The sequence below is a fragment of the uncultured Campylobacter sp. genome (assembly GCF_905372745.1).
GTDB lineage: Bacteria > Campylobacterota > Campylobacteria > Campylobacterales > Campylobacteraceae > Campylobacter_A.
In genome coordinates this window covers 1-42,982 of record NZ_CAJPQR010000017.1, presented here as the reverse complement: position 1 = coordinate 42,982, position 42,982 = coordinate 1, and the positions used below count along the sequence as shown (strand labels likewise).

The 42,982-nt window shown below is 46.0% G+C and carries 35 protein-coding genes, 6 tRNA genes, 2 pseudogenes and 1 CRISPR repeat array; of the genes and pseudogenes, 15 read left to right on the top strand and 28 right to left on the bottom strand.

The window, feature by feature from the left end; translation table 11 throughout:
* Positions 1-779 (bottom strand): annotated as a pseudogene (locus tag QZ157_RS06405) (relaxase/mobilization nuclease domain-containing protein); the annotation flags it as partial.
* Positions 780-781: 2 nt separating this feature from the next.
* Entirely contained in the window at positions 782-1,138 is a 357-nt protein-coding gene (gene mobC, locus QZ157_RS06400; protein WP_295143277.1) for a plasmid mobilization relaxosome protein MobC, read from the bottom strand.
* Between the two features lie 673 nt (positions 1,139-1,811).
* On the opposite strand from mobC, the gene QZ157_RS06395 reads away from it, so the two are divergent.
* Both QZ157_RS06395 and QZ157_RS06390 read left to right on the top strand, forming a co-directional pair.
* On the top strand, positions 1,812-1,979 hold the full coding sequence (locus QZ157_RS06395) for a ClbS/DfsB family four-helix bundle protein (RefSeq protein WP_295143275.1): 168 nt from the start codon (positions 1,812-1,814) through the stop codon (positions 1,977-1,979).
* Positions 1,973-2,341, top strand: a pseudogene (locus QZ157_RS06390) (ClbS/DfsB family four-helix bundle protein). Before QZ157_RS06395 ends, QZ157_RS06390 begins: the two are co-directional and overlap by 7 nt.
* Before the next feature lie 186 nt (positions 2,342-2,527).
* Here QZ157_RS06390 and QZ157_RS06385 read toward each other — a convergent pair.
* The 10 genes from QZ157_RS06385 to QZ157_RS06340 all read right to left on the bottom strand — a co-directional run bounded on the left by QZ157_RS06385 (position 2,528) and on the right by QZ157_RS06340 (position 6,812).
* A complete protein-coding gene (locus tag QZ157_RS06385) occupies positions 2,528-2,665 on the bottom strand; it encodes a hypothetical protein (protein ID WP_295143273.1) in 138 nt (45 codons plus the stop codon).
* Between the two features lie 315 nt (positions 2,666-2,980).
* Positions 2,981-3,065 (bottom strand) — tRNA-Leu (locus QZ157_RS06380).
* Between the two features lie 15 nt (positions 3,066-3,080).
* A tRNA-Arg gene (locus tag QZ157_RS06375) sits at positions 3,081-3,157 on the bottom strand.
* 12 nt (positions 3,158-3,169) lie between these two features.
* A tRNA-Arg gene (locus QZ157_RS06370) sits at positions 3,170-3,246 on the bottom strand.
* Positions 3,247-3,251: 5 nt separating this feature from the next.
* Positions 3,252-3,328, bottom strand: a tRNA-His gene (locus tag QZ157_RS06365).
* A gap of 11 nt (positions 3,329-3,339) precedes the next feature.
* Positions 3,340-3,417 (bottom strand) — tRNA-Pro (locus QZ157_RS06360).
* 108 nt (positions 3,418-3,525) lie between these two features.
* Positions 3,526-4,851, bottom strand: a complete 1,326-nt coding sequence (locus tag QZ157_RS06355; RefSeq protein ID WP_295143271.1) for an MATE family efflux transporter — start codon at positions 4,849-4,851, stop codon at positions 3,526-3,528.
* Positions 4,848-5,516, bottom strand: a complete 669-nt coding sequence (locus QZ157_RS06350; RefSeq protein WP_295143267.1) for a DNA alkylation repair protein — start codon at positions 5,514-5,516, stop codon at positions 4,848-4,850. Before QZ157_RS06350 ends, QZ157_RS06355 begins: the two co-directional genes overlap by 4 nt.
* Before the next feature lie 123 nt (positions 5,517-5,639).
* Complete coding sequence (locus QZ157_RS06345) at positions 5,640-6,377, bottom strand: TerC family protein (RefSeq protein WP_295143264.1); 738 nt, start codon at positions 6,375-6,377, stop codon at positions 5,640-5,642.
* A gap of 360 nt (positions 6,378-6,737) precedes the next feature.
* Positions 6,738-6,812 (bottom strand) — tRNA-Glu (locus tag QZ157_RS06340).
* 69 nt (positions 6,813-6,881) lie between these two features.
* Here QZ157_RS06340 and QZ157_RS06335 point away from each other — a divergent pair.
* Genes QZ157_RS06335 through QZ157_RS06305 form a run of 7 tightly spaced genes read left to right on the top strand, consistent with a single transcriptional unit; the run spans position 6,882 to position 14,532 of the window.
* Positions 6,882-7,361 carry a hypothetical protein gene (locus QZ157_RS06335; RefSeq protein WP_295143262.1) on the top strand — a complete coding sequence of 160 codons (480 nt, stop codon included), beginning with the start codon at positions 6,882-6,884 and terminating at the stop codon, positions 7,359-7,361.
* On the top strand, positions 7,358-8,197 hold the full coding sequence (gene nfo / locus QZ157_RS06330) for a deoxyribonuclease IV (protein WP_295143258.1): 840 nt from the start codon (positions 7,358-7,360) through the stop codon (positions 8,195-8,197). Before QZ157_RS06335 ends, nfo begins: the two co-directional genes overlap by 4 nt.
* Complete coding sequence (locus tag QZ157_RS06325) at positions 8,198-9,445, top strand: OmpP1/FadL family transporter (protein ID WP_295143256.1); 1,248 nt, start codon at positions 8,198-8,200, stop codon at positions 9,443-9,445.
* Positions 9,446-9,454: 9 nt separating this feature from the next.
* The gene (locus QZ157_RS06320; RefSeq protein WP_295143254.1) at positions 9,455-10,999 is read left to right on the top strand and encodes a fatty acid--CoA ligase; all 1,545 of its coding nucleotides are present in this window, start codon (positions 9,455-9,457) and stop codon (positions 10,997-10,999) included.
* Entirely contained in the window at positions 10,999-12,720 is a 1,722-nt protein-coding gene (locus tag QZ157_RS06315; RefSeq protein WP_295143251.1) for an ATP-binding protein, read from the top strand. The genes QZ157_RS06320 and QZ157_RS06315 overlap by 1 nt, the downstream gene beginning before the upstream one ends.
* 55 nt (positions 12,721-12,775) lie before the next feature.
* Complete coding sequence (locus QZ157_RS06310; protein ID WP_295143248.1) at positions 12,776-13,843, top strand: AAA family ATPase; 1,068 nt, start codon at positions 12,776-12,778, stop codon at positions 13,841-13,843.
* Positions 13,840-14,532 carry a DUF4276 family protein gene (locus tag QZ157_RS06305; RefSeq protein ID WP_295143244.1) on the top strand — a complete coding sequence of 231 codons (693 nt, stop codon included), beginning with the start codon at positions 13,840-13,842 and terminating at the stop codon, positions 14,530-14,532. The genes QZ157_RS06310 and QZ157_RS06305 overlap by 4 nt, the downstream gene beginning before the upstream one ends.
* A 2-nt stretch (positions 14,533-14,534) precedes the next feature.
* On the opposite strand, the gene QZ157_RS06300 is transcribed toward QZ157_RS06305, so the two are convergent.
* The 13 genes from QZ157_RS06300 to QZ157_RS06240 form a co-directional block, all read right to left on the bottom strand.
* Positions 14,535-16,376 carry a dynamin family protein gene (locus tag QZ157_RS06300; RefSeq protein ID WP_295143242.1) on the bottom strand — a complete coding sequence of 614 codons (1,842 nt, stop codon included), beginning with the start codon at positions 16,374-16,376 and terminating at the stop codon, positions 14,535-14,537.
* Positions 16,369-18,633, bottom strand: coding sequence for a dynamin family protein (locus QZ157_RS06295; RefSeq protein ID WP_295143240.1), 2,265 nt, complete (start codon positions 18,631-18,633; stop codon positions 16,369-16,371). Before QZ157_RS06295 ends, QZ157_RS06300 begins: the two co-directional genes overlap by 8 nt.
* 813 nt (positions 18,634-19,446) lie before the next feature.
* On the bottom strand, positions 19,447-20,346 hold the full coding sequence (locus tag QZ157_RS06290) for a hypothetical protein (protein WP_295143237.1): 900 nt from the start codon (positions 20,344-20,346) through the stop codon (positions 19,447-19,449).
* 176 nt (positions 20,347-20,522) lie between these two features.
* The gene (locus QZ157_RS06285) at positions 20,523-21,878 is read right to left on the bottom strand and encodes a coproporphyrinogen III oxidase family protein (protein ID WP_295143234.1); all 1,356 of its coding nucleotides are present in this window, start codon (positions 21,876-21,878) and stop codon (positions 20,523-20,525) included.
* A gap of 264 nt (positions 21,879-22,142) precedes the next feature.
* On the bottom strand, positions 22,143-23,048 hold the full coding sequence (locus QZ157_RS06280; RefSeq protein WP_295143232.1) for a hypothetical protein: 906 nt from the start codon (positions 23,046-23,048) through the stop codon (positions 22,143-22,145).
* Positions 22,988-23,683 (bottom strand): hypothetical protein, encoded by a 696-nt coding sequence (locus tag QZ157_RS06275; RefSeq protein ID WP_295143229.1) that lies wholly within the window; start codon positions 23,681-23,683, stop codon positions 22,988-22,990. Before QZ157_RS06275 ends, QZ157_RS06280 begins: the two co-directional genes overlap by 61 nt.
* 5 nt (positions 23,684-23,688) lie before the next feature.
* On the bottom strand, positions 23,689-24,186 hold the full coding sequence (locus QZ157_RS06270; RefSeq protein WP_122872912.1) for a YajQ family cyclic di-GMP-binding protein: 498 nt from the start codon (positions 24,184-24,186) through the stop codon (positions 23,689-23,691).
* 2 nt (positions 24,187-24,188) lie between these two features.
* The gene (locus tag QZ157_RS06265; protein ID WP_295143224.1) at positions 24,189-25,118 is read right to left on the bottom strand and encodes a D-2-hydroxyacid dehydrogenase; all 930 of its coding nucleotides are present in this window, start codon (positions 25,116-25,118) and stop codon (positions 24,189-24,191) included.
* A 9-nt stretch (positions 25,119-25,127) separates the two neighbouring features.
* Complete coding sequence (locus tag QZ157_RS06260) at positions 25,128-26,303, bottom strand: glutathionylspermidine synthase family protein (protein ID WP_295143280.1); 1,176 nt, start codon at positions 26,301-26,303, stop codon at positions 25,128-25,130.
* Between the two features lie 4 nt (positions 26,304-26,307).
* Positions 26,308-26,946, bottom strand: coding sequence for a UPF0323 family lipoprotein (locus QZ157_RS06255; RefSeq protein WP_295143221.1), 639 nt, complete (start codon positions 26,944-26,946; stop codon positions 26,308-26,310).
* Complete coding sequence (locus tag QZ157_RS06250; RefSeq protein WP_295143218.1) at positions 26,943-27,623, bottom strand: DNA-binding protein; 681 nt, start codon at positions 27,621-27,623, stop codon at positions 26,943-26,945. The genes QZ157_RS06255 and QZ157_RS06250 overlap by 4 nt, the downstream gene beginning before the upstream one ends.
* A gap of 109 nt (positions 27,624-27,732) precedes the next feature.
* Entirely contained in the window at positions 27,733-27,945 is a 213-nt protein-coding gene (gene rpsU / locus QZ157_RS06245) for a 30S ribosomal protein S21 (protein ID WP_002951513.1), read from the bottom strand.
* Between the two features lie 89 nt (positions 27,946-28,034).
* Complete coding sequence (locus QZ157_RS06240; protein ID WP_295143215.1) at positions 28,035-29,519, bottom strand: flavocytochrome c; 1,485 nt, start codon at positions 29,517-29,519, stop codon at positions 28,035-28,037.
* A 131-nt stretch (positions 29,520-29,650) separates the two neighbouring features.
* Here QZ157_RS06240 and ccoG point away from each other — a divergent pair, with 131 nt between their 5' ends.
* The 6 genes from ccoG (at position 29,651) to QZ157_RS06210 (ending at position 38,497) form a co-directional block, all read left to right on the top strand.
* Entirely contained in the window at positions 29,651-30,982 is a 1,332-nt protein-coding gene (ccoG, locus tag QZ157_RS06235) for a cytochrome c oxidase accessory protein CcoG (RefSeq protein ID WP_295143213.1), read from the top strand.
* Positions 30,983-31,040: 58 nt separating this feature from the next.
* Positions 31,041-31,673 carry a TetR/AcrR family transcriptional regulator gene (locus QZ157_RS06230; RefSeq protein ID WP_295143210.1) on the top strand — a complete coding sequence of 211 codons (633 nt, stop codon included), beginning with the start codon at positions 31,041-31,043 and terminating at the stop codon, positions 31,671-31,673.
* 116 nt (positions 31,674-31,789) lie between these two features.
* Entirely contained in the window at positions 31,790-32,968 is a 1,179-nt protein-coding gene (locus QZ157_RS06225; RefSeq protein WP_295143208.1) for an efflux RND transporter periplasmic adaptor subunit, read from the top strand.
* Positions 32,968-36,105 carry a multidrug efflux RND transporter permease subunit gene (locus QZ157_RS06220; protein ID WP_295143205.1) on the top strand — a complete coding sequence of 1,046 codons (3,138 nt, stop codon included), beginning with the start codon at positions 32,968-32,970 and terminating at the stop codon, positions 36,103-36,105. Before QZ157_RS06225 ends, QZ157_RS06220 begins: the two co-directional genes overlap by 1 nt.
* The gene (locus QZ157_RS06215; RefSeq protein WP_295143202.1) at positions 36,098-37,474 is read left to right on the top strand and encodes an efflux transporter outer membrane subunit; all 1,377 of its coding nucleotides are present in this window, start codon (positions 36,098-36,100) and stop codon (positions 37,472-37,474) included. Before QZ157_RS06220 ends, QZ157_RS06215 begins: the two co-directional genes overlap by 8 nt.
* 900 nt (positions 37,475-38,374) lie before the next feature.
* Positions 38,375-38,497, top strand: a complete 123-nt coding sequence (locus QZ157_RS06210) for a hypothetical protein (protein ID WP_295143199.1) — start codon at positions 38,375-38,377, stop codon at positions 38,495-38,497.
* Here the strand turns inward: QZ157_RS06210 and QZ157_RS06205 are convergent.
* The 3 genes from QZ157_RS06205 to pyrE form a co-directional block, all read right to left on the bottom strand.
* On the bottom strand, positions 38,490-40,034 hold the full coding sequence (locus tag QZ157_RS06205) for a type IV secretory system conjugative DNA transfer family protein (protein ID WP_295143197.1): 1,545 nt from the start codon (positions 40,032-40,034) through the stop codon (positions 38,490-38,492). The genes QZ157_RS06210 and QZ157_RS06205 overlap by 8 nt on opposite strands.
* 165 nt (positions 40,035-40,199) lie before the next feature.
* A complete protein-coding gene (locus tag QZ157_RS06200) occupies positions 40,200-40,622 on the bottom strand; it encodes an RDD family protein (RefSeq protein ID WP_295143194.1) in 423 nt (140 codons plus the stop codon).
* A 527-nt stretch (positions 40,623-41,149) separates the two neighbouring features.
* Positions 41,150-41,761 (bottom strand): orotate phosphoribosyltransferase, encoded by a 612-nt coding sequence (gene pyrE / locus QZ157_RS06195; RefSeq protein WP_295143191.1) that lies wholly within the window; start codon positions 41,759-41,761, stop codon positions 41,150-41,152.
* A gap of 183 nt (positions 41,762-41,944) precedes the next feature.
* Positions 41,945-42,957: a CRISPR direct-repeat array (repeat unit 30 nt; unit sequence GTTTCAAACCCCAACGGGGTAAATTTACAC).
* Positions 42,958-42,982 lie beyond the last annotated feature (25 nt).

Genomic DNA, 42,982 nt, shown 5'->3' with positions numbered 1-42,982 from the left:
GTTTTTTAACAGGAGGAGTCTTAATCGTTTCTCTTTCTGCTATGCGTTCTTTTAACCGTTCTTCCGTATAATCTTCGCCAATTGTCTTCGATCTTGTAAATTTCGTTTTATCTTTCGGCTTAAAAGCGATGTGTTTGCCATGTTTGATTTCATAGCCAAGCTCAGCCATTTTCTTTAGAAATTCATCCCAATCCTTAGACTGTTTTACTATTCTGTCAATATTAAATTGCAGCCTACTTTTCCAAGAAGCACCACGCTTTGCCTGTTCGTTTTCATACCAAGACTTTCCGCTCGTCTTGTATTTTTCTTGTAGCTTTCGTAGTGTTTATCAATGACGGAAAGGTTATTTTCCTTGCAGAGCTTATCGCTCTGATAACGGATTTGATGATAGCTTTTCTTATTAGACTGGTAGCACCTGCCCGTTACCATATTTGCATTGTTGAAGATGATGTGATTGTGAATATGTCCTTTGTCTATGTGAGTAGAGAAGACAAATTCGTACTCATTTTTTAATATCTTTTTACATAGCTCCATACCAACCTGGTGTGCTATTTCAGGCGTAGTTTCTCCCGGTAAAAAGGATTGAATAAGATGTCTTGCAAGGACGGTTCCCTTAGTTCCCGCTTCCTCTCTTGTTCGTAAAATTGAGTATGAGCGGAAGATTCGTGGCACTTGTGAGTGCTTACCAAAAGCTGTTCATCGGTCTTTTCTTCATTGACAATATAGTTGATGGCGAGATGAAGGATTGATTTAATAGGATGTATTTTAGTAATAGCCATTGTCATTCCCCTTCCGTTTCAGCAGTTCTTTTCAGAAGCAGAGAGTGAATTTGCCACAACTCTTTAGAAAAATGTTCAATCTCTTTCTTCATATCTTGGATGTCATCTTTATAGATGATGCCTGTCTGATTTACTCTCTTTGCAATCTGATTGATATTATTTGTAGCATTGGAAAGCAAGCCTTGCAAATCTCGGAAAGGCTCTAAATCGACTTGATAAATTTCCTTTTCTAAAACGCATTTGCGGATAAAGTGGTTCATATTTCTGCACTTCGCAAGTTTTCTTTTCTTCTCAAAAAGAGCCTTTTCTTCTTTGGTCAACTTAATTTCAAGTCGTTCATTTCGTATTCTGTTTCCCATAGGTATTTCCTCCTTTGTATGATTTTCGGGGTCTTAGGGTCTCCCTAACAAGCTAAAAATTGATAAAAAAAGAAGCAGATCCCGAAGGGCTGCTTCATCAATTTTTCCGTAAGTGTCCGTACACTTACTGTGCTTGGAGGGCTACATAAGAATTAATTAGATAGCAAGCGTTAAGCACATATTAATTTATACTCGTATTACACAAAAATTACATTTATAGTGTCAGTATAGTAGTATAATAAATATAGGAGATGTTAAAATAATGAAAAACAATATATTTAGGATATTTAAAAAAAGGGAAATTGCGGCAAATGAGCTTGCAAATAAATTTGAGAGATGATTTACTAGGATATCGACTCCATTGGCAGTGTCAGCATTCCTATCTATGACATACAAGAAAAAAGAGGAGAGCCGAAATGGGTACGAATGTAGATTAAAGAAATGATAAATACAATGGCAGAAAAATATATAACATGACAAATAGCGTCAAGTATTATAAGATATAATTATCTTAAATAAAGATAAGGATGAAGAAAAATAAATACACAATATTGTCAATGCCGTGCTGCGAAAAAGGCGAATTTACCTAATAGAAGAAATGATTGAAATATGTGTTCCCTACAATGATGACGGAGTTTTTCCAACACCTAAAAAATGAAAGGGGTAAAATGCTATGCCAAGACCGACTACAAAAAATGATTTAATGACTGCAGCTAGGCAAAACTATGAGAAGTTAAATTTACTCATTTCAAAGATGAGCGAAGAGAAACTAAATACGCCGTTTGATTTCTCAAGGGATGAAAAGAAAAAGAGGCCCATTGGAGAAGAGATAAAATTTTAATCCACATCTACGAATGGCATAGGCTTGTTTTAAACTGGATAAATTCCAATCGAAAGGGAGAAGAAAAGCCGTTTTTGCGCGAACCGTATAACCGGAAAACTTATGGAGATATGAATGTGGAATTTTGGAAGAAGCGCCAAAAAACCTCCCTTGAAGAAGCGACTAAGATGCTTCATAAATCGCATAAAGATATTTTAGAGTTAGCCGAAACATTTACAAACGAAGAGCTGTTTTCAAAAGATGTATATAAATAGGTCGGGGCCAGCACGCTTGGATCATACTTCGTAAGCGCCGCTCCGAGCCATTATGACTGGGCGACGAAAAAGCTTAAGGCTCATCAGAAAAATTGCAAGACAAGATAGCAAAAATAGGATAGTAGGGCGCATTTTACAAAAGCAAAAGAAAACGGAATATGTGTTTTGGGAAAAAGCCTACAACAAAAGCAAAAATGCATAATTGACTTAGTTTATATAGCTGATCCATATATTCATGAAGAGTTAAAGCTAAATTATATAAGAAAAGCTCTTGGGCTGATAAACAGATATGACTTAGGCGTAACGCTCATGATACAAAAAGCTTGATTTTCCAGAGCTATTGGGACTATATACTAAAGTTATCGGCTTATCTGAAAATTTCTGCAAATTTTCTTCAAATGCCTTAAAGTTATTAAAACCTACTTCTACCATTTTAGCCCCTCGATGTATTTTTTGTTTACCGTGGTTATACTATAGTTTATTTTTGGTGCTCTTAAATATTGTTAGAATTAAGCGTTATACTTTGCAACGCCTGAGTACCATAGACATAATTACAAAATAGTATTCAGGCGACCTGTCAAAGCAAAACCTCTAATGGTAAAATGAGCCAATATAGGATACTCTAGAATATTAAATAAATCCGAGAGAAATAAATTTGAAAAATAAAAAATAAGAAGTTTGGGTTACCTATTGGGCTACCTTTTGAAAGCTTAAGTCTTAAGATGTCGTATTTTAGGGAGTTTTAGATGGTGCGGATGAAAGGACTTGAACCTTCACGCCGTGGGGCACCAGATCCTAAGTCTGGCGTGTCTGCCAATTTCACCACATCCGCACAACAATAATAAAGTGGTACGCCCATCAGGATTCGAACCTGAGGCCTACGGCTTAGAAGGCCGTTGCTCTATCCAGCTGAGCTATGAGCGCATAAAAATAAAGTGGCGCGCCCGATAGGAGTCGAACCCATAACCTACAGATCCGAAGTCTGTCGCTCTATCCAATTGAGCTACGAGCGCCCAAGTGGGGTGAGTGATGGGAATCGAACCCACGACCCTCAGGACCACAATCTGATGCTCTAACCGACTGAGCTACACTCACCATCTAACAAATGGTCGGGGTGAAAGGATTCGAACCTTCGGCCCTCTGGTCCCAAACCAGATGCGCTAACCAGCCTGCGCTACACCCCGAGGCATTGCGAGTTTAGCCTACTTATTGAAAAGGCGCATTGTAGCCAAAAAAATACGGTATGTCAAGAAAAATAAGCTTAAATTTCAAAATTTGCGAAAATTTTTGCTTCAAGCCGCGCAAACTCGGCCTAGAACAAATTTGGTATAAAAGAAAAAAGTTAGCCCGATCAGCCAAGCATTAAAAAACATCGCCTTAAAAATATCTTGCAACTCGCCGCCAAAAACACCTGCCACAAGCGAGTAAAGCACCATTTGCAGGACTATCTGGCGAGTAAAATTTAAAACAAAAACCGCCAAGGGTCTTTTTACGCCTTGAAGCGTCGAGCCGGAGAGATTTATGAGTGCGTAGCCCATAAAAGCTAGCGAATTTACCGTAAAATAGCTTTTTGCCGCGTTTACGACCTCGGGCGTTTCGTCAAAAAAGCCGACCAAAATCCCGCCGAGCCCAAGGCAAAAAGCCGCCGCAAAAATGCAGTAAACCGCTAAAAATTTGACCGCATAGGCGTAGCAGCCGCGCACTCTGGCATATTCGCGCGCGCCGAAGTTTTGCGACACGATACCAAGAACCGCCAATGCGATGCCAGTCGTGGGCAGCATGACGATCTGCTCGATGCGAAGAGCTAGGCCATAACCTGCGACCGCATGCGTGCCGTAACGGCTGATAAAGTGTATGAGAACGAGCCCGCCAAGCGACATCGAGAGGTAGTTTAGGCACGCTGGCAAGGCTTGGGCTAAAATTTTGCTGTAGATGGCAAGCTCGGGCGCAAACGAGCGTAAATTTAAAAAATTTATCATGCCCGTTTTTGCGACTTTGACGCCTAAAAATAGCGAACCAAGAAGCTGCACCGAAGCCGTCGCCAGCGCTATCCCGCCGATACCCAGGCCGCAAAAATCCACGTAAAAAAAGCAAAAGCCCAAATTTATAAAAAGTCCCGCAAAAAGCCAGTTTCGCAGACTTTTCGTGTCGCCAGCGGCTACCAGCACGCCGTTTAGCGATTTTATGAGTAAGAAAAACGGCGAAGCAAGAAATATCACGCGGTTATATGCCATGGCTTCGCGTAAAAACTCCTCGTTCGCGCCTAAAATTTTAAGCAAATGCGGAGTGAAGATAAAGCCCGAAAGCCCCATAAAAAGCGCGCAAAGAAGCACGAAAAATACGCCCTTTGCGGCATAAATTTTAGCTAGCCGGTCCTTGCCTCCGCCAAGCGCGTTGCCCACAAGCGCCGTTAGCGCCGAACCAAAGCCAAGCCCCACGCCAACGACGCTGATGTAGAGCAAAAAACTCATCGAAAAGCCCGCCAGCGCCTGCGTCGAGATGCGCGCGGCAAAAAATACGCCCGTCACGTTGTAAAGCGTGTTAAAACTCATCGCGACGCCCGCGGGCGCGGCTAGGCGCAGCACGAGCTTGTTTATGGGTTCTTTTGTGAGATTCACTTGATTTTGAGCTCCAAAAGCGCGTCTTTTACGTCTTTTGGCACGCGGTAGCTGTCGCGGATCTTTGAGATCGTTTTGTTGTGGGTAAATTTACTCAGTCGCCCGCTCTCTAGCAGCTGCTGCCCCGCGCCGTCAAATTTGATAAAAACCTCGGCCAAACACCAAGCCGCCGCCATTTGCACGTAGTATCGCTCGTCCTTTTCCTCGGCGCAAATTTCAAAAAACCGCTCGAGCGAAAGCGCCCCAAAATTGCGCATAAAATAAACGTAGAAAAAGCGCTTTTCGTATTCTAAATTTGAGCCTAGAGCCTGCTTTAGTAGCGCATCCACGTAGCGCGCCTCGGTAAATTTAGGCTCAAAGCCGTCCGTCACCGCCCAGTTTGGCATCGTTTTGATAAACTCGCTAGCTAGCTTAAATTTAGCTTCGTCGTCTTTTATGAGCATTATCAAAAAGCCCTTTAGCATAAACTCCTCGTGAAAAAACGGCTCATAAGCAGCGATCTGTTCTAAATTTAGCCGAGCGAAATTTTGCTTTGCCAGGCGTCTTAGCTCGGGAGTTTTTACGCCTAAAATTTCGGGGCTTTTGATGAGTTTTTGCGAAAACGCCGCTAGCTTTTGGCTCCTAAGTCCCTCCAAAATCTCTAAAAATTCGCCTTTTACGTCCACGCTAGCTCCTTTGCTTTTTAAATTTACCGCTCAAATTCGCCCCGTTTAAATTTGACGCCTCAAAAAGCCGAAGCGTTAAATTTGCCGCCCTACACGCATAAAAGCAAATTTAAAGGCTCAAATTTACTTTTGAGCCTCTTGCGCGCGTTTTGCCGACTTTTTGCGAGCGTAGATATTGACGAGCTCCACGCCCAGAGAAAACGCCATCGCAAAGTAAACGTAGCCCTTAGGCACGTGCATACCAAGCCCCTCGCCCACAAGCGTAAAGCCGATCAGGATCAAAAACGCAAGCGCGAGAATTTTGATCGTCGGGTTGTTATCGACGAAATTTGAGATGCCCTTAGACGCGAACATCATCACGCCCACGGCAAGTATCACGGCTAGGATCATGATCTCGATGTGGTTTGCCATACCCACCGCGGTGATGACGCTATCGAGCGAAAAGACGATGTCAAGCACGGCGATCTCGGCGATAACGACCCAAAAACTCGCATGCCCCTTGCTCGCCGAGTGCTCCTCGTGCTCGCCGCTAACGCTTGAGTGGATCTCGAGCGTGGACTTACCGATGAGGAAAAGTCCTCCCAAAATCAGCACCAAATCGCGCCCCGTGATCGTAAAGTCAAACACGCTAAATAGCGGTTTGGTAAGCTTCATAATCCAAAATAGCGAAAGCAAAAGCGCAATCCTCGTTAGCATCGCGAGCGAAAGCCCTAAAATGCGGCCTTTGTCGCGCTGCTCGGGCGGGAGCTTGCCGACCAAAATCGCGATAAATATGATGTTATCGATACCAAGCACGATCTCAAGCCCCGTTAGCGTCACGAGCGACAGCCACGCCTCGGGCGAAAAAATCCAATCAAACATTTTTTTCCTTTTTTATAAATTAGGGCGCAATTATAGCCAAAACGGGTTTAAATTTGATTGAGCGAGCGGGCGCGGGCATTTGGGGATCAAATTTGACGATTTTGGCGCACGAATATTTGCATTTTGAGGTGATAAATTTGACGGATTTTGGTTTATTTGGCAGCGGTTAAATTTGACGGATTTTGGTTTATTTGGCAGCGGTTAAATTTGCCGCGATGAAATTTTATTTTGTAAAATACGCCGCAAACGGCTCTGCGGATAAATTTTTAGAAAAACCAAATTTAAAAAATTATCTTAAATAAAGGGCGTTTAAGCGATAAGCGGATAAAATTAAAATCTTTTGTGAAATTTAAAATAAAGTGGTGACCCCTACGAGACTCGAACTCGTGTTACCGCCGTGAAAGGGCGATGTCCTAACCGCTAGACGAAGGGGCCACAAATTAGCGGAAATGGGATTTTACATTAAAGATAATAAAAAACAGCTTAAATTAAGGATAAAAAATTATGAAAAAATTTTCTAAATTTGCTTTGAGTGCGCTTGCGTGCCTAGCGCTTGGCGGCTGTGCCGCGCTACAAAGCCAAAAATCATCAGACAAATTTACCGTCACCATCCTCACTCCGCCGCTAAAAATCAACGACGTGGGCTTCCTGCACAAAAACGTAAATCAGCTAAATTTGCAAATTTACAGCTCGGGCGTAAATACGGTAAATCTAAAAATAAACGACAAAATTTGCATGAACGGCGCGTGTTTTGAGAAAAAAGAATTTAACAAAAAGTTCTTTTTAGAGGAGAGATACGACGACTTTTTCGCGGAAATTTTGGAGCGCAAGCCGCTGTATGACGGCATAAATGTAATGACAAATTCGTGCGGTTTTATACAAGATATAAGTAAATATTCAATAAAATACGAAGTTTGCGGTAAAAATATCAGCTTTTTCGACGCTAAAAACCGCATAAAAATCATCATAAAAGAGCTTCAATGAAATTTATCGGCGCGCACGTCAGCATCGCGGACGGCGTAGAAAACGCTCCGCTAAATGCGGCAAATATCGGCGCGAATGCCTTTGCGATGTTCGTCAAAAACCAGCGCCAATGGGAGACCAAGCCGCTTTCCCAGGAAAATATCTCCAAATTTAAGCAAAATTTAAAATCAGCCGGCATCGAGCCCAGGCACGTTTTGCCGCATAACGGCTACCTTATAAATTTAGGCCATCCAAGCCCCGAGCAGCGTCAAAAGTCCATTAACGCCTTTTTGGACGAAATTTACCGCGTAGAGGCGCTCGGACTTGAGATGATAAATTTTCACCCGGGCTCGTATCTAAACGAGATTTCGCCCGAAATTTGCCTAGAAAATATCGCAAATTCCGTAAATTTCCTACTAGAAAACAGCCAAAACGTAAAGCTAGTCATCGAAAACACCGCTGGCCAAGGCTCAAATTTGGGCTTTAAATTTGAACACCTAGCTTACATCATCAAACGCTGTACCGATAAAAGCAGGATCGGCGTATGCCTGGATACCTGTCATACCTTTGCCGCAGGATACGATATCAGAGACGACTACCGGCGCGTGATGAGCGAATTTGACGAGATAGTCGGGCACGAGATGCTGCGGGGCATGCATATAAACGATACGAAATTTGACCTAGCCAGCAAAAAGGATCGCCACGAGAGCCTAGGCAAGGGCTTTTTGGGCTTAAAAACATTTGAAAATATCATAAACGACCCCCGCACGGACGATATCCCGCTAGTTTTAGAGACGATCGACGAGAACATCTGGGCGGACGAGATAAAAATTTTAAGAAACTTTAAAGGAGAATAAATGAGAAAATATATCGGCGTTTGCCTCGCGGCTTGCTGCTGCCTAAATGCGGCGGGCTTTAAAATCCCGGAGCAAAGCGGCGATAGCATCGCGCTTTTAAACTCAAACGTCGCGACGAGCTTCGGCCCAGACGCAGCCTATAATAACCCTGCAAATATGATATTTTTGGACGGCGGACATTATCTAGAAAGCTCGCTAACCTACCTGCGCATGTCAAAGACGAAGTATAGGCACTATAACGGCGACAAACTCACCTCCAAAAGAGCGAACGCGCTTGTGCCTACCTTTCACTTCGTAACGCCGCAGTTTGACGACTGGCGCTTTGGTCTATCAGTCGTCGTGCCTGCGGGAATGTCGATGAGATGGGATGAAAGACTACCTAAAGCCACCTCTAAAAAATTCGATCTAAAGGTGATCGAGGTAAACCCTAGCGTTGCCTACGCGCTAACCGATAACATCGCGTTAGGCTTTGGCCTGCGCGCCGTTTACGCTAGAGGAGAGGCTGTACAGGAGGTCTCAGGCCCCCTACCCGCCTCGCAGGATATCAAAGGCGACCGCATAAATTTCGGCTACAACGCGGCAATCACCTATAAACCTACTTCAAATTTGAGCCTAGCGGCCACCTACCGCTCAAAAGTAAATATGAATCTAAAAGGTGACACCGACATCAGTGCACCGGCGCACCCGAGGGGAGCGTTTCCGAGCGGCTCGTATAGCGGCAGCGCAAAGCTATCCGTACCGCTACCAGCGAGCCTAAATTTAGCCCTATCGTACAAAATCGCAAAAACGACGCTGTTATTTGACTTTGAGCGAACCTATTGGTCTGCGTGGAAAGAGCTTGACTTCAACTACCCAGGCGCCTCGGCCGCACACTATCGCAACCCGTTTTTTGCGGCATTTGACGCGTCCAAAAAGCGCGACTGGAAGGACAGCAACGCCTACCGCATCGGCGTAGCGCACGACGCTACGGATAAGCTCCGCCTAATGGGTGCAGTTACGTTTGACGAGGCAGCCTCTAGGGCCGACACTACGGGCTTTGACCTACCGGATACCAAAGCCGTCATCTACGCAGCGGGCTTTAACTACAAATTTACGGACGCTTTGGAGCTGGGAGCTAGCTACTTCTACCAAGACAGAAAAGAGTGCGACGTAAACTACTACTCAAACGCGTCGGGGCTTTATCCAAACGGCAAATTTGAGCACGGTAACGCTCAGGCGATAAATTTGAATGTGAAATATAAATTTTAAGGCGCGGCCATGAACTACCCTTACGAAAATTTCGAGGATATGCTAAACGCCGCGGTCGATAAAAACGGCAGCGGTATCGCGATCTACACCGAAACGGGCAAGATGAGCTACAATCAGCTACGCGCAAACGCATTTACGCTGGCTGCATTTTTACAAGGCATGGGCGTGAAAAAGGGCGACCGCGTCGCGATGATCGTAAACAACTCGACCGAGTTTATCGCTAGCTACTTTGCCATCACGCTGCTAGGCGCCGTGGCCGTGCCAATAAATACCTTTTTAAAATACGAAGAATTCGAGTACATCATAAACGACTGCGGGGCGAAATTTCTCTTTGCTTCGGCCGAGCTAGCCAAAGAGATACGCGGGCTAGAGAGCAAAACGGCGATCAAAAAGATTATCTGGATCGGCGATAGGACTGAATTTGACGAAAACAATATCGCCTACGCTCACGCGCTAAACTGCCGTATAGAGCTAAATTTGACCGACCGACCGAAGCTTAATGACCTAGCCCACATCATCTACACCTCAGGCACCACGGGCAAGCCAAAGGGCGCGATGATCAGCTACCGCAACCTCATCTCAAACGTCCAGGGCGCGCACGAGGTCTTTCACGTACGCATGAAGGATAGATTTGCCGTGTTTTTGCCGATGTTTCACAGCTTTACTCTCACGGCGATGGTGTTACTGCCGATATTTTCGGCGTGTTCGCTTATTTTGGTAAAGTCCATTTTCCCGTTTTCAAACGTCCTAAAACAGGTCCTGCTCAAACGCGCGACCGTATTTTTAGGCGTACCCGCGATCTATACGGCTATCGGCAAGGCAAAAATCCCGTGGTATTTTCGCTGGTTTAACTGCATTAGGATTTTTATTAGTGGCGGAGCGCCTTTGGCCGAGCAGACTATCGCGGATTTTCGCGTTAAATTTCCGCGCGCGGTACTGATAGAGGGCTACGGCCTTAGCGAATGCTCGCCTATCGTATCGGCAAACACGCTACAAAAACAAAAAATCTCAAGCGTCGGCTTACCGCTACCGGGCTACGAAGTAAAATGCATAAACGACGAGATGATGGAGCTGCCCGCAGGCGAAGTGGGCGAGCTAATCGTAAAAGGCGACTGCGTGATGCAAGGCTACCTAAACATGCCAGACGCCACCGACGAAACGATCGTAAACGGCTGGCTACGCACGGGCGACCTAGTCAAGATCGACGAAGAGGGCTATATCTTTATCGTCGACCGCAAAAAAGACCTCATCATCTCAAAGGGTATCAACATCTACCCGCGCGAGATCGAGGAGGTGCTGTTTAAATTGCCCCAAGTCGAAGCCGCCGCCGTTATCGGCGTCAGAGACGAGCACGCGGACGAAGAAGTCACGGCCTTTATCCAGTTTAAAGAAAATATGAGCCTGGACGAAAAAGATATCCGTGCTCATCTAAAAAAACACTTGGCGAATTTTAAAATTCCAAAGACGATTTATTTTAAAGACGAACTACCTAAAAATGCGACGGGCAAGGTGTTAAAGCGCGTTTTAAAGGATCAAATAAGGGGTGAAATTTAGTGCGGTTTTTGATAGAGTTTATCGGCGGAGAGCAAAATTCTAAAATTTCCTCGCTCATAAAATGCAGCCAAAACGAGGCGAAAATTTTACGCCATCTAAGCAAAGGCTACGTCGAAGGCACTCCGCAAAGTAGCGTCTACGACGTACTTTGTGCTGTTTTTGGCAGCGAGGAGTATAAATTTCTAGCAGGCCTTGCAGACGTAAAAAATCTACTGGAAAGCGGCTGGATCGTGCAGGGCTTTTCTATATTTAAAAACCCTAACGCAGACGGCTCTGGCTCAAATCTGCTCGGCCTGCTTCACAGCGAGATCTCGCTCTCGCCGCTTTTTCTAAAAATTTTAGAAGAGGGCGAGTTTGGGCTCACGCTACCTGCAGTCGCGCCCTACGCCGATCACCTCGATTATCTAAAAGATCAGTTTTTGCGTGTGGAGCTTTACGGCAAGCTCTCGTTTTTTAGCAAAAACGTATCAAGCGACGCCAAAAACCGCCTCGAAAAAGACGTGAAAGAGCTAGAAGCCATCATCGAAAAACGGCTAAATTTAAGCAAAATTTCGATTTCCGTCGAGCAAATTTTCAAAGATAACTCGCTAAACGACAAAGAACAGCTTATTTTCCTCGCGCTTTTAAAGGAAGAATACGTCGGCGAAACGGACGCAAACCGCGATCTAAACGCGCTTGTGGGGATTTTGAGCGCGGACGAATTCGAACGCATAAAAAACCGCGCTCTGTTAGACGAGGGCTCAAAACTAATCGAAAACGGCCTCATCGACTACGACGAGTCGCTAAACGCTTACGGCGGCTTTAGCAGGACGTTTTACATAACCGACGAAATTTTACAAAGCGTAATGCACCCAAAAACCGAGAGCAAAAGCAAAAAACTAGCACTAGAAACTCTCGTAAAAGAGCAGGAGATCTTTGAGCTTATCGAGCCGTCGACCGACATAAACGACGTCGTGCTGGACGTCAAGGTAAAAGAGCTGCTAGATGCGATCCTAAAGCAAGTAGATCGCCGCGTGCTGGCGCGTCTATCTAGCTGGGGGATCAAGTCGCGCAAAAACGTGGACGCCAAAATCATCTTTTACGGACCGCCGGGTACGGGCAAGACCATGAGCGCGCTAAGCCTCGCAAAGAGTCTAAAAAAGCAGGTTCTTAGCTTTGACTGCTCTAAAATTTTAAGCAAATACGTCGGCGAGAGCGAGCAAAACGTGCGTAAAATTTTCGACACCTACAAAGAAATCTGCGTCAAAAGCAAGAGCGAGCCCGTTCTACTGCTAAACGAAGCCGATCAGTTTCTAAGCACGCGCGTCGAGGGCGGTAGCGGCGCGGACAAGATGCACAATCAAATGCAAAATATATTTTTGGAGCAAATCGAGCGCTTCGAGGGCGTGCTCATAGCTACGACGAACTTCTTGCAAAGCCTAGATATCGCGTTTTCTCGCAGGTTTGATTATAAGATCGAGTTTAAAAAGCCCGACCTCGCCGCTCGCCTTGCGATCTGGCGCAAAGTGCTACCCGAAAATGCGAGCTTTGAGGAAAATTTCGACGTCAAACAGCTGGCTAAATTTGAGCTAAGCGGCGCTCAAATCATGCTCGCGCTCAAAAATACCGCGCTAAAAGTCGCCGTGCGCGAGGACGGGATATTTACGATGGGCGATTTTGAAAGCGAAATCAAACGCGAGATGAGCTCAAATTTCGGCGAGGATAAAAAGGTCGGGTTTTAGGTATTAGACAGTTTCATTGCAATATAATCCAAAAAATTATAGGCTGGATACAAAAATGCAAATAGATAAAATTACTATAGAAGGTTATAAATCCATAAAATCATTAAGGGATTTTGAGTTAAAGAATATCAATATATTAATAGGTGCAAATGGGGTCGGTAAAAGTAATTTTATCTCTGTTTTTAAAATGGTTAACTACATGCTATATAAGCGTCTCCAAGAGCATACCCAAGATAAAGGGCCCGATAGTTTTTTATACTTTGGAAGAAAAATTACAAATCAAATATTGCTTGACTTTAAATTTGGACCCAATGGCTATGATGTTATGTTAATACCCACACAAAATAACCAGTTACTAATTAAACGAGAACATGTTAAATTTGCTAATTACAACTATACCATAGGAGAAAATATTTTTGAAAGCAATCTGTCTCAAGCAGAAACATATGCAAAATCACAAAGCGTAGCTCGATATTCTTTAAATGGTATTCAAACTTGGAAATTATATCACTTTCACGATACAGGAGAAACATCACCCATAAAGGGCGTATGCCAAGCTAACGACAATATAATATTTAAAGCAAATGCCCAAAACATTTCCGCATATTTAAAAAGATTAAAGGATGATTATTTAGACTACTATGAAAAAATAGTTTCGACTATACAAGATGTAGCGCCTTTCTTTGGTGGATTCATTCTTAGGGATTCTGATTATATTCAACTTGAATGGTACGATAAATCAGATCCGGATACTCCATTTAAAGCTCATATGCTTTCAGATGGAACATTACGCTTTATATGCTTAGCCACTCTTTTATTACAGCCTTTTGAGCTAATGCCAGATACTATTATCATAGATGAACCTGAACTGGGGCTTCATCCTTTTGCGATAAATATTCTAAGCGCACTCATTAAAAGAGTTGCCGAAAGAAAGCAAATAATTATCTCATCTCAGTCAGTAGAACTTATAAACTATTTTACTCCAGAGGATATTATAGTAGTAGATAGAAAAAATAAAGAAACGGTTTTTAGGCGCTTAAAAGAGGAAGAGTTGGGCGATTGGCTACAAGACTATACGATGGGAGAAATTTGGAAAAGTAACCTAATAGGCGGTAGGCCATGAGAAGAGTATATATAATATGCGAGGGTCAAACCGAAGAGAAATTTATAAAGGACGTATTTATTCCACATTTTAACTTCGAGCAAAAGGATATTTATATTACGCCGTTTTGTTCAAAAACCTCCATATGCAACGATAAAGTACATAAAGGAGGCGGTTTGTCTTATAGTAAAATCAAGCAAGAAGTTCTTAATCTTTTAAGAAGACAAGATAATCCGTATGTAACCACTATGTTTGACTACTATGCTCTTGATACAAATTTCCCTGGCCGCAATCAACTAAACGCAATCCCGGATATATATAAAAAAGTTAAACATTTGGAGGAAAAATTTAAAGACGATATAAATTCAATTTTTTCTAATAATAGATTTTTCCCGTATATACAACCGCATGAATTTGAAAGCTTACTTTTTAGTGATATAAATGAAATAGTAAAAGCAGATCCCGGCTGGAATAAAAAAGCGGCTTTAATAAGCTCTTTATCAAAAATAGTTAATGAGTATCCAAACCCAGAAGAAATTAACAATTCTCCTAATACCAGCCCATCTCATAGATTGGTCGAAATTCTAAATTTACCACAATACAGAAAAGTGTTGCATGGGACCGCCATAGCTAAAAATATCGGTATAGAAAATATTAGGCAAAAATGCAGACATTTTGATGAATGGTGCAGTAGTCCATTATTTCAATAATTTTAGCTATACCCACCAATCCCCTCGCCCGCTTTTAAAATTTCATCCTTTAGCTTCTCGTATCCTGCCGATAGAGCCGCGATCTTGGCTAGTTTTTCATCCTTTATCTGCGCAAATTCGCCCTTTAACGCCGATAAAATTTTATTTAAAAAGGACGCGTTTCCCAGCATCTCATTTTCAAATTCATATAAATTTAGCGACGTCAAAACGCGGTCTTGCACCTCGTCAAAGCTCGGGATAAAGAGCGCAAAGCCGTTTTGCTCGTGCGCGCGCATAGAGCCCGCGATCTTTTCTTTTAGGAAATACACGGCAATCTTGACGGCGTTTTCGTAGTTTGCGGCGACTTTGAGGTTTAGCTTTTCAAAAAACAGCGCCGTTTTTTGCAGCCCTTTAAATTTCGCCGTCTCATAGTCTCGCAAAAACGTCCTATACACCTGCCCCGCATACGTCCTAACGTCGGCAAACAGGGTATCGGAGTGCGTTTCATCCTCTTTTTGCGCGTTTTCGAATTCGGATTTATAAATCATAAATTCGCGCTCCAGCCGAGCATAAATTTCATCCAGCGCCGCGCCGATCTCCTCTTGCAGCGCGCTTAAACCCCGCTTATACGTCCTAAAAAATTTGGCGAAATTCACGTCGTTGTAGATAAGTTTTGAAAACACCTCGTCGCTGTCAAAATCCACCGCCTCATACGAATTAGCTTCAAAATACTCGCCCTTTAGCAGCGTTTTTCGCAGCGAGTATTTATACTTTTTCTCGCTTTTTAGGCTGGCTAGGATCTCGTCTGCAACGAGCTTTGCGACGTGCTTTAGCTCGTTAAAGGCCAGCTCGATTTTCGGTTTAAAATTTTCTTGCACGGCTTTTAAATTTGACTCCAGCTCGGCGTCAAATTTAGCGATTATCTCGCCGGCTTTTTCGTAAATTTTAGCGATTTGCTCGTGCTGTTCGGCATTTACGGCAACCAGCCTAGAGCACTTTTCGCGCACGAACTTTTCTTTTATCTCTTCTCCGCCAAAAAGCTCGCGGACCGCGCCTATCACCTCGCTAAAATTTGACTCTGCTAAAAGCGCCGCATCGCCCGCGGCTTGGGCTTTTACGGCCTGTTTGGCGGAAACTGCGATAATGCGCTCGAAAAATCGCCCGTAAGTCGTTTGCGCGTGAGTTTTGAGCCTCTCAAGCTCGTCCTTGCTTAGCTTATCTTTTTGATTTAGCAAGCAGATCGCCGTTTTGCCCCCGCCAGCCAAAAATTCCTCGATCTGCGCGGCTTCGCTAGCGCGCGCGGCATTGTCGGCGAGGCTTAGCCAGATGACGCCCGCGACGTCTTTTAGCACTTCGTGCGTGACGGCGGTATCGGCCTTTGAGAGCGAGTTTAGCCCCGGCGTATCGACGAAATTTACCGACTTTAAAATCTCAGATGGCGTGTAAACGCAAAGCCTGTTAACATCATCGCCAAACACGCGCTGATCGACGAAGCGCCCGATCTCCTCGACGCCCAGATACAGCTGCTTGCCGTTTTCGTAAAGCACGCTAAGAGCTGGCGCGGCGCCATATCTGATAAAAGTGGGCTTTGAGGTCACGGGCGTTAGGCCCGATGGCAAGATCTCGCTACCCAAAAGCGCGTTTAAAAACGTCGATTTGCCGCTAGAAAACTGCCCGACTATAGCGACCGTAAGCGGGCCGGATAAAAATAGATCGAGCTTATTTAGCTCCTGTTTTAGCTCGGCGCTCGGGTGAAATTTAGGCTCGGTTAGCTCGTTTTGCAGCCGCCTAAATCGCCCGTGAAAATCGTCCGAAAATATCTTAAAATACCTCGTTTTATACGCGTTTATAAACTCCTCAAACACTTTGCAGCTCCAAATTTATAGCATTTATCGCCTCGCTTTGCGAGTTTAGTCGCTCTAGCTCGCGCGAGTCTCGCCCGCTAGTTTTCGCTAGCTGGGCAAGCTCGATTTTTAGGGCTTCTTCGCTGATTGCGAGTGCCTTTTCTTTATCTTTTAGCGCGGCTTCGATCTGCTTTTTAAACTCGCTTTTTTCAAATTCGCTAAGCTCGAAAACGAAATTTTTGATCCTCTGGGCGCCCAAAAACTCCTCCGCGGCTACTTTGGCAGCCTCGGATACGGCTTGCGCGCCCGAGTTTGCCGCGCTAGCCACCGCATCCGCAACCTGGACGCACTCTAAGCTTATCCCTTTTGAGTTTAGATAATCGTTTATGCTAAAGACCTCGGCAGCCGCCGTTTTACCCTCAAATTCGCCGAATTTTAGCACGATATTTTGCGTGCACGCGGTGATTTGCCGCACGATTTCGTTGCGATTTTGACGCATCAAGGCGGCAACGCCGTCTTTGATCGTAGTTTGCGCGATGCGGGCTAGACGCTGCGGATCGATCTTTTGTTTTTTAGAGGCCGCGTAGTTTACGTCATCCGCGACGCGCTGCTTTAGCGTTTGCGCTAGCGACCTTAGACCAAGCTCGTAGCTAGCCGCGGTTTTGGCCGTATCTAGGCGCTCCAGCCCCTCTTTTACCGCGTCTCTCACGTCCTCTAGGCGGCTAGCTAGCGCAGCTTTTTGCTCATTTAGCTCGGCAAGCCTTTGCGACAAGCTCAAATTTGAGCCCGCTAGCTTTAAAATCTCGCTTTGCGTATCCGTAGCAAACTGCATGCATACGCGCCCTAGCTCCTTTTTATACGCCTCGATGCCAAGGCGCGATTTTTGGCTATTTTGACCAAAAAGCGTCTCGTAAAGATACTCCTTAAACTCCTCGACGCCGCTGTTTTGCCCGCCCTCAAAGTAGTTTTTGGCGCTCACGGCGAAAAACTTAGCCTCGATACCGAGCCCCCGCGTGCGCTCCTCGACGCTCTTTTTGGCGTAGGCAGCGACCTCGTTTAGCTCGCCTTCTTTTAGCACGTCCGCGTGCGTGAGCAGCACGGCGAGCCTCACGGCGTGCGAGTTTTGCAGGCTTGAGACGATGAAGTCCAGATCCTTTTGCGTGGCGCTTTGCGAGACGTTCATCAGGTGCACCATCAGGTCGCACTCCCGCATAAATCGCCGCACCAGCTCCTCGCGCGCAGCCACCGCGTCGTCGATGCCCGGCGTGTCGATGATGCGCACGTTATCCTTTAAAAGCTCCAAATTTTCGTAAAGCTCGACGCTTTTTACGAATTTAGCGTATTTTGAGTCCGCCGAGGTGTAGCGCTTGATCTCGTCCGTTTTGACGGTCTTGCTAGCCGGCGGTTCGGAGCAAATCTCGCTCGCGCTAAGGCTCTCAAATTTAGCTTCCGAAGTATCGCCGTCCGCGTTAAATTTGCTGTTTAAATTTTGCGCCGTTTCGCTCTCAAATTTAACGCCCGCGCCGCCGTAAATTTGGGCTATTTCATCATCTTTATCTTGCGCTATACCAAGCTCTTTTAGCTCCGCCTCGCTCCAAAAATTTACCCTTGCAAAAGGCTCGGACGCATACTTTAGCACGGTCAAATTTACCGTCTCGGGCACGTTTGAAGCACCTAGGATTTTCTTGCCTAGCAGCGCGTTTAGCAGGGTTGATTTGCCCGCGTTTATGACGCCCGTAACCGCGACGTTAAACTCGAGCTCATGCGCTTTTTGGCGCGCTTTTTCAGCCGATTTTGCGACGTTCTCGCCCGGGTTTAGCGATAAAATTCGCTCGCAGATATCGTTTAGCGCGTCTATTTTTTGGTGAAAGACGTCCGATTTTTTAAAATTTGCACCCCCTTGCTCGTTTTGTGGCGGCAGATCCGCACTAAGAGAACGCACAAATGCGGCAAGCCTGCTAAAATGCGCGGCAGAGATTATGTTTTCGGTTTGCAGGATTTCTAAGGCGGCCAGAAGCTTTGATTTTGAGATTTTTGCGGATTTTAGAGCGTTTATCGCGCCTAGCTGAGCGCACTGGAGGCTGTATATGTCGGCCTTTAACCCAAGCGCATGCAGGATATCCCTAAACTCCTTTAGCGCCATAAATCTATCGAAATTCTCCGCATCCGCCGCGAGTAAAACAGCGAGGCTTCGCTCGTCTGCGAGAATTTGCGTTTTGGGGTCTAAAAATAGCTTAAGAGCGCCCCAAATTTCGCTTAAAAATTTATCCGTATCCACCGCTTCGCCTTTGGTAAAATTTGCGCCCGCAAGGTCGCTTTCGGGGCGAAATTTAGCATAAATTAAATTTAAACAAGCTTGGGCGGCGGGTAGATTTGAGGTTAAATTTAAATCCGTTTACGCAGCCTACAATAACAGCGTGAATTTGACGGCGCAGCTACGCCAAATCCTGCAAATTTAATCAAATTTCGCGGGATTTTAGCAAATTTATATCGCGCTGCGTAAATTTAGGGTGTTCAAATTTATGCGTTTATCCGCCGCGCGAGGCTATATTGGGCTTCTTACTTTTTATAGTATTTTTAAGCGCCGCGTAAGAGGTTTGGCGCCGTAGAAACGACGGTAAATTTACCGTCCTAAGGCAAAGGCTAGGATGTCCCGCGCGCCGTGCATGCCGCCCGTGCAGAGGATTTCATCGGCGCTAATCGCCAAAAGTAATAAAGCAGGCTGTATCCGCGTCTGCTTCGAGGACTTGATTTTGGCCTTTGCAGGGAAGTTCGCGAGTATATGAAGGCCGCGTAGCCGTCCAATAGCTCAAACATAGCTAGCTCATAAGGCCGCCTCGTAATGCCTGCGCGCAACGCTAAAGAGCATTTCCTTAACATCAAAAAAGGCGGATGCTACGTTGTATTTGTCTGAATTTTGGGCGGATATCTGCGGATATCTTGCGAATCTTGCCATTCGTCTTGCGCTTTGCGGCGCGTTATTTCCTCCGTCTAGGCGTAGTCGTCGATGGCGTCGGCCTCGCTAGCCCTATGCCGCCGCCTAGCCTCGCTCTGGCAAAGGCTTTTTGGTCTCCTTTACGAGCCCCTTTATCTACCACTCGCGCCACTCCTCGGTTATGTCTACGTCCTCGCCTAACTCTAGCCCCGTTTTACGCACGAGCGCGTCTATCCACTCCCACAGCTCCTCTCGATCCACGGTCTCTATAAGGCCGTATTTGTCGTTGATTTTATTTAGGGCTTTTACGAGCTTTGCGGTGCGGCTATAGACGGCTGAGGCGCTTTTCTTTTGCGTAGCTTCGCACAGAGTTTGCGCGTAGCTAGCCAGAGCCGCCTCTACGGCCGCGATACTCTGCTCGCAAAACATATCATCGCCCTCAGCCATACGTTTGCGCCACGCCGCCATAGGCGTTTTGGCGCCAAGCGCTTGGATCTCGGGGATGCGGCTTGGGTCTATGTTTTTATTTTGCGACCGCAGATGCGCTTTTAGGCGGGCGCGCTCTTTTTCGTGCAATTCCAATTTAAACAACCTAATCCAGCTCAGCCTCTCGTCAAAATTTAATGCTACTATCAAACGAAATTCCTCAAAGAAAGCGTCGTAGCCAAACCCGTAATCCGTTTTGCATTTACCCGTGAGCTTCTTGCCTATTTTTTCCTCGACGGTCTTTTTATCGTCGCCTAAATTTAATCCAAAAGGCAAATCTACGGCCGAATTTCCGCCCGCTTTTTCGGGATAGACGCTAATCTCGTGCAAAATCAGCTGGTCTTTTTCTTTATTGTAACTGCCGATGGGCTCTCCGTACATATCCGCATATCTTACGTAGCCAGTAAATACGCTATAAACCCCTTTTTCATCATTAGTTGCCCTCACCCAAAACAAATTACCGTAAGAATCGTAATTTGGAGTCGGGTTACTCGGCAAGCCACACCGCGCTAAAAACTCTTTGACCTCTTTAGAATGGATCGGTCTGCCAAGCAAATCTTGAAGCTGCATATTTTTCCTTTTTGTAAATTCGTTTCGATGTTTTTGACTACGCAGGGCTAAATTTAAAGCACTTTAGCGCGCCTTTAGCGGACGCGGGTCGAGCAAATCCTGCTAAAAAGAGTAAATTTAACGCTTAATTTCGCGCAGGCTTGGTTAAATTTAGCCGAATTTACGGGGTTTGCTAATTACACCGCGGCTCTAGGCGAGATGAGAGCGTCCTCAAAATCAGCATGCGTCTCTTCGCTCATTATGCGCAAAATTTTACTGCGCTTTATCTTCGCGTCGTCTTTAAATATCGCGCGCACCTTATCCATGCCCGCGTAAAAATCGCGCATGAGCACGAGGCAAAGATACCTGCCAAATCCCGTCGGCACGATACGGCCGCCCTCTTCGTAGATAGCGCCGACCAGCTTTAGTAAATTTAGCTCCGCAAATAGCTCTTTTTTGATATTCGCGCCGTTAAATTCGTCGTATTTGGCGATATTTACGCCGCCGTCAAACAGCTCGGTGAGGAAGATATACTTTAGCCGCTCTTTTTTCGTAAAGCCGCATTTTGCGATAACTGGACTTTCGCCGCTTTTGACGCGGCGGCCGTAGTCGAGCAGATTAAAGGCGTTGATAACCAGCTCGCCGTTTAAAAAGCTAAACGCGCCGCTACCCACGCCCACGTACTCGTGGTGGCTGCCGACGTATTCGTCGCGCAAATTCGCGCTATCTCGGCCAAATGCCCAAGCGTTGCTTTGATGATAGTCGCTAAAGCTCTCGCAGATGATTTCGTAAAATTCGCGCTCGTTGTCGCTATCTGCGACGCCTAGCGACTTTGCGATCGCATCGCGCGTAAGGGGCGACTTCATCAGCGGATAAAACGTGATCTGCTCGGGAGCTATGGATTTTGCGATTTTGATGTCGTTTAGCAGTTGCTCTTTGGTTTGATTAGGAAGGTTAAAGATAAGATCAAGGCTCATAACCGGCAGCACGCCAAGAGCCTTTTTCAGCTTTTCTTGCAACGCCTCGCTAGAGCCGAATTTCTCGTATCTGGCTACGCGTTTTAGCGTCTCGTCGTCAAAGCTTTGTACGCCCACGCTTAGGCGGTCGATGAGTCCTTGAAATCTCTTTAAATTTTCGGGCTGGATGTGGTTTGGATCGCTCTCGCAGGACACGTCTTTGATACTAAAGAGCTCTTTAGCCAGTACGAGCGTTTTTTCAAGCTCGGGTTCGTTTATGAGCGTCGTGCCTCCGCCGACGTAAAGCGAGCCGAAATCAAAGCCTGCGGCCTTAACCTGCCGCATCTCTTGCCTTAAATTTTCAAAATAAATTTTAGCCAGTTCCTGCTCGTAATGATACTTGTGAAATGAGCAATACGGACAAAACGTGTGGCAAAAAGGCACGTGAGCGTAAAGCATATACTCGGTATTTTCGCGCGGCATTTTTACGTATTTTTTATCTAGGATGTCGATATTTAGGCCGTTATAAAGAGATTTTTGCATGGTATTATGGGCGTAATTAACCGCAAATTTTTCTATAATATTCTTAAAACCCATAATTAATTTTCTCCCGTAAATCCAAATTTATGTTCGTAAGGATATCTAAAATTTTATTAATCTCGCCTTGAAAAGGGCTGAATTTGCCGAAGTTTTATCAAAATCGGGCGTAAAATTTAAAATTTCAGCCCCTATTTTGAAGCAAAAATCTACCTGCATATCCTTGATGTTGTTTGCTTTGCGCAAAATTCGCCGCCAAGTTACAGCTTGCTTAGGATTTAACATAACGGTTTTGGGTAGCCGCGGCTAGATAATTTACCGAGCTTAGCGCGTGTCGCCCGCCTTTTGTTTCGAGATTATCAGGCTTGAGTCCAGCTCAAATTTCTCTCCGCTTTTAGTCTGCAGATAGTAAAATTTACCCAGAGCCGATAGGACTTTGACATTGTAGAGCTTTACGGAGTCGTCTTGCTTCCAAGCGTACGTTTTGCAGACGGGAGAGATATTTACGGCGCTTGCCTCGAGCAGGCCGCTACGATTGCCGTTTTTATCGTACGTTAAAACCGAGTTTTCAAAAACGACCTCATCGCTAAAAGCAACGCCTATATCTGTGCCGTTAGCGTCTATAAATTTTATCTCGTCGTTTACTCCGCTAAAAATATACGTCTCGTTGCCGTCTTTTACGGCTAGCTCGGCTTTTTGTTTATTGTACGAGACGATTTGCGCCTTTTGTTTTGCGTAGCAGCCGTCCTTTGCGCCCGCGCCGATACAGCCGTTTTGATTATTTTGGCAAACGCTTTCTGGCAAAGCGTTTAAGGCGTCTTTTTTGAGCGATAGCATTTTGTAGTTTATATTTCCCAGATCGGCTACTTGGACGATTTTACCGCTCATAACCGCGACGATGACTAAATTTATGATTATCAAAGACCAAAAAATTATCTTAAAATCATCTATATCCTTAGACGTTATAAGCGCACTAAACAAAACGGCGAAAAATGCCATAAAAAGCATCAAAAAAGCGGTGGTAAATCCATCCTCGCTTACGCGGACGTAGACAAGCAGCGCTACCGTAAACGGAGTCGCGAAGGATAAAAATCCGTGCGATATCATAAAAAATGCAAGAGGAATGTCAAATTTACTGTTTTTAAAGCTACAAAGTAGGCAAAATATGACTATATCGCCGCTATAATCAACAGGAAATAAGAATTTAAAAAATCTACCGCGCTCGGGCAAAAATATCCTGCACCGACAAATGCTATGCCCGCAAGCGTAGCTATCAGATAAATCGCGTAAAAAGGCGTTTCGTTTTTTTCGCCGCCGTCGTAAGAAACGATCAAAACCAAATGCAAAGCAGGAAATATATATAAAATAACAAATAAACCAAAACCCGATATCGCTAGCGCGCTAAGTAACGAAAAGATGCTATCGCTGCCGGATACCGAGAAAAATCCGACATTTTGCGAGAAGATAAAATATATTATAAATGGAATCAGCCCCAAAAGCGCGATTAGAATCTGATAGTATTTTTTCACGCGGCAAATTTGCTCCGAGACGAAAAGCTTGATACGCTTTTGATTATATACTTCGTTATATTTTTTGTAAACGTCCGAATCGCGGCTTAATTTATCCAAATTCGCAAGCAAATTTACCTGGCGATAAATTCTGTCGTTTAGCTCGTCTATATCCGCAGCCGTTTGCGAATAATTATCGCAGCTAAGGTTTTCAAATTTAGCCAGTCTATCTTTTAACAGACCGATTAGTCCCGAGACGTCCTTGTCGCACTCTTTATTTTTAAGCGTTTTAATAAAATCGCCATACTCCTTTATGGCGCTATTTTTTTCTTGGATTAACTTTTTAAAATTATCCATTAAATTTACTTCAAATTTTTAAAACTTATCGGTAACTCCAAATTTAACCCCTTTACAAGCCTTATGCACTCTTGCAAATCGTCGATACTTTTGCCGCTTACGCGCACCTCTTCGCCGCGGATTGCCGCAGTTACTTTTAGCTTTGCGTCCTTGATCGCTTTGGTGATTTTTTTCGCGTTTTCGCTATCTAGGGTGTCGTTTAGCTTTAGCGTCGCCTTGATATTTCCGCCGCTAGCGCTCTCGCGTTTGCTTTCAGTCACGGCTACCGGCGGGATATTTCGCTTGATGAGCTTTGAGATCACGATGTCTTTTAGCGCGTCGATTTTGTTGTCGCTAGAGCTAAGAAGCGTAATGATTTTTTCCTTTTCGTTTAGCTCCACCTCGGCCGCAAGCCCCTTAAAATCATATCTCGCCGCGATCTCTTTTTTTGCCGTCTCCAGCGCGTTTTTGACCTCCATCATATCGACCGCCGCGCTTATATCAAAACTATGCTCAGTTGCCATTTTTATCCTTTCAAAAATTCTTTTATATTTTCCGCAATCATCGCTACTAGCCGCTGCCTAGCCTCAAAACTCGCCCAAGCTACGTGCGGAGTAAGTATCAAATTTTCCTTGTTTTTGATACGAAGCAGCGGATGATCCGCGCGCATAGGCTCGGTCTCTAGCACATCGGCGGCAAAGCGCAAATTTCGCCCGTCTATCGCGCGGGCTACGGCGTTTTCGTCCACGATGCCGCCGCGTCCGAAGTTCATCAGTATGGCGCCCTCTTTCATCAAATTTAACTCCCGCTCGCCGATCAAATTTCGCGTTTTTTCATTTAGCCCAGCGTGGATACTCACGATGTCGCAGCCGCTTAAGAGCTCGTCTAAATTTAGCCTTTTAAACTCTGCGTTTGCGTTTGCGCCGCTAGTGGAGTAGTAGCTTACGTTCGCGCCAAAAGCCGCCGCGATGCGCGCCACGCCTCTGCCGATCTCGCCAAGGCCTATGACGCCGAAGCTTTTGCTCGCTATCTCGCCGATACTACGGTCTAAATTCGTAAAAATTTCGCTTTTCGCCCACTCGCCGCTTTGCGCGTAGTTATCGTAAAATTTGATGCGATTTGTCAGCGCAAAAAGGCAAGCAAACGTATGCTGCACGACGCTAGCCGTCGAGTAGCCGGCGACGTTTTTTACCGCGATGCCTTTTACTGCAGCGTAGGCGAGATCGACGTTGTTCATTCCCGTCGCGCTTATGCAGATTAGCTTTAAATTTGACGCATCAATCGTCTCTTTGTCGATGACGACCTTGTTCGTGATGACGACGTCCGCGCCCTTTAGCCGCTCTATGCGCTCGGCCGCAGCGGTCGTCTCAAAGCTAACAAACTCGCCAAACTGCCCAAAAACGTCTAAATTTACGTCGCTTCCAAGCGTCGCGGCATCGAGGCAGACTATTTTCATTTTGCGTCCTTATTTGATAAAATGACCCACGAATTTGGAGTAGTTATCTAAAATTTCGCCGCCTCTGCGGTATCCCAGCGCGCACGCCTCGTAGGCGAAAAACACTCCCGCTTGATAGCTGTTGTTGGCGGCGTCTTTGTTAAATTCGTAAAATTCCTGATAGATAGCGCGGTTTGCTCCGTAGTCGCCGCCGTTTTGCGAGCTAATGCTGCCGTCGGCCTCTATCACGCTCACGTTTGCGCCCTCGCGCCCGAAAACCGGCTTTTTCACGCACTTTTTGCCCGCGATCGGCTTGTCGCTAGCTTGCAGTAAAAGCGGGTGATTTGGATATAGATCCCATAAAATTTTTAGTATCCCTTTGCTTTGAAAAAGCAGCGTGTATGCGGGATTTAGGATGATGGCTTTTTGATTTTGGACGATGTTTTTTAGGATGATGGCTAGCTCGCCTTCCTCTACGGCGATGTCCTCCCACGGCACGAGCTTGAACCAGTACTCGTAGTTTTCTCCGTCAAAAAACACGCCCTCCTCGTCGTTAAACACGACCTCGTGGACGTAAGCAAACGCCGTGTGAAAGCCCGCCTCCTCGGCGATGTATTGCAATAGCTTCACGGTCTGCTCGTCCTCGCTACTACCCGCAACCGAGCTAAATAAAATTTTCCAACCCTCGTAGTGCTCGCTAAAGCTCTCGGTCTCCTCATCTAACGTCACCAGGCGCCTAAAATTTTGCTTTAACGCGTCATAAAGGTCGTTAAACTGCGCACTCTCGTCCATGCGATTAAATTTAAGCGCCGCCCACTGGATGATCGCCGTCTCAAACACGGCCGTCGGGGTGTCGGCGTTAAATTCGATGAGTTTTATCGGCTTTCCGTCTAGCCCGCCGGCTAGGTCAAATCTGCCGTAGAGGTGCCAATGCACGTCGTTTTCCCAGCTTTCGCGCACGAGATCTACGAGGTTAAACGGGATGCCGACCTCGTGGTAGAGGTTGTTATCGATGACGTGTTGGGCGGCTGCGACGAACATATCGTATAGCTCGTTTGCGGCGTTGTAGTACGCCTCTGCCTGCGCCTCGCTAACCTCGACTAGCTCGTCTGCTACGTAGTCGCTGCCGTCTGGATCGGTGTGCCACGTAAAGCCGATCTCGCCTAAAAATTCGCTATTTAGCGGTTCGATTTTTTTTAAATTTATCATTTTATCCTCCGAAACTTGAACTTGAGCTTGAGCTTGAACCGCCGAAAAATCCGCTTTTTCCGCCGCTTGGTTTACTAGCCGAGCTAGCAGCTTTGGCTTTGTTAAAGCTATCTACGCTCCTTGAATACGCGCTTGGGTTTTTATACGCGCTTTGGCGCTGCGACTGATAGCCGGGATTGTTAAAGAGTTTGTTGCCTATCCAGCTGCCGATGATCGCGCCCGCAGCCGAGGCTAGAAGCGTCTCGCCAAGGCTCATACCGCCGCTGCTTAGCTGCGCGTTTTGAGCGTTTGAGCCGGTTAGATTCGACGTTCCGGCGTCGATTTTGGCATTTTCTTCGGCGATTAGCTTATCCATCTCCTCTTTGCTTAGCACGCGCTCGGTGCCGTTGATGTCCTTTAGCACGACGCGCGTTTCGCTGCTCGGATACTCTTCTAGAACTTTATATTTGCCGGGCGCGGTTTCTTCGATGATGACGAAGGCTCCCGTTTTTTGCGCCGCTTCTTTTAGCGCGCTACCGTCATTGTTATTTGCTCCGCCGTTATCGCTGCCGCATCCTGCCAGCCCAGCCGCTATCACCGCGCCAAAGCCGCCTACCGCAGCGTAGCTGGCTACTTTTTTGATATGTTTAAAAACTCTCATTTTTTATCTAGCTCCTTTGAAATTTTCTTGCTTTTTACCATTATCACGCCTTTTTTAAATTTGATAAATTTTGATTTTCCGATGTTTTTTATGATTTTATTTTGCGTTTTTTTAAGGCTTTTGCCGCTTAAATTTTGCGATTTTAAAAACTCGGCTAGGCTCGTCCATTTGCCCTCACTTTTAGGCTCGCTCTCGACAAATTCGACGTCGATCGGAGCCGCGTACTCGCCGTTTTGGCGAGCCAAAAGCGGACGCTCGAGTAAATTTAAAAAATTTCTAATTTTCTCGTCGCGCTCGCGGTAAATTTGAGCGATTTCTGTTTTATTATTTAGCAAAATTTGCTCTTTTTCGCGAAAAAGCCTCTCTTTGTCGGTTTGCAAATTTTGATTTTGTTCTTTTAGTTCGCTAATTTGCGAGAGTAGAAATTCATTCACGTCAAATTCGCCCGTCTTTGATTTTCTTGATTTCGCGCTTTTGGCCAATTTTTCAGTAGATGTTTTTGGCGGCTGATTTGGCGCTAAATTTGCCGCAGTACCGGACTCGTAGCCGTCCAGAACCACGTATTTTACGCCGTCTTTTTCAAAGGTCTTTAGCGTGCCGCGACGAATGCGGTTGTAGACGGCTTCTTTGGTTACGCCTAAGATTTCCGCGGCCTCGCTCACGGGCACTTTGGACATATTTTTCCTTTGATCGTTAAATTTGGCGTAGATTATGGCAAATTTTGGCTTTGATGCGAGTTAAACGGGAGTTTGAAAAAAGAAAAGGCCGCCGAAGCGACCCTTTTGGTTAGAGCTTTGACTCGTAGCGTCTAAGCATATATAGACGTTTAAGCATTTTCTTGCGAGCCGCGATTTTTTGTTTTTTGCGGATCTCGGTCATAGGCTCGAAAAAGCGTCTTGCGCGAACTTCAGTCACGACAAGGTTCCTGTCGGTTTGCTTTTTGAACTTTCTGTAAGCTTCGTCAAAAGACTCGTTAGGATGTACCTTAATACCAGGCAACGTCCTCACCACCTTTCATTTAAAATAGACGGCGATTATAGTTTAAATTTGATAAATTTAAGCTTTGCCAGCCGTCCGGGGTTTTAAATTTAGCCCTTTAGGATATGCTCCGCCGCTATCATCGCCGAGCTGATACAATCGGGCGTCGAGCAGCTAGTAAGCCTCGTATATCCGTGCACTCCGCCCGTAGCCTCGCCTACGGCGTATAAATTTTTAATAGGCTTGTTATCGTTTATATTAAGGACCTCAAAGTTTAAATTTACCCTCACGCCGCCTGGAGTATAGCTGATGCCAGGAGCTCCAAGTATCGCGTAAAACGGAGCCTTTTCTATCGGAGTAACCTTGGTTAAATCTTTTTTAAAATCGGTATCGGTTTTGGCAGCGACGTTTTCGTTATACCGCTTTATTTCCTCTTTTAAAATTTGCGCATTTAGCTTAAAGTCCGCCGCCAGCTCGTCTAAGCTCTCAAATTTTTTCATCTTGCCCGTTTCTATAAATTTTTGCAGCCTCTTTGGATCGTGGCTGGAAGCAAATCCAGTTGCGTCAAAGATTATAGTCGGGAACAGATCGCTTTCATTTTTTTGCATATTTTCTAAAATATTATCGGACAAAGTCTGTCTATCGCCGTCTTCGTTCATAAATCTCTTTGAGTTTTTGCCGTCGACCGCAATAGCAAATATCAAATCCTCCGTCGGAATACCAAACGAATAGCGTCCCAGACTAACCTGCACCAGCATCGCGCCCGCTCTTATCATCGTTTTTAGTGCGCCGGCCGTTGCGCCCGGATTTGACGGCGTGGAGGCTAGAGCGAGTCTTGGGTTTTGCGCTGCCTTAAAGGCTTTATCTGCCGAAAATCCGCCGCTTGCAAAGATCACGGCCTTTTTAGCTTTATAAAATTTAACGTCTCCGGATGCGTTTTGCGCGTCGTCGTCGGCTAGGTCTTTGTCAAATTTATACCCCTCTCTCACCTTTAGCCCTATCGCCGCGCCATTTTTATCCAGCACGATTTCATCGACCTTTACGCGCTTTAGCGTCTTGCCGCCTTTGCTCTCAAAGTGCGAATTTAGCGCCTGTACGCACGCTCCGCCTCCGCCTACGGTCTCTAGACTTCTTGCCACGCTATGCCCGCCAAGATGCTTTAGCTTTTCGGCGTATTGCACGCCTCTTGCTTTGACGAATTCATACGCTCTTTTTGAGTTCTCAGCGATCCTGTACGACTGCTCTATGTAGTTAAAGCCCTTGCCTGCTTTGTTTAGATCTTTTACGAAAAGCTCGATAGAGTCTTTGATGCCGGCCTTTTCCTGTTGTTCGGAGCCCACGCAGGCAAAATCAAGCTGAGAAACGACGGAGTTGCCGCCCATTCGCGACATCTTTTCTAGTAGCGCTACACCAAGCCCACCCTCGGCTGCTACGATACCCGCGACGTTTGCGCTAAGGCCGCTACCTACCACCAAGACGTCGTATTCCGCGTCCCATTTTATCTCGTCATCTTGTGCCGCTTGCAAATTTAGCGCACCAACAGCGGCCGCCGCGAGGCCGGTTTTGATGAAATTTCTTCTAGAAATTTTTTTCATAACATCTCCTTTAAAGAATTTATGAAATTATACATCATAAAAGTGGCGTAATAGCAATTTTAATATGCGTTTAATAGCATTAACTCTATAATTTATCAAAAATTATCACTACTTTGTAATCAGGATGAATAATGACTAAAGAAGAGTATAAAAAATATTTCAAATTTGCCAGCAAACGCTATATCGCCTACATCCTGATCACCTGTACCGCGCTCGTTTTACCTTTTATAACCATTGGCGGAAATCAATTTTTTCTTTTAAGCTTCGAGCGTAGCGAGCTGCATCTATTTTTTGCCAAATTTAACGTTCAAGAGCTGTTTTTGATGCCTTTCGTGCTCATTATTTTTTTTATGACGAATCTAGGCGGCCGCGTCTGGTGCGGCTGGAGCTGCCCGCAGACGATATTTCGCGTGATTTACCGCGACCTTATACAAACTAAAATTTTAAAGATCCGCAAGAGCGTTTCAAATAAGCAAACGCAGGCCGAGGGCGGCGTCAAAAATGCGCTAGCAATCGCGATCTGGAGCGTTTTAGCCTTTGTCGCGGCGGCGAATTTTCTCTGGTTTTTCGTCCCGCCGCAGGATTTTTTAGTTCAAATTTTAGACCCGGCCGAACATAAAATTTTACTCGGGGCTTGGATCGTTATCGCGGCATTTTTGATATTTGACGTAGCATTTTTGGGCGAAAATTTTTGCATTTACGTCTGTCCGTACGCTAGAGTGCAGTCCGTGATGATAGATAACGACAGCATGCAGGTCATTTACGACGAGGCACGGGGCGGTAAAATTTTTGAGGGACAAACCAAACTGTGGAAAAAGCCTCCTGAGCCGCAAAACGAGTGCACCGGCTGCGAAGCCTGCGTGAAAATTTGCCCGACGCACATCGACATCAGAAAAGGCATGCAGCTAGAGTGCATAAACTGCCTGGAGTGCGTCGATGCGTGCACGAAAACGATGTCGGGGCTAAATTTGCCTAGTCTAATTAGTTGGACTAGCTCAAATTCGCTAAAAACCAAGCAAAAGGTGCGGTATTTGCGCTTTAAAACCGTCGGCTACTGCGCCGCCATCGCTATCGCCGCGACCGCGCTAGCGCTAATGAGCGCCAAAAAAGAAAACATGCTGTTAAACATCAACCGCACGAGCGAGCTATATAAGATAAATAAAGACGGCCAGATCGAAAACGCTTACGTGTTTTTGTTTGAAAACACCGACGCGCACGCGCACGAGTTTTACTTTGACGTTAGCGTAAACGATGCCGATATCAAAATAAAACGCCCAAAAAGTAACATTGCCTTAAACGCAGGCGAAAAGAAGAAAATCGTAGTCGTATTAACGGCTCCTAAAAATGCCGCTAGACCCGGTAAAAACGCAAATGCAAAGATAACTATACGCGCCTATGCCGCAGACGAAAAAGAGAAAATTAACGTCGTCAGGGAGACTATTTTTGCATACCCGAGGGACTAAAAATCATATTTTTATTGTATAATCCTTAAATTATAATTTTAATTTTTAAAGGTATGCAATGAACGGGAAAATCACGCAAAGAAGCGCCGAAAGAAAAGAAAAATTTATCCAAGCCGGTATGGAAATTTTCCTCGAAAAAGGCTATGAAAACACGAGTCTAACGGATATAATCAAAAAAAGCGGCGGGTCGCTGGCGAGCATCTACAAATTTTTTGAAAACAAAGAAGGGCTTTTTCGCGCTATCGTAGAGCGTGGATTTGACGACTTTAGAATGCAGATAGACGAAAAAATCGATCTAAATTTATCGCATAAACTGGATGATTTTTTAACCAAATTTGCGATGATATTTTTCGACATAATCTGCGACAAAGAAACGACGCTAATTTCAAGAGTTATGATGAGCGAGGGCGCGAAAAACGACGGCCTTTTAGGTAAAGAGTTTTTGGATCAAATTTTAAGCAAAATCGATAAAATTTTAATAGATTTTTTCGAGCGTGAAGACATAAGAGTCCAACTAAATCCATGTATCTCTCCTTACGTCGCGGCCAAGGCGTTTGCCGCAGTCGTTAGAGAGCCTTATCATTATAATGCTATTTTGCTAAACGAGGACATAACGCTAAGCGCAGAAGAGCGCGAAGAGCACGTAAAAACACGTATAGATATGTTTTTGCACGGCGTAAAAAAACGCTAAATTCGCCCCTCAAAAATTTGACTTTTCATTTAAATAAGAGTAAAATAGCCGATTTTATTTGTAAAAAGTATTACAAGTTAAATTTCGTATAAAATCTAAAAAATAAAGGCAAATTTATGAGAAATTTTAAAAATATCTCTGTTTTGTTATTGGCGTCGTTGCTTTTTACGGCATGCTTTGATGGTAACGATAAAAAAAGCATGGCCGGGCAACAACGGCAAATGCCGCCGTCAAAGGTCGATGTATTCGTAGCTAAAAAATCAGACGTGCCGATCAGCTTTGATTACACCGCGACCCTAACGAGCCTGCAAGACGTAATCGTATTTCCAAAAGTAAGCGGCACGATAATTAAGCAGTTTTTTAAACCCGGCGACAACGTAAAAGCCGGCGACAAGCTGTTTTTGATAGATCCCGAAAAATACCAAGCCAGCTACGACGCGCTTGAAGCCGCTATCGGCGTAGCAAACGCAAATTTAAAAAACGCTCAAACCGAATTTAACAGAATCTCAAATTTATATAAGAAAAACGCCGTTTCGCAAAAAGAGTATGATGCGGCCGTTTCGGCGCTTGAAATAGCAAACGCAAATTTACTAAGCGCTAGAGCAAGCGCCAAAAACGCCAAAATCGACCTAGGCTACACGAGTATCGCTGCGCCTTTTGACGGCGTTTTGGGCGATAACCTAGTAGACGTGGGCTCACTAGTCGTAGCAAACACGACCCAGCTAGTACGCCTAACCAAAATCAATCCGATCGAGGCGCACTTTCACATCTCCGACGTAGATAATCTAAACCGCGTCAAAATGCAAGAAAGCGGCCTATGGGCGCAAACAAACTCGGACGCCGTACTAAAAGTCGGTCCTGGAGAGTTTAACGGCAAGGTAAATTTCATCGATAACGTCGTAAATACGAATATGGGCACAGTTTTAGCCAAGGCCGAATTTAACAACGACGAAGGCAAGCTACTACCTGGCATGTTCGGCCACGTGACGATGGGCGGATTTTACCAAAAAGACGGCTTTAAAATCCCTCAAGTAGCGCTCCAGCAAACCGACGTCAAGACCTACGTGCTAGTCGTAGAGGACGGTAAAGTAGCCTCTAAGGACGTAAAAATCACCTACCAAACCAAAGACGCCGCAGTCGTTAGCGAGGGACTAAACGAAGGCGATAAGATTATCTTAAACAACTTCCTAAAAATCGGCGTTGGCGCGCCCGTCGAGATAGATAAGGACCTAACCGAAAGCTTTGGTAAAGGCATAAATTTAGAGCCTAAAAACGAGCAAGAAAAGGCTAAATAATGTTTTCTAAATTTTTCATTGACCGCCCGATATTTGCCACCGTCGTATCTATAATCATAGTTATCGCGGGCGCGATGGCGATAAAGGGGCTTCCTATCGAGGAGTATCCCAAGCTAACCCCGCCTCAAATTTCCGTTAGCGCCGTCTACACGGGCGCCGACGCCCAAACTATCTCCGACTCCGTAGCCAGCGCGATCGAGGATCAGATAAACGGCGTAGAAAACATGCTCTATATGCAAAGCACCTCAAGCTCGAGCGGCTCGCTAAATATCAACGTTTATTTTAAAATCGGCACATCATCCAAACAAGCCACGATCGACGTAAACAACCGCGTCCAGGCCGCGCTCTCAAGGTTGCCTCAAGAGGTGCAAAACATGGGCGTGACCGTGCGCGAACGCAGTGGCTCAATCCTAGAAGTAGTCGGCTTTACGAGCTCAAACATGGACTTAGTCGAGCTATATAACTACGTAAATTTAAACATCGCAGACGAGATCAAAAGGGTTAACGGCGTGGGCGACACGGCGCTAATCGGTAGTAAAGAGTACTCGATGAGAATTTGGCTAAAACCGGACAAACTAGCCTACTACAAGCTAACCCCTAGCGACGTCATCGCTCAGGTAAAAATCCAAAACAGCCAATACGCCGCCGGTAAAATAGGCGAGCAGCCCTCAGACGGGGATAATCCTTACGTTTATTCCGTTCGCTCGGACGGCCGTCTCAAAAATGCCGCGCAGTTTGGCGATATAGTAATCAAAAGCGCCGACGGAGCGGTGCTAAAGCTAAAAGACGTAGCGACAGTGGAGCTAGGAGCGGCTAGCTACGCATCAGACTCGATGCTAAACGGCCAAGACGCCATCCCGCTTTTAATATTTATGCAAAACGACGCTAACGCCCTAGCCACGGCGCAAGCGGTAAACGCAAAGCTTGACGAGCTAAGTAAAAATTTCCCCGAGGGATTTACGCACACGATCGCATATAATCCGACCGAATTTATCGAAGTCTCTATCCACGAAGTCGTAAAAACCTTCATCGAGGCGATGATCTTAGTTATCATCGTTATGTATATGTTTTTAAAGAGCTTCCGTGCGACCGTGATCCCGATGCTAGCCGTTCCCGTGTCCATCATCGGCACCTTTGGCGGACTATACGCGATGGGATTTAGTATAAATTTGATCACGCTTTTTGCGCTCATCCTTGCTATCGGTATCGTCGTGGACGACGCCATCATCGTTATCGAAAACGTGGAGAGAATTTTACACGAGGAAAAAGACATCACCGTCAAAGAAGCGACATATAAAGCGATGGAGGAGGTGCAAACGCCCGTCATCTCGATCGTACTCGTTCTCTCGGCCGTTTTTATCCCAGTTTCTTTTATGGAGGGCTTTGTCGGCGTGATCCAGCGCCAGTTCGCGCTCACGCTGGTTACTTCGGTTTGTATCTCGGGATTTGTCGCGCTTACGCTTACTCCTGCGCTTTGCGGCGTTATGCTAAAAAAACAAGAGAGCAAGCCGTTTTGGTTTGTGCAGAAATTTAACGACTTTTTCGACTGGAGTACGAAAATTTTTAGCGCAGGCGTGGCGACAGTGCTGCGTCACGTTATCATCAGCCTTATTTTGATAGGCGTCATGGGTTTTGCGACTTACGAGCTGTTTAAGAAAGTCCCTAGCGGCCTCGTACCGTCCGAGGATAAGGGCGCGCTGATGGTTATCACTTCGCTACCGCCGTCAAGCAATATGCTAAAAACCAAAGAAGAGGTAAAAGCTATTAGCAACATGATTCTAAGCAATCCAAACGTCGAATTTACGATGGGTTTTGCCGGATACGATATGATCGCGGGCGCGCTTAGAGAAAACTCGGCCATCAGCTTCGTCAAGCTAAAAGACTGGAGCCAGAGAAAAACGCCGGATAGCCAAGCAGACGCGCTAACGAGGCCTTTTAACGGTATGCTTTGGGGCTCGAAGGAGTCGATGAGCTTCGTCGTAAACGTTCCGCCTATCATGGGCCTATCGATGACGGGCGGCTTTGAGATGTATCTACAAAATAAAAGCGGCAAAAGCTACGCGCAGATCGAAGAGGATGTAAAAAAAGTAGTCGCAGCCGCAAACGCTCGCCCTGATCTAACCAGCGTGCGCTCGACGCTAGAGACTAATTACCGCCAGTTTAAAATCGACGTCGATAGGCAAAAAGCCCAGATGTTCGGCGTGAGCGAGAGCGAAATTTTTAGCGCGATAGGCTCGACTTTCGGCTCTTACTATATCAACGACTTTAGTCTGTTTGGCAAATCATACCGCGTCTATGCCAGAGGCGAGGATAGATTTAGAAATAACCCCGAAGACTTGCGTAAAATTTACGTCCGCTCAAAAGGCGGCGAGATGATACCGCTAAACTCAGTCGCAACTCTAACTAGAATTTTGGGTCCCGATATCGTGGATAGATTTAACCTTTTCCCGGCGGCTAAGATCCAAGGCGACCCAAAACCGGGCTACACATCGGGAGACGCGATAAAAGCGATACAAGAGGTGGTCGAGCAGACGCTAAGTACGGAGGAGTACTCCATCAGCTGGGCGGGCACGGCGTATCAGGAGGTTAGCTCGCAAGGCACGGGCTCGACGGCGTTTATATTCGGTATGATTTTCGTATTTTTGATCCTAGCGGCGCAGTACGAGCGCTGGCTCATCCCGCTAGCCGTTATCACGGCCGTTCCGTTCGCGGTTTTCGGCTCGCTAGTCGCCGTTTGGGCTAGAGGGCTAACAAACGACATTTACTTCCAGATCGGACTACTGCTTCTCATCGGTCTATCGGCTAAAAACGCGATCCTTATCGTAGAATTTGCGATGCAAGAAAGACTGGCGGGCAAGAGCGTATTTGACGCGGCCGTTAATGCTGCAAGGCTTCGCTTCCGCCCGATCGTCATGACCTCGCTCGCGTTTACCCTGGGCGTTTTTCCGATGGTTATCAGCACGGGTGCCGGCGCTGCGTCTCGCCACTCTCTAGGCACGGGCGTGGTCGGCGGTATGATAGCTGCCACTACGATAGCGATATTTTTCATACCGATGTTTTACTATCTGCTAGAAAAGCTAAACAACAAAGTCTGGGACAAAAAACCAAGCCGAGCACAGGAGATCAAAAATGTATAAAATTTTAACTTTAGCCGCGGCGCTATTTTTAGCAGGCTGCTCGTTTCGACCCGAGATACCCGAGGTCGATACGAAATTTGAATCTACGTATAAATTTGAAACTAGCGACATCAGAGACGAGTGGTGGAAGGAGTTTGGCGACGAAAATCTAAACGCACTCGTAGCTAGCGCGCTAGAGAAAAACACCGACCTCCGCACGGCTTATTTAAATTTACAAAAAGCGGCCGCGAGTCTGGACATATCAGAGGCCGATCTTTTTCCTAGCGTAAATTTAAACGTCGGCTACACAAAAGCAAAAAGTAGCGGCGAAACCTACACCAAACAGCCTCAAACGCGCTACCGAAACTCTGAGGTAAATTTAGGCCTAAGTTACGAGATAGACCTGTGGGGCAAGGTGAGAAACAGCATTGAGTCGGCTAAAGCCAGCCTAAACGCGACCAAGCTCGACTACTCCACCGCGCGCCTTAGTATAAGCTCTAGCGTGGCTAAAAGCTACTTAGCGCTCGTGGCTCTAAATATGCGCGAAGCCGTACTAAAAGACACGCTAAAAACCTACGAGGAGACGCTGGCGCTTCGCAAAACGCAGCTTGATCTAGGCGGCATAAACGAGACGACCTATCTACAAAGCAAAGCAGCCGTCGAAAGCGCGAAAGTAAGCCTACTAGAGGTGCAAACTTCGCTATCTCAGGCTATAACGTCAGTAGCGGTACTAACAGGCAAATCAAATGACGAGATCCTAAACGGAGCCGTGCAGAGCGCTAAAATGCTGCCTAAAGAGCCCGAAGTGAGTGCTGGCGTGAGCGCGGACATACTGCTGCGCAGGAGCGACGTAGCCAAAGCCTACGCCGATCTAAACGCGACTAACGCGCTAATCGGCGTCGCAAAGGCCGACTATCTGCCGTCCATCTCGTTAACGGGGCTTTTTGGTTTTTCTAGCGTGGATTTTGAAAATATATTTGTCGGCAATGCCAACACGTGGAGTATAGGCGGCTCTTTGGCGCAGAAAATTTTCGACTACGGCAGAACCAAAAACAATGTACGCATCGCCGAAACTAACGAACAAATCGCGGCCGTAGCCTACGAAGCTGCGATCAAAAAGGCTCTGGGCGAGGTTAGAGACGCGCTAAACAACCGTAAAAACGCCAAACTAACGCTAAATCAGGTCAAAGAACTCCTGCACTCGCAAGAAAAAATCTATAAGCTAGCCAAGGATCAGTTTGAGGAGGGCTATACCGGGCATCTGGAGCTACTCGACGCGCAGCGCAACCTACTCTCGGTTAGACTACAAGTTATCGCGGCAAATTTAAACCTCATCGACTCGGTCGTGGACGTATATAAGGCATTTGGCGGCGGATTTAAAGCCGAATAATTTTACTCTTTGGCGGAGCTTTCCGCCTCTTTTTTGAGCGATTTTTTTAAATTTTGTAAGCGCCGATTAGCAAACCGAGTTGAGGTTTTTAAAATAAGATTCAACTAAACTTAAGCGGATTTTTCTTATTAATTTTAAAAGATTTTGATATAAGTTTTCACGCGTAGTCCTAGCACCGCATCTAAACTCTATCCCGCTACGCTCGTGGCCGCGACTTAAAAAGCTACAAACGCATCAAAGCTAAGCACCTATCTTTTTTCCGAAGTAAACGGTGCCTTAATAGCTGCAAAAGCGCAAGTTTGATCGTTTTTCTAAGATTTTAGTAAATTCCGCTATTTTTCTACATCAGATAAAAATACCATAAAATTTCTCTCAATTTCTTCTATGAAATTTGGGGGCGGATTTCAATTTTACGCCGCAGCGTGTCAGATTTGACCAAACGTCAGACGATTAAAATCGCTAAATTACGCTGCCGTTTAAATTTATGCCGACCTACAAAATAGATAACGCGCCGAAGCTTGGCACAAATTTGGCCGCAAAACTTGCTTTTTAAATTTTGGCTAAATTTACGAACCGTTTTGTTAAATTTGACTGCCGATGAGCGGGTTTTTGTCTGGCTTGCTCGCTAAATTTGGATACGGATAACGGCAGCAAATTTGACTGTTTATACTGATTGCTATTAATCGATTGTATCCCGTAGCATTATACGAACTGTTTGACTTCTTAGCTCGTCGGCTTGATCAAATGTTAAGCTTTCCACCGCACAAACTCTATATAAAAAATATTTTCTCTTTTTTGCTATCCATAAATCAAAGCAACAAAAACGGCAAATTTGGATTTGTATTTTGCGTTACAGAGCGTCAAGTTTGACATAAACGGCGAGCGGTTAAAATCGTCAAGTTGTGTCACTGTTCAAATGTACGCCGCACTTCAAATTTGACCCAAATTTACGCTAAAATTTGCTCGCTAGCTCAGTCAAATTTAACTCACAACTGCCTGCTAGCCGCCGTCAAATTTACCTAAAGCTTATCTGCGCATCGTCCGTGCCGTCGTCAAGCGAGATGTTGTAACCGCCGGTATTTGGCGGGCGTTTATAGATATCTTGCGGGCCGATATTTAGCACCTCGTCGCTAAAAAACACGCATTCGCGCTCGCCCGTATCCACGTCGCGCACCCAGATTTTGCCGTCGTCCACGATCTCCTCGTCAAACTCTATCACGCGGTTTTCGTAGATCTTGCCTAACAGTCGCTCGTGTAGGCGGTTTTCGCGCTCAAACTCCAGTTGCGCTTGCAGACACTCCGCCTCGTCGATGAAAATCGGCTCCAGCGCGATCTTGTCGCCCTCTAGCACACACTCGAATTTCTCCAGCGTAGAGCAGTCCACCTCGCTGCCGCCCAGCCTCACGACGTCTTTGTTGCGCATGAAGTAGCGGTTGGTGAGGTTGCCCATCAGCGCCTCGTACGCCGTGCCGCCGATCGCGCGTTTAAGCAAAAACTCGTTTTGAAACGCCAGCACCAGCTCCACCTCGCACTCGCGCAGGATCTCTTCATTTAGCTCGGTGTTCTCGCTTAGCAGCTTCGCCGACTCGTCGAGAAATAGGCTAATAGGCCTTTTTTGCTTCATCGTTACGCGCTTTAAAAGCTCGGGCAGAAAGCTGTTTAGCAGGAAGCTCAGCGCGCTTTTGTCGCAGCTAGCGGCGCTAAATATCACGATCTTGCCGCTATTTAGCAGCCCTGCGATACTCGCGTCGCCCGCAGCGCCCTCGCCGTCGCCGTTTAGCGAGTCGTCGTTCATGAGGCCAAGAAAGGGCGACATCATCATCGAGTAGTTGCGAAAATCATCCCTCGTGCGCTCGTCGCCGATGTCCTTGTAGCGGCTCGTCGCATCCAAAAACTCGTCCGCAGTCGCTAAAAACGCGCGGTTTATCATTATCGTCTCGCGGGTAAAATTTAGCGTCGAGGAGTCGAGATTATCGCAGATGAGGCTCAGCGTGTCTTTAAACTCGAGCATCTTTTCCAGATCTTGCGAGAGGCGCAGTATCGTAGCGACGTCAAATGTAAAATCCCGTGCGAGCGTACGCACGTCGGCGTAAAAGGCGTCCCCGTAGCAGTCGCTTAGCGGCGTGATTTTTTTAGCGAAAATTTTAAGCGCCTTTAGCACCTTAAAAAACTCCGTCGCGATGCTCGAGCCAAACTCCTCCCAAAACTTCTCCCTTGATTCCATCGGCTTTTTCACGCAGTTTTTAAAGTCCCGCGGCTTCATCGAGGCGATGAGATTTATCGGCGCGTCTAGCCTCGCGCCCACGCTCACGACGTCTTTTAGGCGGCCCGCTCTGCGCGCTAGAGCCTTGATCTTGGCGCTCTCGCCGCCTTTATAATCCACAGCAAACACCGCATAGCCGTTTTGCATGCGGTCAAGTAAATTCGGATATATCATCGCCGTCGTCTTGCCGCTGCCGGTCTCTCCGATGATGGCCGCATGCGTGAAGTCGCTAGGTATCAGCGCGCCTTTTTTCTCCGCGTTTTCCCGCGTTCTCGTAAATCCCATTATTTTTTGCATATTTTTCCTTATCGGGGGCGATTGTAACGAAATTTGGTTTAAAGATTTAAATTTGACGGGGCGGCGAGCGGATTAAATTTTAGCTGCGAGCATGCAAAACCCGCACCGCAAAATTGCTAGACGTAAATTCGGCATCAAATTTGAACTAATAAAAACGAGCTAAATTTACTCGGCTTTTTTACAGACGGCGGCCGAGTGCGTGAGTAGATCGTGCAAATTTAGCGCGTCCTTGCGAAAAAAACAGAGGCAAAGTCCGACGATGCTCACGCCTGCAAGCAAAAAGCATGCGTAGCGTAGCAAAACGCGTGCGAAACCAAGTTTGCGGCCGCTGCGTAGGTCGATGAGGTAGATATTTTGCGAGCGGTAACCGGGCGTCTGGGCTTTGATCGCAAAAAAGGCGCAGCAGATAAGACCGACTGCGAGATTTGCCGCAAATATCGCTATTTGGTTGTGCAAAAATTCGTCCTTGCCGCCCAAAAAAACATAAGTCGTGAGGTAATATATCGGCATGCCGATCAAAAAAAGATCGGTGATAAAGGCCTTTACTCGCGTGCCGATGGTGGCTAGCTGCGCTTTTTGTTTCGCCAAATTTACTCCTTTTTTTGCTTTATTTTGGGCGCTCGTTTTGGATTTTTGAGCGTCAGATTCGCTTGCTAGCGCCCAAATTTATGCGCCTCTACTTTGTTGTAGCATTTTACTTTTATGCGCCGTCGCTTCGATGCGGTAAATTTAGGGCTCGTTTCCGCGCAGCAGTTTGAGACGATCGGTGATTTCCGCCCAGCATGTTTTTGCTAGGCCTGCTTGCGATTGATTTATCACCCGCTCCGTATCGTTGTCAAGCCGTAAATTGCCGAAACTATGCGCCGCTTTTAAAATCATAAATTTTAGGAAGCGCTTTTGTGGGCGTAAATTTGCCTAAACCCAACTTGCCGCTAAAAACGCAAGACTGCAATGCAAATTTGGAACGCTCCGCCCGCAACATACGAAACCCAGCGGTGAGCTTTAAATTTTATCGCCCGAGATGCCGCACGGCGATTTGATTTTTTGTTTGACACTTGCAAATGCCGTCTAAATTTACGCGACTAAATAAAATAAAGCCGCGAAATTTGGCAAAATTAGTTGCCTCTGCTGCCCGGTTTTATCGCCTCGCTTCCCGTAGCGCAAAGAGGGCAGTTTGCGGGATCAAAAATCTCAAACTCAAAGTTTCCAAGCGCGAAAAACGGCTTGTCGGCGGGTAGTTTGGCGCTAGCTTTAGCGACGCTGCCCGCTAAATTTGCGACCTTGCAAAAGCCGCGATTGGCAAGCGCGGCAAACGCCACGACCTTGCCGCCTAGGCCTTCTATCACGCGCGCAGCCTCCATCGCCGAGCCGCCCGTGGTGATGATGTCCTCACAGACGACGAATCGCTCGCCTTCCCTTACCTCAAAGCCTCGTCGCAGGCTCATCACGCGCTCGACTCGCTCGGTAAAGATAAAGCGTTTTTTTGCCGCGCGAGCTAGCTCGTAGCCGGCCAAAATGCCGCCTAGAGCGGGCGAACAGACGCTGTCAAACTCTACGCCCGATTTTTCGATGACGGCGGCTAGCTCGTCTGCTAAAGCGCCTGCTAACTGCGGATCCTCGAGCACCTTGGCGCTTTGCAGATAAAACTGCGAGTGGTTGCCGCTGCTAAGCAAAAAATGCCCCTGCAAAAACGCGCCCGCATCCTTGTAAATTTTCTCTAAATCCATCGTTTTTCCTTTGTAAAATTTGGGCGAATTTTACCCTAAGCGCGCTTAAGCTACTATTTCTTGGCTTCGCGGACCGCATAGGTTGTCTTAAACGGTGGCTTTGGTTTTGGGTTTTGGGCGGATGAAGCGTGTAGTTTGCTGATTTGCACCTTGCCGATAAAATAAATCTGTCAAATTTATTCGGTTTCAAACCCTAACGGGGTAAATTTACACAAACTCAAACATCAAGAATCTAAAGCTTGAGAGTCGTTTCAAACCCCAACGGGGTAAATTTACACCGGCGGGACTGTCTATGATTATACCGATATGTTTAGTTTCAAACCCCAACGGGGTAAATTTACACCACAAAAAGGCCTAAGTGGTAAAGGCAAAAAATGGCGTTTCAAACCCCAACGGGGTAAATTTACACGGTGCGCAGCGAGCTGACCGCGCGATCTAGTGATATAGTTTCAAACCCCAACGGGGTAAATTTACACCAAGCTAACCGCCGAGGCAGTGTCGGACGCTCTCTGTTTCAAACCCCAACGGGGTAAATTTACACACCACCGACCTATACGTTAAACTTTCCCCTGCGCTGTTTCAAACCCCAACGGGGTAAATTTACACCGTATGTTTTCCTTGTCTCCTCCGGCAGAGTCTGCAAGTTTCAAACCCCAACGGGGTAAATTTACACCGTGTCGCCTTTTTGATTTCTAAGAGTTTTACCACGTTTCAAACCCCAACGGGGTAAATTTACACGATTTCGCTTTGGTTGCCTAATCTTATGTACAAAAGTTTCAAACCCCAACGGGGTAAATTTACACCCCGATTTGGCGTCGGCCTCATAGGCAAACACTTGTTTCAAACCCCAACGGGGTAAATTTACACTCGTCGCGGGTCAAATTTTGTTTTGAAATTTGCAGTTTCAAACCCCAACGGGGTAAATTTACACGCGCAAATAACTCAAATCTTGGACTTTATTGCCAAAAGTTTCAAACCCCAACGGGGTAAATTTACACTAAGCTAGCTTGTCAGTATTGTTTCGCTCGCTACAAGTTTCAAACCCCAACGGGGTAAATTTACACTTTGGCGTTGTAGGCAATTCTTGCGCGCTCTAAGGGTTTCAAACCCCAACGGGGTAAATTTACACTCGCCGATATTGATATTTTCTTGCATAATGTTTTCTAGTTTCAAACCCCAACGGGGTAAATTTACACCTAGATGCGCACTCAACGAGACGAA

Coding starts and splice junctions, on each gene's coding strand:
- QZ157_RS06225 (WP_295143208.1), top strand. CDS start 31,790: ATGAGAAATTTTAAAAATATCTCTGTTTTGTTATTGGCGTCGTTGCTT.
- QZ157_RS06395 (WP_295143275.1), top strand. CDS start 1,812: ATGCCAAGACCGACTACAAAAAATGATTTAATGACTGCAGCTAGGCAA.
- QZ157_RS06220 (WP_295143205.1), top strand. CDS start 32,968: ATGTTTTCTAAATTTTTCATTGACCGCCCGATATTTGCCACCGTCGTA.
- QZ157_RS06270 (WP_122872912.1), bottom strand. CDS start 24,186: ATGGCAACTGAGCATAGTTTTGATATAAGCGCGGCGGTCGATATGATG.
- nfo (WP_295143258.1), top strand. CDS start 7,358: ATGAAATTTATCGGCGCGCACGTCAGCATCGCGGACGGCGTAGAAAAC.
- QZ157_RS06255 (WP_295143221.1), bottom strand. CDS start 26,946: ATGAGAGTTTTTAAACATATCAAAAAAGTAGCCAGCTACGCTGCGGTA.
- QZ157_RS06345 (WP_295143264.1), bottom strand. CDS start 6,377: ATGTTTGATTGGATTTTTTCGCCCGAGGCGTGGCTGTCGCTCGTGACG.
- QZ157_RS06325 (WP_295143256.1), top strand. CDS start 8,198: ATGAGAAAATATATCGGCGTTTGCCTCGCGGCTTGCTGCTGCCTAAAT.
- ccoG (WP_295143213.1), top strand. CDS start 29,651: ATGACTAAAGAAGAGTATAAAAAATATTTCAAATTTGCCAGCAAACGC.
- QZ157_RS06305 (WP_295143244.1), top strand. CDS start 13,840: ATGAGAAGAGTATATATAATATGCGAGGGTCAAACCGAAGAGAAATTT.
- QZ157_RS06320 (WP_295143254.1), top strand. CDS start 9,455: ATGAACTACCCTTACGAAAATTTCGAGGATATGCTAAACGCCGCGGTC.
- pyrE (WP_295143191.1), bottom strand. CDS start 41,761: ATGGATTTAGAGAAAATTTACAAGGATGCGGGCGCGTTTTTGCAGGGG.
- QZ157_RS06265 (WP_295143224.1), bottom strand. CDS start 25,118: ATGAAAATAGTCTGCCTCGATGCCGCGACGCTTGGAAGCGACGTAAAT.
- mobC (WP_295143277.1), bottom strand. CDS start 1,138: ATGGGAAACAGAATACGAAATGAACGACTTGAAATTAAGTTGACCAAA.
- QZ157_RS06230 (WP_295143210.1), top strand. CDS start 31,041: ATGAACGGGAAAATCACGCAAAGAAGCGCCGAAAGAAAAGAAAAATTT.
- QZ157_RS06240 (WP_295143215.1), bottom strand. CDS start 29,519: ATGAAAAAAATTTCTAGAAGAAATTTCATCAAAACCGGCCTCGCGGCG.
- QZ157_RS06385 (WP_295143273.1), bottom strand. CDS start 2,665: ATGGTAGAAGTAGGTTTTAATAACTTTAAGGCATTTGAAGAAAATTTG.
- QZ157_RS06285 (WP_295143234.1), bottom strand. CDS start 21,878: ATGGGTTTTAAGAATATTATAGAAAAATTTGCGGTTAATTACGCCCAT.
- QZ157_RS06250 (WP_295143218.1), bottom strand. CDS start 27,623: ATGTCCAAAGTGCCCGTGAGCGAGGCCGCGGAAATCTTAGGCGTAACC.
- QZ157_RS06335 (WP_295143262.1), top strand. CDS start 6,882: ATGAAAAAATTTTCTAAATTTGCTTTGAGTGCGCTTGCGTGCCTAGCG.
- QZ157_RS06290 (WP_295143237.1), bottom strand. CDS start 20,346: ATGCAGCTTCAAGATTTGCTTGGCAGACCGATCCATTCTAAAGAGGTC.
- QZ157_RS06215 (WP_295143202.1), top strand. CDS start 36,098: ATGTATAAAATTTTAACTTTAGCCGCGGCGCTATTTTTAGCAGGCTGC.
- QZ157_RS06310 (WP_295143248.1), top strand. CDS start 12,776: ATGCAAATAGATAAAATTACTATAGAAGGTTATAAATCCATAAAATCA.
- QZ157_RS06205 (WP_295143197.1), bottom strand. CDS start 40,034: ATGCAAAAAATAATGGGATTTACGAGAACGCGGGAAAACGCGGAGAAA.
- QZ157_RS06275 (WP_295143229.1), bottom strand. CDS start 23,683: ATGGATAATTTTAAAAAGTTAATCCAAGAAAAAAATAGCGCCATAAAG.